The sequence below is a fragment of the Streptomyces eurocidicus genome, assembly GCF_002891295.1.
Classification (GTDB): Bacteria; Actinomycetota; Actinomycetes; order Streptomycetales; family Streptomycetaceae; genus Streptomyces; species Streptomyces eurocidicus.
Map to the genome: position 1 here is coordinate 113,883 of NZ_LGUI01000002.1, position 57,494 is coordinate 171,376.

Sequence of the window (57,494 nt, forward strand, 5' to 3'; positions counted from 1 at the left end):
CGACGGAAGCACCGGAGCCCCGACGCTCCGCGCAGCCGCGGCCAAGGACAGCACCACCGTTACGCCCCCGCTCGAACACGGCGGGCCGGCGGCGGCCCCTACGGCCGCCGAGCGGGCCACCGCCCGGGCGGTCGACCACCTCCTCTCCCGGCAGGACGCCGAGGGATGGTGGAAGGGCGACCTCCAGACCAACGTCACCATGGACGCCGAGGACCTGCTCCTCCGCCAGTTCCTCGGGATCCAGGACGAGCGGACCACCCGCGCCGCCGCCCTCTTCATCCGCTCCGAACAGCGGCCCGACGGCACCTGGGCCACCTTCCTCGGCGGACCGCCCGAACTCTCGGCCACCATCGAGGCGTATGTCGCGCTGAGGCTCGCCGGGGACGCCCCCGACGCCCCGCACATGGCCACGGCGTCCGCCTGGATCCGCGCGCACGGCGGCATCGCCGCCGCCCGGGTCTTCACCCGCATCTGGCTCGCCCTCTTCGGCTGGTGGAAGTGGGACGACCTGCCGGAGCTGCCGCCCGAGATCATGTACGTGCCGAAGTGGATCCCGCTCAACATCTACGACTTCGGCTGCTGGGCGCGGCAGACCATCGTGCCGCTCACCGTGGTCTCGGCCAAGCGCCCCGTGCGCCCCGCGCCCTTCGCGCTGGACGAGCTGCACACCGACCCGCGCCGGCCCAACCCGCCCCGCCCCCTGGCCCCCGCCGCCAGCTGGGACGGCGTCTTCCAGCGCCTGGACAAGGCGCTCCACCGCTACCGCAGGTTCCCCGTCCGGCCGCTGCGCCGCGCCGCGCTCAACGCCGCCGCCCGCTGGATCATCGAGCGCCAGGAGAACGACGGCTGCTGGGGCGGCATCCAGCCGCCCGCCGTCTACTCCGTCATCGCCCTGCACCTCCTCGGCTACGACCTCGACCACCCCGTGCTGCGCGCGGGCCTCGCATCGCTGGACCGTTTCGCCATCTGGCGCGAGGACGGCTCGCGGATGATCGAGGCGTGCCAGTCCCCGGTGTGGGACACCTGCCTCGCCGCGATCGCGCTCGCCGACGCGGGCGTGGCCGCCGACCACCCGGCGCTCGTCAAGGCCGCCGACTGGATGCTCGACGAGCAGATCCTCCGGCCCGGCGACTGGACGGTGCGCAGGCCGGAACTGCCCCCGGGCGGCTGGGCCTTCGAGTTCCACAACGACAACTACCCCGACATCGACGACACCGCCGAGGTGGTCCTCGCCCTCAAGCGCGTCGCCCACCCCGACCCCGCCCGGCTGGACGCGGCGGTGGAGCGCGCCGTCCGCTGGAACCTCGGCATGCAGTCGAGGAACGGCGCCTGGGGCGCCTTCGACGCCGACAACACCAGCCCCTTCCCCAACCGGCTGCCGTTCTGCGACTTCGGCGAGGTCATCGACCCGCCGTCCGCCGACGTCACCGCGCACGTGGTGGAGATGCTGGCCGTCCTCGGCAGGCAGCACGACCCGCGCACCCGGCGCGGCATCGAGTGGCTGCTCGCCGAGCAGGAGGAGAACGGCGGCTGGTTCGGCCGCTGGGGCGTCAACTACGTCTACGGCACCGGGTCCGTGGTCCCCGCTCTGGTCACCGCCGGGCTCCCGGCCTCGCACCCGGCGATCCGCCGGGCCGTGCGCTGGCTGGAGAGCGTGCAGAACGACGACGGCGGCTGGGGCGAGGACCTGCGCTCGTACCGCGACCCGGAGTGGATCGGCCGCGGTGCCTCCACCCCTTCCCAGACGGCCTGGGCCCTGATGGCCCTGCTGGCCGCGGGGGAGCGGGACGGCAAGGCCGTCGAGCGCGGGGTGGCCCGGCTGGTGGAGACCCAGGAGGAGGACGGCTCCTGGGACGAACCGCACTTCACCGGCACCGGCTTCCCCTGGGACTTCTCCATCAACTACCACCTGTACCGCCAGGTCTTCCCCCTCACGGCCCTCGGCCGCTACGTCCACGGGGAGCCCTTCGCCGCCGACCGCCAGGAGGCGTGATGCCCCACGGCACGGGAACCCCCGGCCCCGCACCGCTGCTCGTCGCCTGCGCGCTGGGCATCGAGCGCCTCGCCCTGCGCGGCGGCGGCTCCGGCGGTACGGCCGGGCCCGTGACCGTACTGCGCACGGGCATGGGCCCGGCCGCCGCGGCGGCGGCCGTCACCCGCGCGCTCACGGACGACACCATGCGGTACGCCTCGGTGATCGCCACCGGCTTCTGCGCCGGGCTGGCACCGGGGATGCACCCCGGCGACCTGGTCGTCGCCGATGAGACCCGCGACGCCGAGGGCCGCACGGAGTGCGCCGGCGCGGAGCTCCTCGCCAAGGAACTCGCACGGGTCGCGCCCCGGCGCGTCATCCACACCGGCCCCCTGGTCGGCTCGGATCACGTCGTGCGCGGCGCCGAGCGCTCCGACCTGCACGCGGCGGGGGCGCTCGCCGTCGACATGGAGTCCGCCGCCACGCTCCGAAGCGCCGTCCGCGCCGGACCGCGCCCGGTTGCGGCCGTCCGGGTGGTCGTGGACGCTCCAGAACATGAACTCGTACGAATCGGGACGTTGCGGGGTGGAATATCAGCCTTCCGGGTGCTCCGCACCGTCCTTCCGGCCTTTGTCGAATGGCACCGATCTTTACTGCTCCCCAGGAGGTGAGCCAGATGGCCATGCCACTCCGCCAGTCCATCCGGGTGGGAACCTACCTTTTCGAACAGAAGCTGCGGCGGCGGGAGAAGTTCCCGCTGATCGTCGAACTCGAGCCGCTGTTCGCGTGCAATCTCAAGTGCGAGGGCTGTGGCAAGATCCAGCACCCGGCGGGCGTGCTCAAGCAGCGCATGCCCGTCGCCCAGGCCGTCGGCGCCGTGCTGGAGTCCGGTGCGCCGATGGTCTCCATCGCCGGTGGCGAACCCCTGATGCACCCGCAGATCCATGAGATCGTGCGGCAGCTGGTGGCCAAGCGAAAGTATGTCTTCCTGTGCACCAACGCCCTGTTGATGCGCAAGAAGATGGAGAATTTCACTCCCTCGCCCTATTTCGCGTTCGCGGTGCACATCGACGGGCTGCGCGAGCGGCACGACGAATCCGTTGCGAAGGAAGGCGTCTTCGACGAGGCGGTGGAGGCGATCAAGGAGGCCAAGCGGCGCGGCTTCCGGGTCACCACCAATTCCACCTTCTTCAACACCGACACCCCGCAGACCATCATCGAGGTGCTCGACTTCCTCAATGACGACCTCCAGGTCGACGAGATGATGATCTCGCCCGCCTATGCCTACGAGAAGGCCCCGGACCAGGAGCACTTCCTGGGCGTCGAGCAGACCCGGGAGCTCTTCAAGAAGGCGTTCTCGGGCGGCAACCGCAGCCGCTGGCGGCTCAACCACAGCCCGCTCTTCCTCGACTTCCTGGAAGGCAAGGCCGACTTCCCCTGCACCGCCTGGGCCATCCCGAACTACTCCCTCTTCGGCTGGCAGCGCCCCTGCTATCTGATGAGCGACGGCTATGTGCCGACGTACCGGGAGCTGATCGAGGACACCGACTGGGAGAAGTACGGGCGGGGCAAGGACCCGCGCTGCGCCAACTGCATGGCGCACTGCGGCTACGAACCCACGGCCGTCCTCGCCACCATGGGATCGCTGAAGGAATCGCTGCGCGCCGCGCGCGAGACCATCGCGGGAAACCGGGGCTGACCGGCATGGGTTCCGTGGAGCCTGTGCCACTCGGACTGCCCGGCCTGCCGGTCCGGCCGCTGGCGAAGCGCCGCCCCTCGCGGCGCATCCAGGTCGGATCGGTCCCGGTCGGCGGGGACGCACCGGTGTCGGTGCAGTCCATGACCACCACGGTGACGGCGGACATCGGCGCGACGCTCCAGCAGATCGCGGAGCTCACCGCCGCCGGCTGCCAGATCGTCCGGGTCGCCTGCCCCTCGCAGGACGACGCCGAGGCGCTGCCGGTCATCGCGAAGAAGTCGCAGATCCCGGTGATCGCCGACATCCACTTCCAGCCGAAGTACGTCTTCGCCGCCATCGACGCCGGCTGCGCCGCGGTCCGGGTCAACCCGGGCAACATCCGGCAGTTCGACGACAAGGTGCGCGAGATCGCCAAGGCGGCCTCCGACGCGGGCACCCCGATCCGGATCGGCGTCAACGCGGGCTCGCTGGACCGCCGGCTGCTGGAGAAGTACGGCAAGGCGACGCCGGAGGCGCTGGTGGAGTCGGCGCTGTGGGAGGCGTCGCTGTTCGAGGAGCACGGTTTCCGTGACATCAAGATCTCGGTCAAGCACAACGACCCGGTCGTGATGGTCAACGCCTACCGCCAGCTGGCCGCGCAGTGCGACTACCCGCTGCACCTCGGTGTGACGGAGGCGGGCCCGGCTTTCCAGGGCACGATCAAGTCGGCGGTGGCGTTCGGCGCGCTGCTCTCCGAGGGCATCGGCGACACCATCCGGGTCTCCCTGTCGGCGCCGCCGGCCGAGGAGATCAAGGTCGGCATGCAGATCCTGGAGTCCCTGGGCCTGCGCCAGCGCCGTCTGGAGATCGTCTCGTGTCCGTCGTGCGGCCGTGCTCAGGTCGATGTCTACAAGCTCGCGGACCAGGTCTCGGCCGGTCTGGAGGGCATGGAGGTGCCGCTGCGCGTCGCGGTGATGGGCTGTGTCGTGAACGGTCCCGGTGAGGCCCGTGAGGCCGATCTGGGTGTCGCGTCCGGCAATGGCAAGGGGCAGATCTTCGTCAAGGGCGAGGTCATCAAGACCGTCCCCGAGTCCAAGATCGTGGAGACCCTCATCGAGGAGGCGATGAGGATCGCCGAGACCATGGAGGCCACGGACGCCGGTACGGGCGGGCCGGACGTCACCGTGGGCTGACCGACGGGACCACACCCGCCGAGACCAGGCGCCGACCGGACCGACCGGTCGGGCGCAGGCACACCCAGTCAGATCAGACAGTCCCCGGAAGGCGCGGCCGTCAGGGCTGCCCGGCCGGGGCCGAGAGACGAGGAGGGGGCCCCGACGTGTCGTTGTTGGAGAACATCCGCGGTCCGCGCGACGTGAAGGCACTGGACACCGAGGACCTGACCGAACTTGCCGAGGAGATCCGCCACTTCCTGGTGCACGCGGTGGCCAGGACCGGCGGCCACCTCGGACCCAACCTGGGCGTGGTGGAGCTGACCATCGCGCTGCACCGCGCCTTCGACTCGCCCGCCGACCGCGTGCTGTGGGACACCGGCCATCAGTCCTACGTGCACAAGCTGCTCACCGGCCGTCAGGACTTCTCCAAGCTCCGCGGCAAGGGCGGCCTGTCCGGCTATCCCTCGCGCGAGGAGTCCGAGCACGACGTCATCGAGAACAGCCACGCCTCCACGGTCCTGGGCTGGGCCGACGGCCTCGCCAAGGCCAACCAGGTGCTCGGCCGCTGGAACCGCCACGTCGTCGCCGTCATCGGTGACGGCGCGCTCACCGGAGGCATGGCCTGGGAGGCGCTGAACAACATAGCCGCGGCCAAGGACCGGCCCCTGATCATCGTCGTCAACGACAACGAGCGCTCCTACGCCCCCACCATCGGCGGCCTCGCCGACCACCTCGCCACCCTGCGCACCACCGACGGCTACGAACGCTTCCTGTCCTGGGGCAAGGACGCCGTCCAGAGCGTTCCCGTGCTCGGCAAGCCGCTCTACGAATCGCTGCACGGCGCGAAGAAGGGCTTCAAGGACGCCTTCGCGCCCCAGGGCATGTTCGAGGACCTCGGCCTGAAGTACCTCGGACCGATCGACGGGCACGACATCGAGGCCGTCGAGTCGGCGCTCCGCAAGGCCAAGCGCTTCCACGGCCCGGTCCTCGTCCACTGCCGCACCGAGAAGGGCCGCGGCTACCAGCCGGCCCTGGAGGACGAGGCCGACCGCTTCCACACCGTGGGCGTGATGAACCCCCTCACCTGCGAGCCGCTCGCCCCCGCCGCCGGCCGGTCCTGGACCTCGGTGTTCGGCGACGAGATGCTGCGGATCGGCGCCGAGCGGCCGGACGTGGTGGCCATCACCGCGGCGATGCTCCACCCCGTGGGCCTGACCAAGTTCGCCGCCGCCTACCCCGACCGGGTCTGGGACGTCGGGATCGCCGAGCAGCACGCGGCGACCTCGGCGGCCGGTCTGGCGACGGGCGGTCTGCACCCGGTCTTCGCGGTGTACGCGACCTTCCTCAACCGTGCCTTCGACCAGGTCCTGATGGACGTCGCCCTGCACAAGTGCGGTGTGACCTTCGTGCTGGACCGGGCGGGTGTCACCGGCACCGACGGCGCCTCGCACAACGGCATGTGGGACATGTCGATCCTCCAGGTCGTCCCCGGCCTGCGGATCGCCGCCCCGCGCGACGCCGACCAGCTCCGGGCCCAGCTCCGCGAGGCCATGGACGTCGACGACGCCCCGACCGTCATCCGCTTCCCCAAGGAGACCGTCGGCGAGCCCCACCCGGCCACCGCCGAGGTCGGCGGCATGGACGTCATCGGCGGCCCCGGCCCCGAGGCGGAGCCCGCCGAGGTGCTGCTCGTCGCCGTCGGCACGATGGCCCCCGTCTGCCTGGCCGCCGCCGAGTTGCTCACCGCCCGCGGCACCTCCTGCACCGTCCTCGACCCCCGCTGGGTCAAACCCGTCGACGAGGCCCTGCCCGCGTTCGCCGCACGGCACCGCGTCGTCGCCGTCGTCGAGGACAACAGCCGGACCGGCGGCGTCGGCTCCGCCGTGGCGCAGGCCCTGCGCGACGCCGAGGTCGACGTGCCCGTGCGCACCTTCGGCATCCCCGAGCAGTTCCTCGCGCACGCCAAGCGCGGCGAGGTGCTCGCGGACCTGGGGCTCACCCCGGCCGAGATCGCCGGCCGGATCAGTGCCGCCCTGGCCCGTAAGGAGGTGACGGCGGCGGCGCCGGCCGCGGCCGGCAGGACCAGCAAGGCCCGTAAGGAGAACGACGCATGACACCCGACGGCACCGACGCCGCGAAGGGGTTCGACCTCGCCCGGCTCCTCGCGGAGCGCGGCGGCGAGCGCTACGAACTGCACACCCGCCACCTCAACCACCAGCTGCCCCGCATGCTGCGCACCATCGGCTTCGACAAGGTCTACGAGCGGGCCGAGGGCGCGTACTTCTGGGACGCGGAGGGGCAGGACTACCTCGATATGCTCGCCGGCTTCGGGGTGATGGGCGTCGGTCGCCACCACCCCGTCGTCCGCAAGGCGCTGCACGACGTCCTGGACGCCTCGCTCGCCGACCTCACCCGCTTCGATTGCCAGCCGCTGCCCGGCCTCCTCGCCGAGAGGCTGCTGTCGTACACCCCGCACCTGGACCGGGTCTTCTTCGGCAACAGCGGCACCGAGGCGGTCGAGACCGCCCTGAAGTTCGCCCGCTACGCCACCGGCCGGCCCAGGGTCCTCTACTGCGACCACGCCTTCCACGGGCTGACCACCGGCTCCCTCTCCGTCAACGGCGAGACCGGCTTCCGCGACGGCTTCGCCCCGCTGCTGCCGGACACGGCGGTCCCGCTCGGCGACCTCGACGCCCTGGAGAGGGAGCTGCGCCGGGGCGACGTCGCCGCCTTCGTCGTCGAGCCCATCCAGGGCAAGGGTGTCCACGAGCCGCCGCCGGGCTTCCTGCGCGCGGCCCAGGACCTGCTGCGCCGCCACAAGGCGCTGCTGATCGCCGATGAGGTGCAGACCGGCGTCGGCCGCACCGGCGACTTCTACGCCTACCAGCACGAGGAGGGCGTCGAGCCGGACCTGGTGTGCGTGGCCAAGGCGCTCTCGGGCGGCTATGTCCCCGTCGGCGCGACCCTCGGCAAGGACTGGATCTTCAAGAAGGTCTATTCCTCCATGGACCGGGTGCTGGTCCACTCGGCGAGCTTCGGCTCCAACGCCCAGGCCATGGCGGCCGGCCTCGCCGTGCTCTCGGTCATGGAGGACGAGGAGCTCGTGGCCAACGCCCGGCACACCGGGGAGCTGCTGCGGAGCCGGCTGGCCGCGCTGGTCGGGAAATACGAGCTGCTGCACGACGTCCGGGGCCGCGGCCTGATGATCGGCATCGAGTTCGGCAGGCCCCGCTCGCTGGGGCTGCGCAGCCGCTGGGCCATGCTCCAGGCCGCGCGCAAGGGCCTCTTCGCGCAGATGGTCGTGGTGCCGCTGCTCCAGAAGCACCGGATCCTCACCCAGGTCTCCGGCGACCATCTGGAGGTGATCAAGCTGATCCCGCCGCTGACCATCGGTGAGCGCGAGGTGGACCGCTTCGTGACCGCCTTCACGGCCGTGATGGACGACGCGCACGGTGGCGGCGGGCTGATGTGGGACTTCGGCCGGACGCTGGTGAAGCAGTCCTTGCAAGCGGGCAGGGGCTGACAGCTTCGATTCGGCCGCACCCTGATCAGCAGGCGGTGGCCAACCGCTGAGCGGCCGGGCGGCGAGTCCGTCCGGCCACCGGAGCCCGGTGGGCTCAGTCCGTCAGCAGCCGGTCGCGCAGCCGCTCCCGGTCCGCGCCGTCGAAGCCGAGCCCCTTGGTGAGGTACCGCTCCGTCGTGCCCCAGATCTCATCGATCGTGGCGAACGCCACCGCGAGGTACTCCGCACGGGCCTCGAACATCGGTGAGAGCAGCTCGGCGACCTCCAGCTCCGCCGCCCCGGCGCCCTCGGCGAGGTGCATCCGGTGGCGGCGGTGCGGGGCGTTCGACTTGAGGTAGTCGGCCTCGACGGTCTCGCGCGTGGCCCCGAGCGCCAGCAGGGTGACGGCGATCGACAGCCCGGCCCGGTCCTTGCCCGCCGCACAGTGCATCAGCGCGGGCACCGCGTCCTCGGCGAGGGTGTGCAGCACCCGGCCCTGCTCGGCGGTGCGGGTGGTGATGATCTCGCGGTACGTCTCCGTCATCCGGTCCACGCCCCGGGTCCCGGAGAGCGCGTCCCGCAGCCGGGTGAGGTCGCGGGCGCGGACCATCCGCCAGAACTCGGCGCCGTCGGCCGGGTCGTTGAGCGGGATGTTCACCTGACGTACCCCGGTGAGCTCGACGTCCACGCCGTCGAGCTCGATGTCGGCGGCGTTGCGGAAGTCGAAGACCGTGTGCAGCCCCAGCGAGCCGAGGAAGCGGGTGTCCGACTCGGTCGCGTGGGCGAGGTGGCCGCTGCGGAAGAGGACGCCGGGCCGTACGCGCCGTCCGTCGGCGGCCGGCAAGCCGCCCAGATCACGGAAGTTGCGCACCCCCGTGAGCTCGGGTTCGGTGGACGGGACATGTGGCGTCTGCGTCACGGGCGCTCCCCAGGTCTCGGCTGTCGACGCTGCTCGTCGACCAGGCGGCTGAACGACTCTACGCCACCGGTTGTACGCGGAATCGAGGCCCCGCGACAGCGGTGTTGACGTATTCCGCTTGGGGTGACTTTGTTGGGGTGGGATACATCACGGCACGTCAACCCCTGGTTACGGTGGCGTAGGTCACTCCCCAAGAGGAAAGATGTGCTGACGTGGCAGACGATTCGAATTCATTCAGCAAGAGCGCGATCGGGTCGTACGCAGCCGTCGGGGACAGCTTCACCGAAGGCGTCGGCGACCCAGGTCCGGACGACACCTTCATCGGCTGGGCCGACCGACTGGCCGTACTCCTCTCCGATCAGCAGGACGAGCACACCTTCCGGTACGCCAACCTCGCCGTCCGCGGCCGGCTCCTCGACCAGATCGTCGAGGAGCAGGTGCCCCGGGCCAAGGAGCTCGGGCCGGACCTCGTGACCTTCTGTGCCGGCGGCAACGACATCCTGCGCCCCGGCAGCGACCCCGACGACGTGGCCGAGCGCTACGAGGCGGCCGTCGTCGACCTGGCCTCCTCCGTCGGCACGGTGCTGCTGTGCACCGGCTTCGACACCCGCGGCGTCCCGGTGCTGCGCCATCTGCGCGGCAAGATCGCGACGTACACGGCCCATGTCCGCGCCATCGCCGACCGGCACGACTGCCCGGTGCTCGACCTGTGGTCGCTGCGCTCGGTGCAGGACCGGCGGGCCTGGAGCGACGACCGGCTGCACCTCTCGCCCGACGGGCACACCCGCGTCGCGCTGCGCGCCGCCCAGGTGCTCGGTCTCCAGGTGCCGGCCGACCCGGACCAGGCGTGGCCGGACGAGGGGCTGCGGTCGCCCGCCGAGGTGCGCCGGGACAACATCCACTGGGCGCGGGAGCACCTGGTGCCGTGGATCGGCCGCCGGCTGCGCGGCGAGTCCTCGGGTGATCACGTGGAGCCCAAGCGGCCGGATCTCCTGCCGCTGTAGTCCACGTACGAAAGGGGGGAAACGCACCGGGCTCCGGCCCGGGTGTCAGAGGGGGAGCCGCCCGTGCGGCAGATCGGCCCAGACGACACGGCCGCGGCCGTCGTCGTCGGGCCGGACCCCCCATGCCTTCGACAGGGCGCCCACCAGCAGCAGTCCGCGCCCGCTCTCCTCGTCCGCCCCGCTGCACCGCGCCCGGGGCTCCGTCGAGGTGTGCCCCTGATCGGCCACCTCTATCCGCAGATGCGCGCCGCTCAGGCGCAGTTGACAGCTGACCTTGTCGCTGTCCGTGTGCCGCACCGCGTTGGTGAAGAGTTCCGACACCACCAATTGGGCGTCGTCGCACGCCACTTCGTCGATGCCCCACTCCCGCAGCCGCGCGAGAACTCGTCTGCGCGCCTCCGCCACCGAGGTGTTGAGAGCCGGGAAGTGGAAGGCGTCCTGGAGACGCGCGGCTATGGAACTGCCGTAGCGTCCGAGCGAAGGTGCGTCATGGGAGGGGACCACTCCGCAACTATGTGCGATGTGAGTCATGTGTGGCAAGGTTCAATCTGTAAATTGCAGAATCGTCAGAGCAGTCTGTCCGCTCCAGGGGGTGCGTGGCAGACTGCTTTGCACGGGGGGCATATGACAAAAGTTGGAGGGGATGAACAGTGGCGGACGCGCGGCCGACAGGCGCCCCGACCGTCCTGAGGGTAGTCCTGGGCAAACGGCTCCAGGACCTCAGGGAACGGGCCGGTCTCTCCTTCGAACAGGCGGGCCGCGCCCTCGACGTCACTCACGCCACGGTCCGCAGGATGGAGAAGGCCGAGGTCGGCCTGAAGCTCCCCTACGTGGAGAAGCTCCTGCGCGTCTACGGCGTGACCGACGCGGAGGAGCTCGACGGCTTCCTCACCCTCGCCCGGGAGGCCAACCGGCCGGGCTGGTGGCACCGCTTCCGGGACGTCCTGCCCGAGTGGTTCAGCGCCTTCGTCTCCCTCGAGGGCGAGGCCAACCTGATCCGCGCCTACGAGCCGCACTACGTCCCCGGACTGCTGCAGACGGAGGCGTACGCCCGCGCCGTCCTCCGGGCCGGGATGCCGCACGCCTCGGACGCCGACATCGACCGCGCGGTCACCGTCCGCCGGCAGCGCCAGACGTTGCTCACCAGGGACGGCGCACCGCTGCTGTGGGTGGTGATGGACGAGACCGTGCTGCGCCGGCCCATCGGCGGGCCCGGTGTCATGAGGGAGCAGATCGCGCACCTCGCGGCCGCCACCGCCATGCCGAACGTACGGCTCCAGATCATGCCGTTCGCCGCCGGGCCGCACCCGGCGATGTACGGACCGTTCCATATCTTCCGTTTCCCGCTCCCGGAGCTGCCGGACATCGCGTACGCCGAAAACCTCGTCGGAGCCTCGTACTTCGACCAGCGTGACGATGTCTCGGCCTTTCTGGAGGCGCTGGACCGGATGTGCGCGCAGGCCGCGCCGGCACACACCACCGAGGTCTTCCTGGGTGGCATTCGTAAGGAGATCTGATCCATGGATCGCATATACAACGGCATGCCCGCCACCGACCTCGGCACCGAGGGGTGGAGCAAGCCGTGGAGCGGCGGCAACGGCGGAAGCTGCGTCGAGGCCATGCGGCTGCGGGACGGCCGGGTCGCGCTCCGGCAGTCCACCGATCCGGACGGCCCCGCGCTGATCTACACGTACCACGAAATCGAAAGCTTCATCAGAGGAGCGAAGGCCGGCGAGGCCGACTTCCTTCTCGCGGGAACGAGTGTGAGCTGCGAATGAAAGGGCACGGCGTGAGCGAGCAGGGCTTCGCGGCCGAGGAGATCGACACCAGCAGGCCGCACCCGGCCCGGATGTACGACTACTACCTCGGCGGCTGGGACAACTACGAGGTCGACCGGCAGGCCGCCGAGCACGTCATCCAGGTGCACCCGCAGGTGCGGCTGTCCGCCCGCGCCAACCGCGCCTTCATGACGCGCGCCGTGCGGGACGTGGTGCGGGACGGCGTCCGCCAGATCATCGACATCGGCACGGGCATACCCACCTCCCCGAACACCCACGAGGTGGCCCGGGAGACCGGCTCCGACGTCCGCGTCGCCTATGTGGACAACGACCCGATCGTCGCCACCCACGCGGGCGCCAAGCTGACGAACGCGGGCCGCGCCGCGTTCGTCCTCGGCGACGTGCGCGACCCCGGCGCGATCCTGGCCCATCCCGTGATCCGTGAGCTGATCGACTTCAGCGAGCCCGTGGCCGTGCTGCTCGTCGCCGTCCTGCACTTCGTCAAGGACGAGGAGGACCCCGCGGGAATCGTCGCGACCCTCGCCGACGCCCTCCCCGCGGGCAGCCGCCTGATCCTCTCCCACGCGACGGCCGAGCCGTACGAGGGCTACGCGGACGGCTACACCGACGTCAAGGCCCGCGACAGCGTCCTGGGCGCGTACAAGAACGCGACGGCGGCGCTGAACCTCCGGGGACGGGCGGAGGTGGAGCCGCTGTTCGGGGACTTCGCGCTGGAGGAGCCGGGGTTGGTGCGGGTGCCGTTGTGGCGGCCGGACGGGGCGGTGCCGGGTCCTGAGGAGCTCAGCAACACGATCTTTTATGGCGGGGTGGGGCGGAAGGGGTAGTGGGGGCGGGTGCCGCTGCGCGGGGCTTTGTCCCCTACCCGCCCCTTCCCGAACCGGGGCTCCGCCCCGGACCCGGTGTCCTCAAGCGCCGGACGGGCTGAATTTCAGCCCGTCCGGCGCTTGAGGACAATTCGGGAAGGGGCGGGTAGGGGAAAAGGCACCGCACCCCCGCCCGGCCTCAGGCCCCACCCCCCAGCGGAACGTCACACGTCTCCTTGAACCCCTGACTCGTCAGCCCCAACGCCGCATTCACCCGAGACCGAGAATTCTCCACCCCCACCACCGCCGTCAGCTCCACCACCCCCGCATCCCCCAGAACCCCCCGCAACCGCTCCGCCAGCTCGTCCGACACCACCGGCGGCGTCACCGTCATCGCCTCCGCGTACTCCATGACGTCCCGCTCCAGCGGTGTGTAGACGTCGCTGGAGCGCCACCGCGGCACCTCGCGCAGCTTCTCGGCCGGGACCCCGTGCCGCTGGTGCTCCCAGTAGCCGAAGTCCATGCACCACGAGCAGCCGACGGACGCCGCCGAGGCCATCACGGCCAGGGCCTTCAGGCCCGGGTCGAGTTCCTTCCAACGGGCGACCGACATCTCCAGGCGGGACGAGGCGATCAGCACCCGGCGGTTGTGGGCGAAGGCCGTCACCGGGTCGAGGGTCCTTCCGTAGACACGCCGGCAGTACCACTTCACCGCGCGGATCAGCGGGGTGGTGCGGGCCGGTTCGAGCGGGATGCGGGCCATGGCCGGTGCCTCCGTCGTGCTTCTCGGGTGATCGGGCGGCGCTCGCGCGCCGCCGCCGTTACGACGCGGCGGCCCCACCGATCCGTGACATCCCGGCGGGGGCCGGCGGTGAGACCGTGGTCACAGACCGGAACCGGCCCCGCTCCGGCCGATCTACGCTGGCCGCATGGACGAGCTCTTCCCCCGGCCTCCCGCGGAGGTCGCCCCGGGAGCCGTGCACGTGCCCGGCTGGCTGGACCTCGCCGCCCAGGCCCGGCTGCTCGACGCCTGCCGGACGTGGGCGATGCCGCCCGCCGGGCTGCGGACCGTGCGGATGCCCAGCGGCGGGAGCATGTCGGTCCGGACGGTCGGCCTGGGCTGGCACTGGTTCCCCTACGGCTACTCCCGCACCGTGGCCGACGGCGACGGCGCGCCGGTCAAGCCCTTTCCGGCCTGGCTGGACCGACTGGCCCAGGACGCGGTGCGGGCGGCCCGGGAGGCGGCCGCGGACGCGGCGCCGTTCGGCCCGGCGCCGGCCGCCCCGTACGACACGGCCGCGATCAACTTCTACGGGCCCGGGGCGCGGATGGGCATGCACCAGGACCGTGACGAGCGCTCCGACGCGCCCATCGTCTCCCTCAGCCTCGGCGACGGCTGTGTCTTCCGGTTCGGCACCACGCGCGGCCGGGAGCGCCCGTGGACCGACGTCGAGCTGCGCAGCGGCGACCTCTTCGTCTTCGGCGGCCCGGCCCGGCTCGCCTACCACGGCGTCCCCCGTACCCACCCGGACACCGCGCCGCCCGGCCTGGGGCTCACCGGCCGGCTGAACATCACCCTCCGGGTGAGCGGACTCGACTGACCCCGAATACGGCCGAAAACAAGCCACGTGCACGTGAAAATTCACGTGCATAAGGCCCTCGGACCCTGCACAGTGGGATCTCAGGTGGTGAACACCGGTCGTCGACCGGGCCCGATCACGGGGGTGGGCCCGGACGGCGCACCGGGTGTTCCCCCGGACGCGGTCCGCCCGACGGCGGGGGGCCATCCGCCCGCCGTTCGAACGGGAGCAGATAATGACGGTGACTCTCACCCGACGCTGCTTCCTGGAGGTGCCGTGACCGGCTCCCGCCCGAAAAGCTCACCGCTCGACGCGCTGCGACCGGCCGCGTTCGGGGCCGACCCGTCGGGGGAGCGGATGGCGCGCATCCGGCGGTCGCCGCACTACGCCGACGGCGTCTTCACCAACCCGGTGGCGGCCGAGCACACCCCCTCCGGCTCCATGCTGAAGTTCCTGCCCACCTACTTCCGCAGAGAGGAGCGCGCCCGCCGCGCCCCCGCGGGCGACGTGCCGGTCCATCCCACGACCGTCGCCGATCTCGCGACCCCCGCCGCCACCGGGCTGCGCCTGACGTGGATGGGCCACTCCACCGTGCTCACGGAGATCGACGGGCACCGGGTGCTGTTCGACCCGGTGTGGTCCGAGCGCTGCTCGCCCTTCGCCTTCGCGGGCCCGCGCCGCCTGCACCCGGTGCCGGTGCCGCTGTCCGAGGCCGGGCACGTGGACGCCGTCGTGATCTCCCACGACCACTACGACCACCTGGACATGCCGACGGTCCGGGCCCTGGCCTGGCACACCGCCGCGCACTTCGTCGTCCCCCTGGGCGTCGGCGCCCACCTCGAACACTGGGGGGTGTCCGAGGACCGGATCACCGAGCTCGACTGGCATGAGTCCACCGAGGTCGCCGGGCTCACCTTCACCGCGACCCCCGCCCGCCACTTCTGCGGCCGGGGGCTGCGCAACACCCAGCACACCCTCTGGGCCTCCTGGGTGGTCGCGGGCCCCGAGCACCGTGTCTTCCACAGCGGTGACACGGGATACTTCCCCGGCTTCGCGGACATCGGCGACCGGTACGGCCCGTTCGACGCCACGATGGTGCAGATCGGCGCGTACAGCGAGTTCTGGCCCGACATCCATATGACGCCCGAGGAGGGCGTACGCGCCCACCTGGACCTTCAGGGCGACCCCGGCCGCGGTGTCATGCTGCCGATCCACTGGGGCACCTTCAACCTCGCCCCGCACCCCTGGGAGGAGCCGGCCGAGGGCACCGTCGCCGCGGCCGGGCGCGTGGGCGCGCGGGCCGTGACGCCCCGGCCGGGACAGCCCTTCGAGCCGGCCGTGGGACTGCCGGCGGACCCGTGGTGGCGGGCGGTCGCGGCGCGGCCCGCGGCCCCGGCGGCGGAGTGCCCGGTGCGGGCGCTGCCGGCGGACGAGCCGGGCCGTACCGGAGCCACCGTCCGGGCGTAGCGGGGGAGTTGGCGATCGCCGAGGCGGCCTCGGCGTTCCCCGCGCGGGCAAAGTGGTGCGATTTCCTATGTGATCCCCTAAGGAGTGAGGTGCGGGGCCTATGGGGGTGTACAAGCCTCTTGTGGCGGAAGCGGTAGGGCCGCTTCAATGCCGTTCGTCGGTTAGGAAAGCTTCCTAACAGCCGGGGTCCCGAGGCCCCGGCGCCCCGGGAACGGAGATCCGCATGCCCACGCGCACCGCGACGACCACCGCACACACCCCGAACCGCATCCCGGACGAGGCCGCGCACCAGGCCCCGTCCGCCGGCCGGACCCCGAGAAAGGCGTCCCGCCTCGCCCTCGTCGGCCTGGCCGTCGCGCTCCCCGCCCTCGCCCTCACCGGGGTGGGGCAGGCGGCGGCCGTCACCGCCACCGCCCATCACGTCACCGCCGCACCGCTCACCGAGCGGATACAGGCGCTGGCCGCGACCGGCCTGGACGACCCGCACAAGAAGGACATCGCCATGCGGCTGGTGTCGAGCGCCGAGAACTCCTCGCTCGACTGGCGCGCCCAGTTCACCTACATCGAGGACATCGGCGACGGCCGCGGCTACACCGCCGGCATCATCGGCTTCTGTTCCGGCACCGGCGACATGCTCGACCTCGTCGAGCGGTACACCAAGGACAAGCCCGGCAACCCGCTCGCGAAGTACCTGCCCGCGCTGCGCAAGGTCAACGGCAGCGACTCCCACTCCGGCCTGGGCAAGCCCTTCGAGGAAGCCTGGCACAAGGCCGCCCAGGACAAGGCGTTCCAGGACGCCCAGGAGGCCGAGCGCGACCGCGTCTACTTCGGCCCGTCGGTCGCGCAGGCCAAGGCCGACGGCCTGCGCGCGCTCGGCCAGTTCGCCTACTACGACGCGATCGTCATGCACGGCCCGGGCAGCGGCAAGGACAGCTTCGGCGGCATCCGCAAGGCCGCCCTGGCCAAGGCCAAGCCGCCGGCCCAGGGCGGCGACGAGAAGACCTACCTCGGCGCCTTCCTCGACGCGCGGAAGAAGGCCATGCAGAACGAGGCGGCCCACAGCGACACCAGCCGCGTCGACACCGCGCAGCGCGTGTTCCTGAACAACGGCAACTTCGAGCTCCAGCCGCCGCTGAAGTGGAAGGTCTACGGCGACTCGTACGAGATCAAGGAGTAGCGGGCGGGAGGAGCCGCGGGCGGGGCGGGCCGGGGCGGCGCCGGAAGCGCCGCCACGGCCGCCCGCTCAGTGCGGCGGTTCCATGTCGCAGCAGGAGTCCCGGCGCAGCTGCCGCCCGACCTCCAGCCACTCCTCGAACGCGCGCGCCACGGGCCCGGCCGCCCGGGGGGCGGCGGGGTACGAGCCGACGAGATCCGCCTGGCGGAACGGCACGCCCCCGCGCAGCACCGACTCCGTCCGCACCAGCCGGGCGAAGTCGGTGAACGGGTCGCCGTCCACCACCGTCATATCGGCCAGCTTGCCGGTCTCCAGCGTGCCCAGGTCCCGCTCGGCGCCGAACGCCCGCGCGGGCAGCACGGTCGCCGTCCGCAGCGCCTGCGCCGCCGACAGCCCGTAGCGGTGCAGGGCCCGCAGCCCCAGGTGCAGCGAGAGCCCCACCGGTACCAGTGGGGCGTCCGTGCCGAGGGCGACGATTCCGCCACCGGCCAGTACCCGCCGGTAGACGTCGACCTCCCGCTCCAGCGTGTCCAGCTGGTCGCGGCTGGGCCGGGCCGCCGCCGTCCGCCGGACGACCGCGACGTCCCAGGGCGGCATCAGCGTCGTCACCCGGGGGTCCTCGGCCAGCGCGGGCGCGTCGCCGAGCAGCGGCACGGAGCTGAAGAGCGTCGCGATCAGATGGAAGTCCACGCCCCTGCTCGTGTAGATCTCCACCAGATCCTGGTAGGCGCGGCCCGAGGCCGTCGTGGCGTGCCCGAACTCCAGCCGCTGGGTCGCCTGGAGATGGGTCGTCAGATCCTGGCCGAGCTGGACGCCCGGCGAGCAGAGGTGGCCGCCCGAGCGCACCCCGAGCCGCTCGTGCGCGAACCGGGCCGCCTCCTCCATCACCCAGCCCGGGGCCCGCACGTACGTCTTGACGAAGTCCCAGTCCAGCGCGGCGGCCCGGTCCAGCGACCGGCGCAGCCCCTCCCGGGTGCGGTGCGCGCGCCCCATGCTGTACGCGACGCGCCCGCCGTCCAGCAGCTCGCCCGAGGCCAGCATCCGGGGCCCGGCCAGCGCGCCCGCGTTGACGGCCTCGCGGATGCGTGCCTGCTCGTAGGCGAAGCCGCCCAGCGAGACGGCGGTGGTGATCCCGTAGGCCAGCTGCAGCGCGGTCTGCCGGCCGCCGTAGATGTTCTGGTACGGGTGGGTGTGCGCGTCCCAGAGGCCGGGGATCACGGTGCGGTCCGAGGCGTCGATCCGGCGGGCGGACGCCCGGCGCGCCCGGTGCGGCCCGACGGCGTCGATCCGGCCGCCGCGCACCGTGACGTCGACGTCGTCGCGCACGGTGTCGCCGGTGCCGTCCCAGAACCTCCCGGCGTGGACGACGACGTCGGCGGGGGCGGGACGCCGGTAGTCGAGGGTGACGGGGACCGTACGGACCGCACCGGCCCTGCCGTCCTCGATCTCCATGATCCGCAGCCGGCCGGCGGAGAGATAGAGGAGGCGGCGCCCGTCGGCGGACCAGGACGGGTGGTCGGCGGCCTCGTCCGTCAGCCGGTGGGGCGCGCCCTCGGGGGTGCCGTCGGCCCGGACGGGCAGCAGCCACAGCGCGGACTCGGAGATCACCGCCAGATGGCGACCGCCGGGCGACCAGACGGGCCCGGAGTCGTAGCGGTCGGAGAGGGAGGTGTGCGGGGCGAGGGCGTGCAGGCGGGCGGTGCCGTCGCGGGTGTCGACGATCCGGATGAGGTTGTAGCCCTCACGGAACCGCTGGTTGAGGCGGTTGCGGTCGCAGAAGGCGAGGAAGCGCCCGTCGGGCGACCAGCTGGGTCTGCCGGGCAGCCCGCCGGCGCCGAGGGGGGCCGCGAGGACCCGGTCGGAGCCCTTGCCGAGGTCACGGACGACCACATTGCCGGCCATGTCGACGCTCGCGAGGAACCGCTCGTCCGGGGAGAGCGCGGGATAGACCCGGCCCCCGTCCGCCAGCACGGTCTCCTCTCCGGAGGCCAGGTCGCGGCGGCGCGCGGCGAGCAGCCCGTCCCGGTCGCCCGCGTAGACGAGGGACCGCCCGTCGCGGGTCCAGGTGGGGCCGAGCAGATAGCGGGTGGGCTCGGCGGCCACCACCCGGCGGGGCCGCCCGCCCGCGACGTCGGCGACCCAGAGCGCGTTCAGCGCCGCGAAGGCGACCCGGCGGGCGTCGGGCGACAGGGCCGGGAGGTGGAGGGCGCGGGCGGTGTGGGCGCCGCCGGCCTCCAGGTCGTAGCGCTTGGCGCGATAGCGGGGCCGGTGCAGGGGGAGCCGGGCGGAGAACGGCAGGAAGGAGACCGCGGGAGCGCCCTTGCCGTCGCCGACCCGGGCCACCGCGAACCGTCCGCCGAGGGTGAGGAGCAGCTCGTCCCGCGAGATCCAGCGCGGCGGTACGGGCGCGACGTCCCCGTCGATCTTCACGGCCGTGCCGTCGACGACGAGCACGCAGGTGGCGGCGGGGGAGGCGGTGGTCCTGAGGTAGGCCAGCCGGCCGGCCGGCGAGAGCGCGGGGGTCATCACCTGAGCGGCGGCGGCCTCGGTGTGCTCCACCCGGACGGGACCCCGCCCGTCGGCGGGCGCGGACACGACCGTACGCGCCTCCAGTGCCGCCCCGGCGGCCTTGGCCCGGACGAAGACCAGCCGCTTTCCGTCCGGCGACCACGTGGGATCGAAGTCCTCCCAGGCCCCGTCCTGGAGCGGGCCGTCCTGCCCGGTCACCCCGCTGATCCGGGTGAGACCCCCGGTGCGTACGTCCACCACCCACACGCGGTACGGGCTCCCGGCCACCGGATCGCCGCCCCGCTCGGAGGCGAACGCGACCCGCGAGCCGTCCGGCGACCAGGAGGGCCCGCGGTCGTCCCAGGGGCCGTCGGTGAGCTGCCGCAGTCCGGTCCCGTCGGGGCGCAGCGTCCAGATATGGAAGCCGCCGCCCCGGAAGGCGCAGACGGCGAGCAGTCTGCCGTCGGGGGAGTGGACGGGCCGGGTCGGTTCGAGATCGGCGGGTGTGATCGCCACGGCGTCGCCGCCGGCCCGGGGGAAGGACCACAGGACGTTCTGCACCTCGGCGACGACCCGGTCCCCGGCGGGCGCGAGGCTGGCGGAGCCGTTGGTCGCGGCGGTGAAGGAGAGGACGGGGCCCGACGCACCCGGCGTCGCGGCGTCGGCCACCCCCGGGGGAAGGGCCGCCGCCACCCCGGCGGCGGTGGCGGTCCCGGCCGCCGCCTGGAGGAAGCCACGCCGCGAGACGGGCGGGAAGAGGGTGGGCGAGGGGGCTGGGGCGGGGTCCGTGGAGGGGGCGAGATCGTTGCCGGACGTGTCCAACTGTCCTCCTGCTGAGGGGGAGTTGCCTGGGACCGGAGCTGAAACGGAATGCTCGATGGTCGCATGCGCCGAGCCCCACGGGTCAACACCGCGCCGGGCCTCCCCGCCCACCCTCCGCCCCTCCGGGAGCCCCGCCCCCCACCCCCAAGATCCACCCGGCGCAAACCGTGCGCGGCCACCCCGTGAAGTGCGGTATTGTTCTCATGCGCGGTCGGCGAGGGAGAGATCCGGAGCCGGACAAGCACCGGGACGTGGCGCAGTTTGGTAGCGCACTTGACTGGGGGTCAAGGGGTCGTGGGTTCAAATCCCGCCGTCCCGACGGTATGAAAGAAGCCTCTGATTGGCGGGAAACCGCAGGTCAGAGGCTTCTTGCGTCTGATCACCGGACGAGCCGCAGGTGCCGCACAGGCGCGGTCTCTGGGACCAGTTTGGGACCAACGGGCTCTTGGCGGCCTTCGGTGAGGTAGCGGCTGAGGGCTGCGCCGGCCAGGTGGATCGACCGGCGGTCGGGGTGGAGGTACCGCTGCGTGGTGGTGATCGCGCCGTGTCCGGCGATCTCGCGGAGGACGTGGACGGGGATGCCGGCGTCTGCCATCCATGTCAGCCCGGTGTGCCGGAGATCGTGGCGGCGCAGGTGTTCGTAGCCGAGGCGGACGACGACCTCGTCCCAGTGGGTGGCGTCCCGCAGGATGGCCGTGGTGATCCGGCCGCCGCGTGGCCCGGTGAAGAGCCGTGCCATGGGGTTGTGCCCCACTGCGTCGAGGCGGGCGCTGACCATGGGCCGGATTTCGGGGATGAGGGGGACTGAGCGGCGTCGCTTGCCCTTGGTGCCCTTGTCGATCAGCCCGCCCGGTCCGGGGGTGGTCTGGCGGCAGCACTCCCAGGTCCAGGTGCGCCGGTCGATGTCCCCGGCGCGGACGCCGGAGACCTCGCCGATACGGGCTGCGGTGCATGCGGCGTACCGGACGATGTCGCCCCAGCCCAGGAACTGGTCGTGCGAACGTTCGACGAGGGCGGTGGCGAGTGTGTCGAGTGCGTCCCAGTGAGTGACTCTGTCGGGGATCTTGAGGTTCGAAGGTCATTTGCCTTGGCGCCACCACAGGGGTCGGGGTAGCTCGCGGGCGTCGAGGTACTGCTGGAAGGCTGTGGGCGGGCGTGGGCGGTAGGCGGAGTTCTCGGGTTCTTGTTCGCTGAGGCGCTCGATGTTGATGGCGATCGCGGTCAGGACGTGCTGGACGTGTGTCTTGGCGGTGCCGTGGTAGCGGCAGCGGCGGGCTCGGTGGCTGGTGGCGAGTTCGTGCACCGTCCCCTCGACGCCGGAGCGGGAGGCGTAGAGCCGCTTCCACTGGTGGTCCTGCTGGTCAGCGCGGTTGCGGGCCTGGAGTTCGTGCAGGTGCCGGGGCAGGAAGTTCACGGTCCGGGCGGCGCCGCTGGTGCACGAAGACTTCTCGGGACACGGACCGCACTGCCGCTTGTCGAACCGCACCACCGTGAAGGGGGCCATGGCCGGAGGCTCGTTCCAGTTGCCGCTGACCTTGCCGTTGGGGCAGGTGACCTCGCGGCGGTCGAAGTCGATGATGAAGTTCTCCCGGGCGAAGCCGGCGTCCCTCGCACGCTGCTGGGAGCTGTTCGCGGGCAGCGGCCCGACGAGAGCGATCTTGTGGGTGCGGGTGGCCGCGTCAAACCCGGTGACCGAGGTGTAGCCGCCGTCGACGAGGTGCTGGGCGGGCAGCAGACGGCGCCGCTTGAGGCGGGCGTGGATGGCGGGCAGTGCCTGGCTGTCTGCGGCTGAGACCACAGTGGCCACATCCGTGATCACATTGACGCTGCCGTCATCGCAGGTCTCGGTCACATGCGCGAGGTAGCCGGTCCACCGGGTGTGCCCACGGCGGACCCAGCGCGCCTCCAGGTCGTAAGGCGACTCGATCCGCACCCTCGCCGGAACCAGGCCGTCCTTCTCATGGCGCGGCCGCAGCCGACCCCGGGCATCGACGGTGAACTGCTGCACCATGATCTGGCGCAGGGCCTCGAGCTGCGGGCCCGGGCGGTGACCAGGCCGGTGCCGCTGGAAGCGGGTGAGCAGGTCGGCCGCGTCGGTGCCGGCCTGGGTGAGGCGGGTGACGGGGTGGCTGGGCTGGCTGCACATGCGGACTTGACGCCCGTAGCGTTCGCCCCACTCAGCGGTCACCAGCCCGTCCAGGAGGCCGGGGGCGGTGCGGGCGAGTTCTTCCACGGCAGCACGGACCGCTTCGAGCACCAGCTCCAGCCGGGTCAGCTCACGGGCGGCGGCAAGGATGTGGGTGGAGTCGGTGCGCTGCCGGCCCCTCGCTTTGACCAGGCCGGCCGCCTTGAGCCGCTCCAGTGCGAGGTCGAGCAGTCGGTCGGCGCGGTCGTCCTTCGCGAGGCGGTCGCGGAAGTCGCCCAGCACACTGTGGTGGAAGCCAGGATCGTCCAGTTCCAGCGCGAGGGCGTATTTGAAGTCGAGGCGGCAGCGCACCGCCTCCGCCGCCTGCCGGTCCGACAGGTTCAGCAGGAACTGCAGGACGCAGACGGTGGCGAGCTGGGCGGGCGATAACCCGGGGCGTCCGTCGCGCGGGTACCAGGCTTCGAAGTCCTCGTCCTGCCATAGTCCGTCCAGCCGGTCGCGTACCCACATCGCCGTCGTCCCGCGGGGATTGCTCGTTCGGGCAACCTGCGCGGTCAGGGCGGGAATCTGCACACCGGAGCGGGGACGGACGGACACCAGGCACCTCAACGACAGTCGTTCACCTTCGAAACCGAGTCGAGCATGCCCGTTGATCACGCCCATCCGCCGAGGATTCTCAAGATCCCCGACAGAGTCACTCAGTGAGAGATACAGATTCTGCCGGAGAGCCGGGCTCATCGGGCCGTTCCGGCATCGAAATTGAGCAGCAGTCCACGGGGGCCTGATTGCGCTGCGTGGTCTGCCAGACTCTCGGAACTGCCCGGCACACCACCGAGTTCAACGGACTTGGACGTGCTGGTACCTGACGTACGAGCGGGCCGCCGTGATGGATGCTGTCCCGACCATCACGGCCGCCGCTGTCGTTATCTTCACATGGCCGCTCAGCACAGCCAACGTGACGGTGAGTGACAGCAGGGTATCGGCGCCCAGCGTGACATCGAGGGAACTGACGTGTTCTGCGCGAAAGGCAGGCACAGGCAGCGTGCTACGTTCGATTCGCCATGGCAGTCGGCATAACCACTGCCTGACAAACTGCAGCTCAAGTAACACGAGAGACTCCTTGATCTGTAGTTCGGCAGCAAGGCCCCGGCGGGCGACCAAACCTCAAGCCGGGGTCTTCGCCATGGCTGGACGCTAGTGCTTTGACCAAGGCACGCGCCAACCCTGAACCGGGGATTGTGCGGAATCTGTCCGGCTCGGCCAGTCAGCGCCATGCATGGGTCAGGGGCATGTGCAATTTCCAGCGTAAGCTGCCACTTTCGCGCCTGGGGTCATGATGACGGCACGTCGGATTCATGTCCTTTGCGCGTGGCTCGCCCAGGGGCTACGGGTGTAAATGGCCCACTACGTTGCCGGGCGGTCAACACCGCTCCAGTGGACATCGTGTAACCGCTATGCCCGTCGATCGGCGTAGTGTCCCCGGCCGGGCGATGTGCCGGAGCCAGGGGACGAACCTTGGGTGGTGATGGCAGACAGAACTCCGAGAGGCGATGCGTGTCATCGGGTGGTGCGCAAGGAGGGAGCGCATGGCGGTGGGGCTAGGGCGCTGGCTGTCGACGGCGCTGGTGGGTGACGCTGGGGGCGTTGGGACGGTGGTGACGGCGGACCGTGGTGGGCGCGGAGGTAGCGGAGCCGGGTGGTGGTGAATTCGGCACACAGTGGAAGACCGTCACCGGCTTGCCTCCGCGTCTGCTGACTGCTGCCGGAACTCGTGGACTACCTCGATGAGGCCGACGATGTGCCGGTTGAACTCGTGCAGTTCCTCTGTGGGCACCCACAGTTCGAGGATGGTGCGTCCGTCGGCCTGTTGGACTGGGTAGCGGGCGGCGAATGTGGCGTTGACCTCGAAGCGGGTGACGTAGCCGACGCCGGATGCCGGCACGCTCCAGTCGCGGGCGATGCGGGTTGCGTAGTCCTCGTTGAGCACCGGGTAGAAGATCGGCTGCTCGGGCAGGCGCGGCGGCCAGGCCCGCCAGCCCGACGCGCTGACCAGCGCCAGCTCCTTCGGTCCGGTCGGCCGCCACGAGGTCATGGTGTCGCCGGTCACGCTCGTACTCGTCTTCCCCGTCAGCTTGTATGCCGTCAGTCGCACCGCCGTAGGCTATTTCCAACCCCCGCAGCCAGCGGGTTTCCCCTCACCGCCATGGCGTCGGGCCGGTTTCCGGGCTATGCCCTGGTACGAGTAAGCGTTGCAGGATGCCCGGCACTGAGTTGTGCTGGCAGCGAGATGGGGTGATCAGATAGAGGGCACCTCTTGGCAACGGTCTTCGTCATGATGCTGCTGATGCCCGTGGAACAGATGGCGGTCCTGTGGATCAGTCTGATGTCGAGGACGCCAAGGGAGGGTAGGTGTAGGACTGAACTCAACATCCGAACTCCCCCATGGGGTGAACCGTTGACCAAGCCTAAGAGCCCTGCGCCCGACCCAAGACGGAGCGAGCAGCCTCAGACCGGCTCGCTCTACGCCCTCACTGACCCACGGGATGGGACGGTGCGCTATGTCGGCCAGACAACGAACCACCTGCAATTACGCTTGGCTCAGCACATCAATAATCCGACCAACCCGGGCATGCGTATGTGGATCAACGCGCTCGCTGCCGCTGGTCAGGTGCCCGTGATCAACCTTCTTCGCGAGGTACCTGTAGGTGATCTGGATGAAGCTGAGCACGCGGAAATTCTCGCGCACCTCGCCTCACACCATCCGCTTCTCAACCATCCCTACTATCTAGCCCACTCAGGGACCGAAGAGGCCCTGCCCCGGCAACGGGCCACAGCAGTTGCGGCCTCGCTACCGGTGCAGCGGGCAAGGCCGGCGAGTGGACGTAGACGGCTCGAGAGCCGCATGAAGGTTTTGAAGGTCAGAGAAGCCGTGGCCCTCCACCGGTGGATCGTCGCGGAAGAGGCTCGTCAGCTCCTCGTGGAGGCCCAACGCTCAGAGGTGACAGCGGGCCGATTCGATGCCTACACGCTCACTGAGGAGATTGAGCGGGCTACCGACAACAGCGCGGACGCCTACCGTCGCTACCTGATCGTCCGCAAGATCCGCAAGCGCACGAGCCGACTCCGCCACCCCGCCTGGACCCGAAAGAGGCGTCGGGCAACGCCCAGCCGTTTCAGCCTCCGGCTACGCCAACTCAAGCTCATGGTCGGGCACAAGTCTGTTGCCCCGATACCATACGTCCCCATCCTGCTCCGAGAATGCCAGCCCTTCCAACATTCGGCCCGCTACGAAGGCGGCCACCTCATCACCTCGTGGGAAACGGAATATTTCGTCGGCGCCTGGGACACTGCGTGGGGGCGACTGTGTGTCATCTACCCTCTCGACTGGAGTGGCGGCCCGATCGGGCACATCGTCAGTACCGCGCGAGACCTCGCTGACAAACTCAACCCGAAAGTGACGGCCGTGCTCCGCAACTCGCTCGCACGGACAGGCGGTGACAAGTTCATTGTCACCGCAGTTGACGCCGACTACCCAGAGGATACGTACAAGACTGACACAGCTCACCTCTATGAGCTGCTCGGTCACGACGCGCCATGGTGGCCAATGGAACTGCGCCGTCCCGAGCACATGATGCGCTGGCGTCCGGATGGCCCATCAGCTGCCTACCAGGCAGTCCCCACCTTCGACCTGGAGGCCCTAACCCGGGTGACGGAAGCCGAGCCGGAAGGATCACTGGTGCGCGCCGTACTCACCTCGTTGATCTGGCGGCTTCAGAAGTACGACAACGACGGTGCAGCCTGGGAGTTGGACGAGTACCGGGAGGAGTACAGCACGGAGCGCATTACCGTCCCTGTCACCCTCGACCGCCGCCAGCCGGAACAACCTAAAGAACCTGAGGCCTCGGCCGCTCGCGAAGCGTGGACTCGTATCCTCGCTCGTTCTGACGATGACGCTCTTGCCTGCTGCCAGGCCGCACGCCAGTGGAACAGCGGGGAAGACTTCCCGCTTGGCTATACGATCAACCTTGCCAGTAACCACGGTTTCGCTGTTACAGAGTGGCTGGAGCGACTGGTTCCAGCAGAACCCACAGTTGCCACGTCGCTCCTCACCGAGGATCCAGCAACGGACTGCATCTTCACCGACCCGGTTGCTGGCATCCCCGTGACCAGGGGCCGGCAGAGGGATATCCGCACCTACGCTCCGCGTCGCCTCGAGACCACCAGTCCTCTTACTGAACTCATCCTCGACAGCACCGTGTGGATCCGCACGAAAGACGGACTCCTCCACATCGCGCCCCAGCCGGGCGCCGGTCAAGTCGCCACATGGGGGTACACAGGTGGTGGACCAGGACAACTTATGGTGCTTATCCAGCGGATGCTGCGAGACCCTATGTCGGACATGGAATCCAGAGACGAGAGTGACTACAGCTGGAACAACTCCCCGCCAGCCCTGCAGGAGCTGGTGTCTACCAGCTGGCCCAATGGCACAGTCTTCACCCGCGCACAGCTGGAACAAATGTGTGCTCCGCAGCCACCCGACGTGGTGCAGTATCACCGTCCTCACCCTCGGTGATTGAATTAGCTGGCTATTGAACGATGAAACCGGGATGTCCTGTCCTGTTGTGATCGGCGCTATTGGTGACCAGGACTGCGACGGGAGGCTTAGAACTGGCGCCGCCCGCGGGCGTCAGCTAGTCAGAGGACACTCCCAACGACGGAGCGCTGCGACGAGTCTTAAGGCAAGCGTTCGAGAATCGGGTTCCACGCGAACCAATCCAGCGCTTCAGCGCCCAGGTCGTAGGGGGCGTTCAGAAGAGCCTGCTCAACAAGCTGCAGATTTTGCCGGACTGTGGGCGGGGCGTTGTCCAGGTAGAGGCAGAAATCCTCGTTGTGAACCTCCTTGAGGTACTGGATGAAATCAGTGTCCTCGCCGCGAAGCCGCACCATGGCAGCTCGAACCCGTGGCTCCCATGCAGGCATACCAAAATGGTCTGAGGCGCTGATGGCTTGTGCTGACGCGAGCAGAAGAAACTCCTCGTGACAGAATGTCTTCTGTAGATGCATCAGGTAGTCGATTCGTTTCTTTGCGTGCTTCTTGATCTCGCCCAGAGCGCCGTACCCGAACTGTGTCAGCGTGCCTGACGTACCAGGCCAGACGAGAGTGCGGTCAAGGATGGTTTTCCCGAACCTGAGCAGTGCGTAGCGGTTATCGCTGGCCAGGGCTTGAAGGGCTTGGTGGTAGATCCATGTGTTCCGCGCGAACATCACACCGTCATGGAGACCGTTGCGTCTTCCACGCGCACCCGCGTGGGCGTCTTCGATTGGCCCGTTACGCCAGACCAGTTGGGTGATGCCGACAGCGGCTGCATTAGCGAGGTTGCCCATCTCAGGGCTGACGCTCAAGGACTACAGGCTCTCACGTAGGTGCGGTATTACGGTTGCGTAGTCGATGCTCATTTCAACCCCTCATGTCAAGAAACCGTATCGGTCAGCTGGACGCCGAGACCCGGCCGCTCGGACATCCGGTCCGGCTATCCCTCGGCTGTTACAGCTCTTTGTGGGCGTCATCTGCGGTGACCCAGTGGCTGAGGAGCTCGTTGACCGGGAGCCCTGATTCCTCCAGGTCCAGTCGTGTCACTGACATCGAGCCGGGGGTGCTCATCAGTAGGCGTTCGGCAATGAGGTGGGGGAGAAGGAGGGCGGCAGCGCCGGCAGGCCAGATGGCAGCGACTTGATATGTGGCGATGAGTCCAGCTTCCCAGGGGGAGAGTGGATCACGCCGGTGGCCGTAAGTTGCGTCCTGCTCGACGGCGGGGATCTTGATCGCGACCAGTTGGCGTGGGGCGTTGCTGTGTTCCGCAACCATTTTCCGTGCGAGCACGATCCAGTCGGCCACCAAAGCATCGAGTGCGGCGAAGGCCTCGTCCCGGCCTTTCCGGCGCCTGCCGAATGCGTCGTACAGCACAGAGGAAGCCGCAAAGTCGTCGTCCTCCAGCGCGGTCCATGACCGGGCCGCCTTGTCCTGCCAGCTGGACCAGGTCCTTCGTAGGATGCGTTCTGCGTCCGCTCCCAGCCCCGCGAACCCTGGCCTTGGGGTCAGCTCCGGCTCGGACAGGAAGGGTACGACTGCGGTCTCGAGGAGAGCTGATGGCCGCAGCAAGTCTGCCAGAGCACTCCGTTCACGTTCGATGGCTGCGGCCAGCGCCTCTTGAAGGGGCGCGGCCCACGGGTGCAGCCAAGGGAAGGCGGCGACGGCTTCGCCGCTCTCGAGCATGTAGCCGTGAAGGTACCGCCAGTGGTCGTGATGGCGCTCACGGATCAGCCGCGCCTGTTCGAATCGGTCCCATGCCTCTTGGTCGCACTCGTCGGTGTCGTCATCCGTCGCCCGGCACTCCTGCTGGGGGTACTCTCCGGTCGCCAGGGCCGAAGCGGCGTCCAGCTCCTCCGTCTCATCGAAATCTGTATCCGGGGACGGCTCGCTCGCCGACTTCAGGTCTGTCACCGCCGCTACGGCGCTGACGAAGGCGAGGAGTGGACTGTCGGCAGGAATCGGCCATCGGCAATTGCTGCACCACTTGTGCACGGCTTCTCTGAGAGCAACCTGCATCAACTGCGTGGCATGAGACGAGCGGAGCATGGAGCATCCTGGGTCGCCGTGCAGCTTGCCTTTGCCGGAAGACGGGGTATGGCACGTGAGGTGGATGTCTCCGAGAGGGCCGAGCGGGACGTCGGCATCAAGGAGCTGTCCGAGGCGGACTGAGCGCAGAGCAGAGGTCGTCGATGGCATGGTCGCAGGCTACCGACCGCCACTGACAGACTCGGTTCTGCGTCCGGGCGACAAGTGCGCCAGGCCGGTCAGCTGGGGACCTCGGAGTGGAAACGAAGGGGCCGATTCCGCTGCCTGGACGGTTCTCCGGCCCATTGAGTTGTTCCGGCCGTCATGGAAGCGGTGCCTCCTCATCGCCATCGACGGCGGAGAGCGGCCACCGTACATAGAGGACGTGTTCTTCGAGGCTGGCTTCTTCCCAGTGCAGACCGAGTGCTTGGAGGGCTGCTGGAGGCTAGTCAGAACAGCGCATCCTCGTGGGTGGCTGTGATCTGCGTGCTCCGCGTGATTCTGCCTGGTGTTGTGGTGATCTGGTTCTCGCGGCGCATGCTGGCGAGCAAATCGATGACCTGGCCGCGCTTGTAGACGGTCTCCAGGAGGGTGAAGCGCTGTAGGTCCTCGACGAGGCGGCCGGTGGGGGAGGCCTTGAGGTATTCGAGGAGAATGCGCCGCAACGGTCCGGTATCCGGAGCGAAGGTGAGGTCGAGGACCTGCTGTCGGGGGTCTTTCGGGTCGCGGTAGCGGACACCGGTCGCGGTGTCGACCTTCCACATGGCGTCCTTCATCTTCTCGACGCCCTTCTCATGGCGGGTGCCGAAGATGAGGTAGAGCAGGTTGCCCTTCTCGTCGATCAGCTCGAAGGAAAGGCTGTGGTCGAAGCCGGCTCGCTTGAGGGTCCGGCGGTACTGGTCACGCAGGTAGGAGGCCTTGCCATGGCTGGGCTGGCTGAACACGCCTTGCCAGTCGGTGTTCCCGAAGAACGCGTCGCCGGCTGCACGATGGCGGTCGTCCTTAGTGGCGAAGCGGATGAGGAACTGGGGCTGGAACGTGATCATTACTTCGCTGCTGCGATGGCGGGCTATCTGCTGGATCAGCGTGAACGGGACGTCGGGGCCGCCGAAGCCATCGAGGAGGACGAACATGGGGTGCTGAAGACTGCCTGCCTGAGCCAACTGGTGCAGGAGGTCGGGGTGGCAGCTGCCCTGGGCGATGAGGGTCTCTAGCCGGGTGAGTTGTGGACCGGGGCTGGTGTCGCGTGCGTGAGTAAGGCGGCGCTGCAGCTCAGCTACGCGGCGGGAGTCTTCCTCGATGAGGACCATCTTCACCGTTTTACCTGGGCGCTGGCGCAGCCATCCGGCCAGGATGTGGTGGGCGATCACCGGGGATCCGGCTTCGCCACCCTTGTAGATGCCAGGGCCGGCGAAGCCCTCGGCGTACGTGACGATGTCATTGCGGGAAAGCAGGATCGGTGCCCATGCCTGCAGGTAGTGGCGGAGCACATGGTGCTTGGCCGCAGTGTGTGGATCCCGGTCCCAGGTAGGTTCTTTCGCCGCCATGTGTCCCCCATGCGGTGCAACGAATATGCCTGGGGAGAGGATCACACAGTCTCCACGCGGCCACTAGAGTGCTGCACCCGACTCGTTCAAGAGGCGGCGAGACGTCCGCGCGCAGGCAACTGGTCCCAGGTGCGCCCCTGCAGGTCCCGTCCACCTGTCTTAGGGCTGCGACCGCCCCACTGCTTGAAGAAGAACGGCACGCCGGAGGCGCGGCAGGCGTCGCGGATTTCGACGACCCAGTCCTGGTCCATCGGCCGGTGGCAGGCTCCGGACTCACCGCCGACGATGACCCACCCGATCCCGTCTAGCTCAAGCCCGGTCAGCGGACCGAGCAAGGGTTCCAGGGACAGAAAACGAACCGCTGCGGGGACTGTCCGCAGGTCGTCGACCCGACTGAGCTCCTTGGCGTTCTCGACCGAGACTCCCATCCAAAGGTTCTGGGGCCACTCAAGCCGGTCGGCGACACGACGCAGGCGCACTGACCGCTTGGTAAGCACCTGGTACGTATGACGAGGTGTCTCAGCCATGACCGCGAAGACATCACGGACGAACGGCAGCGGAACTCGTGCGTGGAACAGATCACTCATGGAGTTCACGAAGACCATGCGAGGTCTCCTCCAGCGCCTCGGGACGTCCAGGGAGCCGCGGTGCGTGGTCAGACCGAAGCCTGGACCTGATGTGCGAGGATCGCCGTCCTCCTGGTACTTCGCTGCTCCCATGGCCTTGAGACGTTTGGCCAGACTCAGCGCGTAGCAGTTGTCGCACCCGGCCGATACGCGGTCGCACCCCGTGGTGGGGTTCCAGGTCGCCTCGGTCCACTCGATGGCGCTGCGGTCGCTCATGGTCGGCCTCCCCTCCCGGGCCCGGGATGGATAGCGGGCCGCCGGCGTGCCTAACGAAATGTCACCCGAACGGGCACGCGATCACTCCATCTTCGCTGTCGAATATTTGTTCACTGCGGCTGGAGGTTGTCAATCATCTGGAGCTCGGTCCAGGCGCCAATGGCAGCCGCCAGGCGCGGCTCATCAACTGAGGATGCCCCTTCTCTGGCGCCGGTGCCTCGACTCCCTGCCTTGCTTCATGGGGGTCTGTGCGATGTGCGCTTGACTCGCTGCCGGGACCAGTTTGGGACCACACGATGCGCGCGCCACCGGACGTCGCCCCTTTTTCTTCGCATTAAGGCATGGCAGTTTAGGGCGAGATGTCTATATTTAATAGGGTGTCAACTAGACTGGGGGTCAAGGGGTCGTGGGTTCAAATCCCGCCGTCCCGACGGTGCGAAACACCCTCTGACCTGGGAGAAATCCCAGGTCAGAGGGTGTTTTCTGTTTTTCTGAAACGCCGTCAAATTGGCGGGCGGTCAGGTGGCCGGGGACCTTCTGGGGGTCGGCGTTTCGAAGAAACCCCTGATCAGGCCCTGTTTTGCCGGGGGCCGGACCCTTGGGGCATTCCGGGCGTTTGTGTGGTTCTCGCAATGCCTGGAGGGGGCCGCGAGGGGCCGGGAAGGCGCCGGGGCGCCTGAGAGGCGGGTATGTCAGCCCCGCGACTGACGGACGACGTGTCCACCGGAGTCCTGCGTGGCAGGTGCCGGCTCCTGCATGGCGGGGACCGGGCTGTGGAGGCCGGTAGGTGCTGATGCCGGTGCTGCCTCGGGATCCTTCCCGGCCGGTGTCGTCGGTCGGCGGGCCACGATCAGGTAGTAGTCGAGGATCCGCTGCTCGTAGGCCCGCAGGAAGTTCCGGGGCCAGGTCCCCGCGGCCCACTGCCGACTCAGCCAGAGGTCCCATCCGGGCCAGACGTGCCGTCCGATCGACTCGGCGCGCACCTGCGTGAGCCCGGCCGCCGTGAAGGCACCGGTGAGCGCGGTGACCGGCCGCGCGATGTCCAGGCCGTTCGCATACGTCTCCAGCAGCCCTGCCAGTTCCGCGGGTCGGCCCGGCGCATCGTCCGCGGTGAAGAAGCTGGCCACGGCTGCCCGGCCGCCCGGCCGCAGCACCCGCGCCGTCTCGGCCGCGAAAGCGGCGAGATCCGGGAAGTGCTGCGCGGCCTCCACGCTGACGACCGCGTCGAAGTCACCGTCCGCGAACGGCATCCGTTCCGCGGCTCCCTGTACGAATCGCAGCCGCCCTGGCTCCTGCCGCAGCAAGCCGGCGTGCGCGCTGTGCGCCCGCTGCAGTTGCTGTGGATGAATGTCCATCCCGGTGACGGCGGCCGGTTCATGCTCACGCAGGGCCAGCGCACCCCCCATCCCCAGCCCGCAGCCCACTTCCAGGGCCTTCGTATCCCCCAGCGGGCCGACGGCGTTCAGGACGTACCGGTAGAGGTCCTCCTGACTGCGGATCCGGTCCGCCTCACCGAGCGGGCCGCCCAGATCGATGCCGTGCCAGTAACCGAAGTTGATGAATCCCCCAGCGAAGATCGCGTCCCCGCTCAGATCAGCCGGACCATACGTCTCCCGCACCACGGGACGCATGGCGGAACTGGTCCGCTGAGCACTGTCTGCCACTGTGCCAACCTCCTCGAAAGCGCACACCTCACGCCGGGGGCGGTCCTTCGCGGCCTACCGCCCGTGAGAGCCGCCCGAGCGTGACAACGCCGGGCACGGTGGACGGGTGACGGCCATGACAGTGTTGTCACCTGAGCGGGACCAGATTGTCGTTTCCGCAGTGCGTCAGCTGTCAAGGGCGGCGCGGTCGGGCACTGCGTTCCAACCGGCCTGACGGGCGGGATGCCCGGCTTGAGGGACTCGCTGATCATCCACGTCCGGCCCTGCCCCTCCTAGTCACCCGAGGAGGGGCAGCGGCCGCGTCGGTGAGCTACAGGGGCCTGATGTTGGCGGCCTGCAGGCCCTTGGGGCCTGTCTTGACCTCGAATTCCACCTTCTGGTTCTCCTGCAGGACCTTGAAGCCCTCCACGCGTATCTCGCTGAAGTGGGCGAAGAGATCGTCACCGCCGCCTTCCGGGGTGATGAAACCGAACCCCTTCGCGTCGTTGAACCACTTCACAGTGCCGGTGGCCATGTCCCCTCCCAAGGGTGTCAGCGCGCTGCGAGGCCGGACGGCTCGCAGCGCAAATGATCATGCCAGTCAGGGTGTGGAACCGGAACCCTCTGCCCTCATGCCCGCTTGAACCAGTCCTTTCGTGCGCTGCAGGTACCGGATAAAGCAACTGCATTGACCTGCCACACACAGCTCACACGACCCACCGGACATGCCCTAGCCAGCCACAAGGGCCGGGTGCCTGCAGGACTTCCCTGAAGGAGCGATCGAGGACGGCGAGAGCCCACAGGGCGCGGCACAACGCGAACTCGCGGAAGAAACCGGACTGTCCGCAACGTGGCCGCGCTCCCTCGGCACCGTCCTCACCGCACACGGTCCGCGTGCGCTGAGCGGGCACACCTCTACCTCGCCCACGGCCGCACGTCCGGCGCCGCGGTGCCGGAACCGGGTGAGTCTCTGGAGGCCGCCCGGCGCGCCTGGCACGACCTCCGGAACAACAGCGGGACACCGGCTGGAAACGGGGCTACTGCGGAACCTCAATGGTCGTGGCTTCGGTCAGCGCATCGAGGCCCACTCCGCGGTCCTGGGCCTCCTTGATCTCCTCGGCGGAGAACCTGGGGGTGACCTTGACGACGTTGCCCGGGGTGGGCGGATGGGTGCGGCCCACGTAGTTTCCGCTGTGCAGGCCCAGATCGGCGTTCGTGACCAGGGTGTTGTCCCTGCGGATGGGGACCAGCTCGTGGTGCTCGGACCACAGGGCGCCGGCGTGGTCTGCGGGCACGTTGTACTCCACGCCCACGTCCCTGCTCTCGAAAGTGCTCACTCCGTAGCGGCGGGTGTAGCCCAGCTCGATGGATGCGCTCACCGACGTCTCCACCGTGGTGCTGGCACCCATGCCGAAGGGCTTGGCCGACGCCTCCACTCCCACGGAGACCCCGACGGTGACCCCGGTGGTTTCGGAGAACTCTTCACTGGACTCCCGGGAGACCCCCTGCGTGACCACCTCGGAGACCGAACCGCCGCCGCTGCCCCGTAGTCGACGTGGCGGACGAGGTTGAAGTGACGCTTGCGCTGGACCTTGTAGAAGGGGGAGTTGTCGACCTGAGAGGCTGGGCCGCAAGGTCATCCAGGCCGGCACGGCCGTGATGGCACTGGGCCTCGGCGCCTTCGCCCTCACCCTGCACCTGGCCGGTACGGAGGTGACCATCCGGCAAACCGCACCGGCACTGATCGTCGCCGGCCTCGGCATCGGCCTGGTCATAGGCCCGTTCTTCGACACGGTCCTCTCCGCCGTCGAACCCCACGAGACCGGCTCGGCCTCCGGCACCCTCACCGCCGCCCAGCAACTCGGCAGCGCCCTCGGCTCCGCCGCCCTCGGCACCGTGTTCTACTCCGCCCTCGCCGACCAGGGCACGACCCCGCCCGGCTACGCCCACACCATGCAGATCACCCTCGGAGCCGGAGCCGGCCTGCTCGCCCTGGCCTTCCTGGCCTCTTTCCTCCTGCCCCGCCCCACCCACCCGCACGAACACTGACCCCAGCATCGAGGTCCTCCGGTGACGAGTCACCGGAGGACCTCGATGCTGCGGCCCGGAGGGTCAGAGCGCGGTCAGCGCGGTGCGCGGTCCGCTCAGTGGGCCACCCGTTTCGAACAGGGGGCCGCCCCCGGCGAGTGTTCCGGTGTCGACAGCCTGGAAACCGGAGCTGTCGGCCAGCTCGGCCACTTTCCGTTTGGCCTCGTGGTCGTCGCCGGCGAGCAGGACGACGCGGCGCCCGCCGTTCACGGCGGGATCCTCGGCGAGGACCTGGGCCAGGTAGGTGTTGAAGCCCTTCACCAGGCGAGCGCCCGTTACCAGCGAGGACACGATCTCGCTGGAGGGGCGGCCGCCGGTGTCGGCCACCTCGATGCCGCCCGCCGTCTCCTGCAGAGGGTTGAGCGGGTCGAGGACGACGCGCCCGTCCCAGGAGGAGACCGAGGCCGCCGCGTTCTCCTTCTGGTCCCACCGGACGGCCAGGACGACGACGTCGCCGAAGTCGGCCGCCTCCTGCGCCGTTTCGGCCGATGCCCGCTCGCCGAGTTCCCCGACGAGCGGGGCGAGGGTCTGCGGGCCACGGGAGTTCGCCAGCATCACATGGTGCCCGGCCCGGGCGAAGTGCCGGGCCAGAGCGGTGCCGATACGGCCGGAACCGATGATTCCTACTCTCATGATTTCACCGTCGCACACGCTCCCGGATGTTGCCTCCCGGCCGGGGCCGTCCGGGATTCACCGGGCGCGGAAGAGCGTGCCGGTGAAGTGGATCATCGTGCCCTTCGCGGGGTCGACGACGGTGTCGTACGCCCGGTGCTCGGAGTAGTCCTCCACCTGGGTGACGAACAGACCGGTCTTGGGCTCGTGCCAGGTGAGGACGTACTGGCAGGAACGCAACCGCGTGCTGGTGTAGGTGATGTCCTGGGTCAGGCCCTGGTACATTGCCGGCCCCTGGATCACCTTGATCGTCGCCTGGCTCGCCGAAGTGAAGGCGATCGTGGCGACGAACGGACCAGGACCGACAGGGCTGTTGACGCCGAAGTCCAGGGTCCACGTCTGACCGACGGCAGGAACCGTCGCGTCCTCGTATCCCCGCTCCCGGGCGGTGCACTCCGGGCCGCCACGCGACGTGGGGGACGGCTCCGCCTCGACCGACGGAGCACTGATGCAGCACAAGGCCAAGGCCAGAGGCGCCGCCGCGCGCATGAACCGGGAAAACTCCATAGAGGCTCCTTCGCCCCCACTGGCCACGAGACAGCCGTCACCGGGTCCCGGCTGCCTCCGCATTCCAGCACAGCCTCACGCGGTCGGCGACTCCACCATGAGCACGAGATGGTCTTTGCATGTCAGAAAATGACGGTGCGCTCGGCCGGGTGCGCGATCAGGCAGCCACAGGGCTTCGGGGAAGGCCGGGATGGTTCCGCGCTGCCTCGTCCAGCAGTGGTTGCAGTTCCCCACTCCGGTGCATCTCGTTGACGACGTCCGTGCCGCCGATCAGCTCGCCTTCCACCCACAGCTGCGGGAAGGTGGGCCAGCCGCTGTAGCCCGGCAGCTCGGCTCGGATGTCCGGGTGTTGCAGGATGTCAACGTAGGCGAAACGCTCCCCGCAGGCTTTCAACATCTGCGCCATGTGCGCAGAGGAGCCCTGGGTCGGAAGCTTGGGCGTCCCCTCCATGTACAGCAGTACGGGATTCGCCTGTATCTGCCGCTTGATGGTTTCGACAGTGCTCAAGACTCACCTCAACAAGATCGATTCGGCGTTACAGGGGAAGCGAAGCAGCCACATAACGCATCGTCAAGAGCCGGTCGCGCACGGGGCGATGGCGCCCACATACGACGGCTTGAACTCGTCGTACGGGCAGAGAGCACCGCCCGGGGCCCGACGAGGTACCCGCGACTCGCCGGACAGCGCCTGGAAATCCAGTGAAGATGTCGGGTTGTCTTGGCCCTGGATCGGGAGGGGCGCCGGGTCGTCCCGTCGGCGCTATCTGCGGCCCGGCCCACGAGTGGGCCGGGCCGCAATTGCCGCGGTGAAGCGTTCGCCTCACCGCATCACCTCTTGGTCTGGACCGGATTCCTGTTGGATATCGGGACGGCGGTCGCCTAGAGGTGTCCGCGGTGGCAGGGCCGCGGAAGTCCAGGGGTGGGGATCACTCGGTCAGGGTGGTGTCGGCGATGAAGTCGATCGCTTCCTCGGGCGGGGAGTACGGGGGCATGAAGGCCGCGGCGCGTACGTCCCGGTAGGCGCGGGCGAGCGGGTGGCGGGCCTGGTAGCTGGAGCCGCCGGTGAGGCGCATGGCGTGGTCGATGACCGCGGTGGCGGCGCGTTCGACGACCAGGCTGACGCTCTGGCACTCCTTCATCATGCCGCGGGCCATGTCGTCGGTGAGCACCTGCGGCTTGTTGAGGAGGAGGTAGGCGTCGAAGTCCTGGAGGGCCGTGCTGAGGGTGCCGCGGGCGGCCGTCAGGGCGATCTCCATCTCGGCGATCGCCGTCTTCGTGCCGGCGGAGGAGACCGTGCGGGGGCGGCCGTTCGCCGCGGGCTTGGTGAGAGTACGGAGGGCGTGGTCGCGAGCGGCCTCCGCCAGGCCCAGGTAGACGCCGTTGAGGCCCATGCCGCTCACCGCGCGTCCCTCCAGCATGCTCGGGTCGCGCTTGCCCCAGGGGCCGCGGACCAGCAGGGACCCGTCGGGGACCACGCATTCGCTGAAGACCACGCTGCCGGAGCCCGAACCGCGCAGGCCGAGCCCCTGCCAGTCGTCCTCGACGTGGACGCCCGGGGTGTCGGCGGGGATCATCGCGCTGGCGAGGTGGTGGCCTTCGCCGCGTTCCGCCTTCAGGCGGCAGTAGAAGTGCGTGGCGGCGGGGGAGAGCGAGGCGAGGATCTTGCGCCCGTTGACGACCCAGCCGTTGTAGGAGGCGGTCGCGGTGGTGGCGAGGTTCCAGTAGTCGGCGCCGCGTTCGGCGACGGCCGAGCACAGCAGCATCCGCCGGTCGCCGATGGCCTCCAGCCATTCTCGTCGCGGCAGGTAGCCGGGCTCGTTGTCGGCGCCGAAGCGCACGACGCGGGCGAAGTACCAGGCGAGCGCGATGTGCATGTAGTAGGCGACGGCGACGGAGGCGTCGGCCCGGGCGATGCGCGCCGTGATGACCGTCAGGTCGTGCAGGCGCTCGACGCCGAACCCGCCCAGATCCGCGGGGACGGTGGCCGCGAACACCCCTGCCTCGGCAAGGGAGTCGACGCTCTCCCGGGCGAAGCGGCCCTCCTGATCGGTGGCCTGCGCCTGCTCGGCCAGGAAGTCATGGAGTTTGGCGATCGCCGACACCGCCTGCTCACCACTTGTGGTGGCCGGCCGCAACTCGGAGTTCAGTGACAGGGAAATCGGCATGGGCGTGTCCTCGGTGAGCGGGAGCGAGCAGAGGCGGGTAGAGCAGATGAAGCCGTTGGTGTGGCCATCGATCTGCCAAGTCGACTTGAATTCGGCCCAGTTGGATCACCCTGCGCCGAGGGGTGATCCCTTGCCTCGTCCCGGCCCCCCAGTTAATGTGGATTCATTGGCAGGGCTTGGCATCGGGCTTTCACTCGAAGGTCGTGGCGCCGATTAGGCCATGGATTCCGACTCTCGGCAGCGATATTGCGACAATATTCGGACTAAGGATCGCTTCGCTATGGGAAAACACATTCTTCAGTTCGCAGGCTGGTACACCGAAGATGAACCGGGTCGCCCCGTCATGCATGAGCAACGTGAAATCGGGGAAGGGGAGACGGCCTTTATCGGGTACGACCGCGAAACCGATTCCTTGGCCGTCCTTCCCGCCGGTCACCCCCGGCCCGCCGCCGCCATTGTCACCGGACACGCAGGTCACTGGTGCCTCACCAACCTGCATGCCGAGGACACCTACTTCATAGAGAACATGGAACACGGTGGTGAGTTCGTCAAGGTCGCCGCTCGCCGCCGGGACTTCCCCGTTCCCTTCGAGCTTGCCCGACTGGTCCTGCCCGTGGCGCGGCGGATCGGCATCGTCAATGTGTTCGGTCCCGAGCCCCGCTATCTCGCGACGGCCTCGGCCTCCGGAGCCACGACCAACTGGCCCCTGCTCGACGAACGTTCGGTCTACTTCCGCGTACTCGTGGCACTGTGCGAACCGCAGCTCCGTGGATATCCCCCGGGCGCCGTTCCCACCATTGCCGACGTCATCTCCCGGCTCCAGGAGACCGCCTGTGCGCCCGCCATGAGCCGCGCGGCGGTCAACCACCACATCAACTACCTGGCCACGGAGAAGCTTCAGGTCAACGAATGGGCCGGAGTCGCCGACGGCAAACGCTCCTATTGGAAGCGCGAGGCGATCGTGGCGATGGCCCTGCGCTCCGGGCTCGTCGGGGAGCAGCATCTGACGCTGCTCCCGGCGCGGTGCGGGAGCGCTGCCCGGCGGGCCGGGGCCGACACCCGGCCGGCGGGCCCGGACGCCCGGCGGGCGGACCCCGGCCGGGTCAGCGGTCCTCAAGGCCGGGTCACTGGTCCTCAAGAGCCCTTCCCGTCGTGCGGACCAGTTCCGCCACGCCGGCCCGGTCGATGACCAGCGGCGGAATCGCCATCACCGAACAGCCCTGCCTGCGCAGCAGCGCTCCCCGCTCCCGTGCCCGCGCGACCAGTCCGGCGGCGAACTCGGGACGCCGGCACTCGACCGTGGCCACCAGACCCAGCCCCCGGACGTCGGCGACCTCGGGGTGCTCCGCGAGCGGCAGCAGCCCGGCGAGCAGTTCCTCGCCGCGCGCCGCGGCCGCGGGGACCAGCTTCTGCTCCTCGAGGACATCGAGCACGGCCAGCGCCACCGCGCAGGCGACCGCGTGCCCGCCGGTCGTGTGCCCGTAGCGCAGCCCGCCGATCAGCGGGTCGGCGGCGAAGGAGCGGTAGACGGCCTCGGTGGTGCTGAGCGCGGCGAAGGGGACGTATCCGCCGCTCAGGCCCTTGCTCATGGTGACCAGATCGGGCGTGATCCCCTCGTGGTCGAAGCCGAACATGCGGCCCGTCCGGCCGAACCCGCAGAAGACCTCGTCCAGGACCAGCAGGGTGCCGGTCCGGTCGCACAGCTCCCGCAGCGCCCGCAGGAATCCGGGGGGCAGCACCACGCCACCGCCGACGTTGAGGAACGCCTCCACGAACACCGCCGCGGGGGGCGCACCGTCGAGCACGGCCCGCTTGAATGCCTCCACGAGCGGGGGCAGTGACTCCGGTGCGCGCAGCTCCCGTGCGGGGACCGGGAGTTCCACCCGTGTCACCGGGAAGGGATCCACGGTGTGGGTCACATTGGTGGGCAGACCGGAAAGATGCTGGGCGACGAGCGTCGTGCCGTGGTAGCCGGCGGCGAAGGTGACGATCCGGTCCCGCGGCCGGCCGAGGTTGCGCCAATAGCCGTGCGCGATCCGGACGGCGGCTTCGGTGGCCTCGGAACCGCTGTTGACGAACAGCGTCCTCCCGAGACCCTCCGGCAGCAGCCCGGAGATCCGCTCGGCCACCTGCCCGACCGGCAGGTGCGTGCCCACGCTCAGGTCGAAGTGGGGGAGCAGGGACAACTGCCGCTCGGCGGCGGCGATCAGGGCCGGATGGGCGTACCCGCAGCTGGAGTTCATCGCCGAGGCCATCGCGTCGAGGTACTCCCGGCCGGCCGCGTCCCGGACGCGGTAGCCCTCGCCGGATACCAGGATCGGGCCGTCCCCGGCGGTCTCCTTCACCGGGGACCACGGGTGCCATACGTATCGGTGGTCGCGCTGGCGGGCCGATGCCTCATCGACCGCCTCGCCGACGTTGGTGTGCAGCATGTCGACGATCATGTCCGCGTCGAGGGCGGTGCACACCCGTACAAATGTGAGGGTGTTGCGCACTCCGCTTTCGGTGATCATGGTGGAGGTGCCCGGTCCTGGAACCCCGGGCCGAACCCCGGGCCGAACCCCGGGACCGGTCGGCCGGACCGGCCGGAACCGTCGGACCGAGAAGTTCAGGAAGCTCAGGAAGTCCAGGAGGGCCAAGAGGGCCCGGAGGAGCTGAACCCGTGGTGTCCCTGCGCGTCATCGATCCCGCGAAACCCCTGTCCCGCCTACCGGACCGCGTCCTGGTCGCGGGCGGCAGCGGCGCGGGGAAGACGACCGTCGCCGGGAAACTGGCCGCGCTGTACGGGCTGCCGAGGATCGAGCTGGACGGGCTGTACTACGGGCCGGACTGGTCGGTACGCGCGGAGTTCGCCGACCGCGTCGCACAGGCCGCCGAGGGCGCGCGCTGGGTGACCGAGTGGCACTACCCCGAGGTCAACGGCCTGCTCGCGAGCCGCGCGGAGCTGCTCGTATGGCTCGACTACCCGACGACCGTCACGATGACGAGCCTGGTGCTGCGGACGTTGCTGCGCTCACTGCACCGCGAGGTGCTGTGGAGCGGTAACCGGGAGGCGCCGCTGCGCTCGGTGTTCACCGACCCCGAGAACATCCTGCGCTACGGCTGGTCCACCCGGCACGAGACGCGGCGCGAACTGCGGGCACTGGCCCGCGCCGGGGCGGCTCCCGGGGCGCCGCTCGACATGCTGCGGTTCACCCGGCCCGCCGACCTGTCGGACTGGCTGATCAGGCGTGCCCAAGAGACCCAAGAGACCCAAGAGACCCAAGGGAGGAGTGCCGGTGCATCGCGAGCCCGATGACGAGACGGACCTCGACGCGGTCCTCGGCGGCGGCGTCTTCGACGACATCGTGGTCGGCGCGGGATCGGCGGGCGCCGTGCTCGCCGCCCGGCTCTCGGCGGACCCCGCACGGCGGGTCCTGCTGATCGAGGCCGGGCCCGACTACCCGGACCGGTCCCGGCTGCCGGAGGACCTGCGCAACGGGCGCACCCCCTCGATGGTGGCGCACGACTGGTCGCTCGTCGGTGTCCGCGACGACGGTGCGGAGCTTCCGCTTCCGCGCGGCAAGGTCGTCGGCGGCTGCTCGGCGATCAACACCTGCCTCGCGCTGCGCCCGGCTCCGGGCGACTTCGGCCGCTGGGCGGCGACGGGGGTGCCCGGCTGGTCGTGGACGGACGTGCTGCCGTACTTCAACCGCCTCGAAGCGGACGCGGACTTCGGCGGTCCGCGGCACGGCCCGGACGGCCCGCTGCCGGTGCGGCGGCCGTCCCGGGCCGAGTGGACGCCCCTGTCGGCGGCGTTGGTGGAAACGGCCACGAGGGCGGGCCACCCGTTCACGGCCGACCACAACGCGCCGGACGCGACCGGGGTGGGGCCGCTGCCGCTGAACCTGGCCGACGGTGGCCTGCGGGTCTCCACGGCGGTCGCCTATCTGGACCCGGCGCGTACCCGGCCGAATCTGACGGTCCTCGCGGGGGCCCTGGTGGACCGGGTGCTGTTCGAGGGGACCAGGGCGAGCGGTGTCGCGGTCCGTACGGGCGGGCGCGCCGTCGAGGTGCGCGGCGCCCGGGTCACCCTGTGCGCCGGCGCGTACGGGACCTCCGCGATCCTGCACCGCTCCGGGGTCGGCCCGGCCGCGCTGCTGGGGTCGCTCGGCGTGGACGTGGTCGCGGACCTGCCCGGGGTCGGCGCGGCGCTCTCCGACCACTCCCAGGTCGCGATCGGCGTCGTCCCCCGGCCGGGCCTGTGCGATCCGCGCGACCCGTGCGCCCAGGTCGTCCTGCGGTACACGGCGCCCGGCTCGGACATGGCCGACGACATGCAGCTGTACGTGCTCAACCACGTGGAACTCGACGTCTACGCCCCGCACCTGGCGGACCAGGTGCCCGGCGGCCGGGCCTTCATGATGACCTCGAACCTGATGGCGCCGGCCGGCCGGGGCACGGTCGCGGCGGTGTCGCGCGACCCGGCCGTACCGCCGCGGATCGCCATCGACTACGGCCGGGACGCGGAGGACCTGCGGCGGCAGCGGGAGGGCGTCCGCCTCTGCTGGGAGCTGCTGCACCAGCCCGAGTTCACCTCCCTGACCAAGGAGATCATCGACATGGACGGGGAGACGATGCGGTCGGAGGCGGCGCTGGGCGCCTTCGTACGGCGGGCCGCGCGGACGGCGCATCACCCGATGGGGTCGGCGCGGATGGGGACCGAGGGCGACGTGGGGGCCGTGGTGGACGAGTGGTGCCGGGTGCGGGGGGTGGAGGGGCTTCGGGTGGCCGACGCGTCCGTGATTCCCGTGCCGCTGCGGGTGAACACGAATCTCGCCTCGATCATGATCGGGGAGCGGGTCGCTTCCTGGGGCTGAGCCCCCGACCCGCCCGGAAAGCGGCTCCGCCGCTCGCCCTCGAAACGCCGCACCGGCTGAATTCTGGAGGCACGGATGGCCGAAACGCTCGTACTCAAACACCGACCCGAGGACTTCCGCGTACGCGAGAATCTCGTCGTCGCGCTGACCGACGAGACCGTGGCCGATCAGCGTTACGTCCTGCTGCACAAGCGCGGATACACCACGATGGAAGCGATCCGGCTGCTCGCGGACCGGCTCGGGGTGTCCAGCCGGGACGTCGGCTATGCCGGGCTCAAGGACGAGGACGGGGTGACGGAGCAACTGTTGTCCGTACCGCTGACCGCCCTGCCCGGTGCCGGGCTTCCGGCCTTCACGGAACCGGCCGGTTCCGAGCGGCTGTTGCGGTTGAGCCATTACGGCTACGGACGCGAGCCCCTCGCCGTCGGCAAACTGAACGGCAACGGCTTCCGGATCGTGCTCCGCAATCTCGACGGCCGCACCGCCGAAAAGCTCGTCACCCGGCGCCGGACGAATCTCCTGTTCGTCAATTACTACGACACCCAGCGCTTCGGCGTGCCCGGCGGCCCCAAGCGCACCCATCTCGTCGGAGCCGCGGTGCTGGCCGGGGAATGGGCGCGGGCCCGGGCGGAACTGGCCGGGCTCGGTGCTCCGGAAAGCGGGCCGGCCGCCTGCTGGACCGGCCCGGACGAGGAATTCTTCCGCAAGCTCGACCCCCGCACGGTGGCCTTCTACCTGGCCGCGCACTCCTCGTTCGCCTGGAACGCGCGAATAGTCGAGTTGATCCGCTCCGAGGACGCCCAGGACGTTTCCGTGGACGGTCTGCCGTACCGGTTCCCGGCCACGGGCCCCGGTGTCGCCGCCCTGCTCGCGGACCGGCACGAACTGCCGTACACCCGTTATTCGTACGAGGACGGGCCCGTCGAGCACCCGGTCATGCGGCCGACGGTGGTGCAGACCCTGGTGACCGTCGGCGACCACGGCGCGGACGACGTGTTCCCCGGCCGTCAGGCCGTCGAAGTGAGTTTCCAGCTGCCCGCCGGCTGCTACGCCACCACTGCGCTGCGGCAGCTGATCGCCCAGCGCTGAGGAAAGGTCGCACATGGCGTTGCTGTTGCTCAATCGAAGGCCCATTCTCGCCGAGGTACCGGACTGGCTGTCCGGCGAATCCGTGGTCGTCGTGACCGCGAAATCGGCCGCGCCCGCGTCGGCTTACGAGCGGTTCCGCCGGGTCGAGGTCGTGGACGACTACGAGTCGGGCGAGGTGGACCGTCTTGTCGACGCGATGTGCGCCGAACACGATGTCGATCGGGTGCTCACCACGGCGGAGATCGACGTGGTCCGGGCGGCGCGGGCGCGGGAACGGCACGGGATCCCCGGGCAGTCGACCGCCGCCGCCCTGGCCTACCGGGACAAATACCGGATGAAACTGCTCGCCTCGCGGCAGGGCATTCCCGTGGCACCGATGGCCCTGGTCCGCGACAAGGACGAGATCTCGTCCTTCGCCGGGCGGCACGGTCTGCCCGTCGTGGTGAAACCGGCCGACGGCGCGGGGTCGGTCGGGGTGACCGTACTGACCGACCGGCGGGCCCTGGCGGAATTCTCTCCCCCGGCCGGCCGGACCCTGCTGGTGGAGCGGTTCGTCGACGGAATCGTCTGCCATGTGGACGGGCTGATGGCCGGCGGCGCACTGCTGCACGCCCTGCCGTCGCGTTATCTGGAATCCAATCTGGACACCGCGACGCGCGCCGTGCCCAGCATCAGCGGCATGCTCTCACCGGACGACGGACTCGCGAAAAGGCTGATCGGTGCGGCGGAGGCCACGGTGGCCGCGCTGCCACCGGTGGCCGAAGTGACCGCTTTCCACGCCGAGTTCTTCCTGACGCCGCTGGACGAACTCGTGCTGTGCGAGATCGCCTGCAGACCCGGCGGGTGCGGAATCGCCGAGGCGTTCGAGCTCACGACGGGCATCAACCTCTTCGCCGCGCACCTCCGGGGCCAGGCGGGGCTGATCACCTCCGTCACCGCCGACAGCGAGCGGCCGCGCCACGGCTGGGGCTGGTTCCCGCCGCGCGCCGGGACACTGGAGCGGATGCCGGACTCCTGCCCCCTCCCCGGAACGGTCCGTTACACGCCGTTCGGCGAGCGCGGAACCCGCTACGAGGGGCCCGGCTCCAGCACCGACCGCATCGCCGAGCTGGTCTTCCGGGTGGACGGCGGCCGCGCGGTGGAGGACGTGCTGCGCGAGGTCGACGACTGGTGGGCCGGGGAGATCCGATGGCAGTCCCGGTGACCGGACGACCGGCGGTGCGGACCGGCGGGTTTATGACGGCGATGGTCGTCGACGCGCTGGGCAGCGGCGTCTGGATCACGTTCTCCCTGCTGTACTTCACCTACGGCCGGGGCATGGCCCTGACCACCGCCGGGGCCGCGCTCAGCACGGGCTCGCTGGCCGCGCTGGCGGTCGGCGGGCTGGCCGTGGGGGTGCTCACCGACCGGATGGGCCCCTTCCGGGCGGCGACCCTCAGCTGCGCGATCCGGACGGTGGCCTTCCCCTGCTATCTGGCCGCCGACGGCCCGGCCGCCGTCGCCGTGATCGCCTTCGCGGTGAGCTTCGGCGACCGCCTCTACTGGGCCGCGCACGGTGGGCTGGTCGACAGCGTCACCTCGGCGGACCAGGAGCAACGAGGACTGTTCGCCCTGCTGAACAGCCTGCGCAACGTCGGCCTCGGGGTGGGCGCGCTGGCCGTGGCGCTGGGCGCCTCGCTGGAAGAGCACGGCGGGGGGCTGCTCTGGAACTCCATCCCGTTGGCCAACGCCGCCAGTTTCGCCGTCGCCGGGATCCTCTTCCGGTACGCCGGGCGAGGCGTCCCCGCCGGGCGCGGCGAGGCCGGGACCGGGCCCCCGGCCTCGTACCGGCGTGTCTTCGCCGACCGCCGGTTCCTGGCCTTCACCGGCGCGACCCTCGCCATCACGCTGTCCAGCGTCGCCTTCGACTCGATCCTGCCGGTCTACCTGCGCTCACTGGGCATGCCGCTGTGGATGCCGCCGGTGGCCTACGTGCTCTCGTGCGTGGCCATCCCCGCGTTCCAGCCGCTGGCGTTGCGGCTGGGGCGGGAGCGGCCGGCGATGCGGCTGATGGCGCTGGCGGCCGTACTGATCGCGGCGGCGCTCGCCGGGCTGGTCGTCCTCGGCCGGCTGAGCGCGGCGGGCGCCACGGCCGCGGTGGCCGTCCTCGTACTGCTCTTCAGCCTCGGCGAGGCGGTCTTCGGCGCGGTGGCCATGACCCTCGTGCTGTCCTTCGCGTCGGCGGCGGACTCCGGCCGGTACAGCGCCTTCTACCAGCTCGCGTGGGGGCTGTCGGGGGCGCTCGGGCCCGGGCTGCACACGCTGCTGTTCTCGGTGTCCGGCGGCACACCGTGGCTCGTCATGGCGTGCGCCCTGCTCATGGCCGCCGCCGTCTACACCGCGCTCGCCAGGGCGCCGCACACGGAAAAGGCCCCGGGCGTGCGCAGCGGCACCCCCGTCGGCCGGAAAGGACGACGATGAGCCGGTCGGTGAACGGCCCGCGGGCCGGAGCGGGCGGAGGAACGGCCACCGGTACGGGTGCCCGGGCGGGCGGGGCGACAGCCGCCGCTGCCGGGGCGGAGAGGAGGACGGTCCTCGGCGCGGGTGCCGGAGGGGGCGAGGAGATCACCGGGGCCGTCACCCGCGTGCTGCGGGACTTCTGGTCCGGGCGCGGCGCGGTGCTGCTGCTCGACGACTTCGACCACCGGGCCACCTCGCTGGTGGACGAGCTGCGGGCGTGCGGCGCCCGGGTCGGCGCCGTCATCGCCCGCACCGGGCCGGCCGCCGGGGCTCCGGAGGTCGAGCGGAGCCTGCACTGCTCCGACGCCGGACTCGACTTCACCCGGCCCGAATTCGAGGCGTGGTTGCGGGATCCCTCGGACGACGTACGGACCTGGCTCGACGGCCTGGACCCGGCGCGGGAGTGGCTGGCGCTCGGCACACCGCGCACGGGAATCGACACGTTCTGCGGGCGCCCGGTGCACGGCTGGCGGCGGCCGGAGTGGGCCGCCGTCGAGGACAAGACCACCATCGACGCGCTGTGGGCGGCGGCCGGGGTGCCCTCGCCGCCGCACGTCGTCGTCACCGTGGACGAGCCGCCGGCCGGCCCGGCCGGGCTCGACGCCGTGACCGGGCCGGACGGGGTCGTGGTCGCCGCCGATTCGACGCGCGGCCACGTCGGGGACTCGTCCGGCCTGCGCTGGGTCCTCGAACCGGCCGGAGTCCCGCACGCCGTACGAGAGTTCGCGGGCCGGGCGGACCGGGTGCGGATCGCCCGCTTCGCCGACGGCGTGCCGTGCAGCGTGCTCGGCATGGCGCTGCCGGACGGCGTGGCCGTGTTCTCGCCCATCGAGATCGTCACCCTCGGCGATCCGGCGACCGGCCGGCTGCTGTTCTGCGGCTCGTCCACCCACTGGCGACCGGGCGACGTGGCGGAGCGCGACATCCGCGGCGCGGCGCGGCGGGCGGGCACGGAGCTCGTCCGGACCACCGGCTACCGGGGCATCTTCAGCGTCGACGGCCTGCTCACGCCGGACGGGTTCACCGCCACCGAACTCAACCCCCGGCACGCCTCCGGCCTCGGCCTGCGGGCCGCGCTCCCGGACTTCCCGGTCTACCTGTACAACCGCGCGGTCCAGGAGGGCCTGCCCGGGCTCGGCGGGATCACGGCCGCCGCCCTGGAAGGGCTCGTACGCCGGCTGGTCGCCGCCGCGCCCTCGGCCTCACTGACGGTGGGCCCGACGCTCGTCGAGGCGGTGCCCCCGGCACCGGACCACCGGGCGGGCCCGGCCTGCGCGGACCTGGCGGCCCGGCTGGGCGAGCCGGGGCTGCGCGCCTTCCCGCTGGCGGCGGCCTCCGACTGAGCCCGGGGCCCGCGCCGCCGACAGACCTTTCCCGAAGCACGCGATGAGGAAAGAAAGGTGCACGATCATGAACCAGCCTGCCGTCCGGGTCAATTCCTGGAACGAATGGGACCCGCTGCGCGAGATCGTCGTCGGCGTCGCCGACAACGCCTGCTTCGAGCCGAGCGAGCCCGGCTACCGCCCCGCCCTGCGCGACACGGACGCGCCCTTCCCCACCGGCCCCAAGCCGGCCGAGATGATCGACCGTGCCAACGCGCAGCTGGACGGGCTGGCGGCGGTGCTGGAAGCGCAGGGCGTCACCGTACGCCGGCCCGACGCGATCGACCTGAGGAGCGCGCTCCGGACGCCCACGTTCGAGGTGGACAACCAGTACTGCGTGGTCTGCCCGCGGGACGTGATGATCACGCTCGGCAATGAGATAGTCGAGGCGTCCATGTCGCGCCGTGCCCGGTACTTCGAGTACCAGGCGTACCGCACGCTCGTCTACGAGTACTGGAACGCGGACCCGAACATGGTGTGGACCGTGGCCCCCAAGCCGACGATGGCCGACTCCATGTACCGGCAGGACTTCTGGGACTGGCCGCTGGCCGAGCGGCACGCCCGGATGCACGAGTCGGAGTTCTGCGTCACGCAGGACGAGGTGGTCTTCGACGCCGCCGACATGAACCGCTTCGGCCGCGACATCGTCGTCCAGGAGTCGATGACCACCAACCGGGCCGGCATCCGCTGGCTCAAGCGGCACCTGGAGCCGCGCGGCTTCCGGGTGCACCCGGTGCACTTCCCGCTCGACTTCTTTCCGTCGCACATCGACTGCACCTTCGTGCCGCTGCGCCCCGGGCTGATCCTGACCAACCCGGAGCGGCCGCTGCGCGAGGGCGAGGAGCAGATGTTCCTGGGCAACGACTGGGAACTGGTGGACGTGCCACAGCCGACCTCGACCAACGAGGAGATGCCGCGCTACTGCCAGTCGTCCAAGTGGCTGTCGATGAACGTCCTCAGTATCTCCCCCACGAAGGTCGTCTGCGAAGAGCGGGAGAAGCCGCTCCAGGACCTGCTCGACAAGCTCGGCTTCGAGGTCGTCCCGGTGCCGTTCCGGGACGTCTTCGAGTACGGCGGGTCGCTGCACTGCGCCACCTGGGACGTCAACCGGGAGGGGACGGCCGAGGACTACTTCCCGGACCTCGACTACACGCCGGTCGTCTGACCGGGAGTGTCCGACAGGGTCGCCCGGCGCCGAGAGCGTACGAGCACTCGTACGCCCCCGGCCGCCGCGCGCGTCAGTCCCCGCTACGGGCGCACCACGCGTCGAACTCCTCGACCGTGGTGACCCCGTCGTCCAGGACCGCCCGGTAGACGTCGTAACTGGGCACCTTCGGGCCGTTCTCCGGCCGTCCGGCCAGCACCTCCTTGATCCGCAGGATCGTCTCCCGGTGCCCGTCGGTCAGCCGGGGCGGCAGCGCGTGGACGTGGGCGAGGTCGGGCTGGCGGTCGGGCTCGTCGACGAACCAGATGTCGAGGGTCCACTCCTGTCCGGCGCCGGAGCGGTACTCGACGCCCAGGTAGAGGCCGTCCGGGTACCGGGGGTCGGTGTTCCAGTGCCCGGTGTCGTCCCGGAAGCGGACCTGCCGGACCCGGTCGTGCACCGCCAGTTCGGCGCCGATCCCGGCGACGGCCTTCACGGTGGCGCCGTCGAGCTCCGGGCAGACCACGGTGATGTCGAGGTCCCGGCGCACCATCAGGCCGAGCGCCGCGCTGCCGACGCGGACGGCCTCGCCGAGGTCCGCGAGCAGCGCCGCCAGCCCGAGGTCGGCGGCGACCTCGTCGGCCTCCGCCTGGAGTGATCCCTGCCGTTTCGAGAAGTCTTCGGTAGTCACCGGTCCAGTATGTCCAGTCGGCCCCGGAGCTCCTGCCCGGAGGGGGGGCCGGGCCGCTGCGGTCCGGGCCCTGCGGTGTCCTGTCAAACATGAGTACTCGTACTCATGTCCGCGAATGGATCACCGGATAGCGTTCCCGCTGTACGGAGCACGGAGCACGGAGCAAGAAGGAAGCAGGGCAAGGAAGAATGGCTTCCTTCGAGACCGAGTGGGCGCTGCTCAAGCAGGACACGTCGGCCGGTGACGGGATGCGCCTCGCGGGTGCCGGGACGTCCGGGTGGGACAAGGGCGCTCCGGGCGGGGTGAAGTCCAGCAAGAACGCGTGGAACACCGCCGGGGACGGCGTCGGGCGGCTCGGCGGGAACGTCAAGCAGGCGCTGACCACCCTGGAGCAGGGCCAGAAGGGCATGGGCGCCCAGGGCGTGCTGAGCGCGGCGGCCCAGCGGGAGGTCTACCAGTCCTGGAAGCACTACCTGGACGGGATGACCGGCAGGTGCGCCGCCCTCCAGGAGCGCCTGGAGAAGGCGGGCAACCACCAGTACAAGGGTGACCAGCAGATCACCGAAGCCTTCGACGAGATGAAGAAGCAGTACAAGGACACCCCGGCCACCGGCGGCCAGAACGCGGGCCGGTGATCCCGCCCCATGGACTACGCGGCGCTCAAGGCGTTCAAGAAGTCGGAGTACACGGAAGCGGCGGACTCCTACCGCGCCACCGGTGACATGGCCGACCAGGCCAAGGCCGGCATAGAGAACCAGATCACCGCCTCGATGCGGAAGACCCTGCAGGGCGTGGCCGTCGACGCGGCCCTGTTCCAGCTCAGGGAACTGGCGAAGAACTTCCACTACGCCCAGGTCGAGTGCGGCCTGGTCAGCACCGCGCTGAACGCCTTCGCCTGGGACGTCGACGCGGCGAAGCAGAAGCTCGACCGGGCGGTCGAGGACGCGGAGTCCAGGAAGTTCACGGTGGGTGCCGACGGCTCCGTCAGCTACCCGGAAGGCGGCGAGAAGACCGACGGCAAGACGCCGAAGGGCGGCACCGCGAAGGGCACCACGGACGCGACGGCCCGCGCGATCAACCGCCAGGCCGCGAACTTCGACCCCAACCCCCACTTCCCCGTCGCCCAGGAGTGCGCCGACCGGATAGCCGAGGCCCTCAAGGAAGCCACCGAGGCCGACGAGAAGTGGGCCCCGAAGCTGCGCTCCCTGCGGGCCGACGACGACCTGACGGTCTCCGAAAGCGACTGGGTGGACGCCCAGGCGGACATGGGCCGGGTCGGCGAGGGCGCGAAGTCCTACCTGGACCACATCAAGGCCCCGCCCAAGGACGGCGACCCGGAGGCCAACGCGGACTGGTGGAAGAAGCTCTCGGACCGGGAGAAGTCCGCCTACCTCGCGGTGCACCCGGCCGCTGTCGGCGCGCTGAACGGCCTGCCCGCGGAGGTGCGTGACGAGGCCAACCGTACGGTGCTGGACGAGAAGAAGGCCCAGTACCGTCAGCGGCTGGACGCGATACCGAAGGAACCCGAAAGGTTCATCATCTTCCGCGACAGCGTGAAGACCAATGCCGACTGGGTGAAGTGGAACAGCAAGTACGGGGACGAGCGCGAGCAGCTGCGCGAGGCGCTGAAGGGGATGGACGCCATCCAGAAGCGTCTCGACAATACCGGCGGCAGGACGAACGTACCCGAGGCGTACCTGCTGGCCTTCCACCCCGAGAAGGACGGCCGGGTCGTCCTGGCGAACGGCAACCCCGACACCGCCGACCACACGGCCATCTACGTGCCGGGCACGAAGACGCACCTGGGCAGCATCGAGGGTGACCTCAACCGTGGGGTGAAGCTGTGGCGGGCCAGCGACTCCCTCGGCGCCAGCTCCAAGATCTCGACCATCACCTGGTTCGACTACGACGCCCCGGATGCCCTCGCCAACGCCACGAAAGACCATTACGCGGAGAAGGGCGGCCCCGATCTGCGGGAATACCTCGACGGCAACAAGGCCGCCCACCAGTCGGCCACGGGGAGCACCGCACACACCACGATCATCGGTCACAGCTACGGCAGCACCGTCATCGGTGACGGCGCGAAGTCCGGCCACTGGCCGGAAGGCCCGCTGGCCGTCGACGACGTGATCGCGGCGGGCAGCCCCGGCATGCAGGCCCGGCGCGCCGCCGACCTCGGCATCAAGCCGGGCCATATGTGGGCGGAGAAGGCCGACAACTACGACGACTGGTTCGTCCGCGAGGGCGGCCGGAACGTGGGACTCGGAGGCGACCGTGTCATCCCCACCGACAAGGAGTTCGGCGCACAGGTGATGAAGTCCGACGCCCCCGACCACGGCGGCTACTGGAACATGGACGATGACGGGAAGCCCTCTGTAAGCCTGCAGAACCAGGCGCGGGTCATCGTCGGTGAGTACGGAGAGGTGACACTTGAGTGAGCAACGCTCCGGGCCGGTGACCACGGCCCGACGGTTCTCCCTGCCGGCCACCGCCCTGGCGGCCGCACTGATTCTGACGGGATGTTCACTGGTGAGCAGCGACAGCGACAAGCTCGGCTATGAGCCGGAAGTGCGCGCGGTCAGGCCGGCCGAGGACGAGGTCAACGCGATCTCCAGTCAGTTGCTCGACTGGATGGGCGTCAAAGGCAAGGTCACCGAATCAGGAGCGATGGCCGGTACCTGTGACGCCGTGGACCCGGACTTCCAGACGCACTATTCCGTGGAGCACCCCTGGTCCGTCTACGACCTGACGTCCGGTACGTTCGAGCAGGCCATGCAGAACCTCCGCGAGAAACTGCCGCGGAACGGCTGGGAGATCACCAGGGACGGTCTGACGAAGTCCCAGGCGCGGAATCCCGAGATCGTGGCGGTCAACCGCAAGACGCACCACGGGGTCCACATCGAGTGGACCAGGAGCCGGTCCGGGAAACTGCCGAAGCTGATCACGGTCGACGTCGGCTCCCGCTGCTACAAGGCCCCCGAGGGAACGAAGCTCGGCCGAGCGTCCTGACTAGCGGTCCCAGTTCCGCGCGTTCTGGGCGAGGACGCTCCGCAGGACGCGCCAGGAGAGGTCCGAGTACGTCATGAACTGCTTCTTCTCGTGCGTGACCTCGTCGATGTAGTCGAAGGCGTCCCGCGAATGAGAGTCGCCGACCGCCACGCTCAGCTCGTCCTCGTTGAGGTAGACGTGGAAGCTGGCGCCGAAGTCGCCGGTGTCGTTGAGGATCAGGTTGCCGTTGGGGCCGTAGGTGGGGTTGGGGCCGGCGTTCAGGGGGCAGTACACCTTGTGCACCGCGTAGGTGTCCTTGGTGAGCCAGGCGCACACCCCCGGGGTCAGTGTGACCAGGCCGCGCTTCTCCGCGTTCCAGTCCAGGGTGGCGTAGGACATCACGTCGAGCTGTCCGGCGATGCAGTAGACGATGCCGGTGGTGTCGCCGTGCGAGTGCATCGGCGAGTAGTGCTGGGCGGGCCAGATCTCCAGCACCACCGGTGAGCCGTAGTCGCCGTCGTGGGTCACCTCGTACCCGTGCGCCTGGGCGAGGTCGTCGTAGTCGCCCTTGCCCGTACAGGCCACCCGGATGTACGGCGGGTGGCTGGGGTCGTCCTGCAGCTTCTTGAGCAGGATCTGGCGTAACAGCGGCACCTTTCCGGCCGTCTCCGGGGCCAGGAGCTGGCGGATGCCCTCGATCTCCCAGGTCGTGAACCGGATGTCCGCCGCCTTGCGGGCCAGTTCCATGACCGCGGGCGGCACCATGAGCTGGCGCGCGTACTCGTCGAACGTCGTCGCCTGGGTGATGGCCAGTGAGGGGGAGATCTTCTCGGCGGCGAGGCGTAGCTGCGTCTCCTGTTCCTTCGTGATGTAGAACGGGGGGCCGGGCCGGGGGTCCTTCTTCTGCTCCGTCATGCGGGGGACCCTCCCACCGCCTCCCGCGCCCTGGAAAGAGCGCCCCCGCGGGATCCGGCCAGGTGGCTTCCCCGTACGGCTCCGGTCGTGTGGTGGCCGGGAGCCTCGCTGGCGTGGTGCTGGTGCGACGGGGGCGCGGTCCGGAACATGGCGGTGTGGAAGGGAACCGGGTTTTCGGCGGCGCCGAGCCGGTGGACGTGTGCGAGGTGGCGCCCACGGCACGGACGGCGGTGGCGTGGCTGCCGCCACGGGAGCTCTGGCCGGCGATCCAGGACATCCGCTGGGAGCACGATCCGCAGGTACGGCGGTGGCCGCCGCATGTGAATCTGCTGTTCGGCTTCGTACCGGAGGCGGAGTTCGCGGGGGTTCTGCCGCTGCTCTCCGCCGGGGCCGGGGAAAGCGCGGCGTTCCCGGCGCGGCTGGCCGGCGTGCGGTACTTCCGGCACCGGCACCACGCGACGGTCTGGCTCGATCCGGCGGCTGCGGGCCTGGCCCCGTGGACCCGTCTCCATGGGGCGCTGGCGTCCCGCTTCCCGCTCTGCCGCGGGCGCTCCGGCCGCTTCACCCCGCATCTGTCGCTCGGCCGCACCAGGGAACCGCGGCGGCTGGCCGCCGAGTGCGCCGCCCGGCTCGGCGCGCTGCCGGCCGTGGTCGAGGAGGTGGTCCTGCTCTCGCGGCGCGACGACGGGCCCATGCGGCCCCGCGCGGTGATCACGCTGGGCACGGGCGAGATCCGCCGGCCGCCGGAGGACTAGCGCGGGACCGCGCCGACGTTCCGTGCGGCGCCCGGACGGACGGAGCGGGCCGCACGGAACGGGTGTGCCGGGACTAGTGACAGCGCGGCGGCTCGGTGCAGCCGTCCGTGCGGTCCGTGGTGAAGATGGTGTCGCAGCACATCACCGGGTCCAGCGACTGCTCATCCGTCTCGGGGAGTTCCTGGAGTTCGAGGACGTTGTTCTCCATCGGTGCGTCTCTCCTTCGTGAGGGTTCCGGCCGGTCGGTCGACCAGCCATGACCTGCCTCCGCCGTGTTCGAGGCGCAGCAGGAGATCCAGGACGCCGGCCAGACCGACGTGGTACCCCGCGCTCACGTCACGCAGGGTCTCGTCGGGCACCAGCAGGCGGCCGTCGCGCCGCACCGCCCGGGCGTACAGGCAGGCGGCGACCTCGCCCGCCTGACGGCGGTAGCGCTCTTCGCCCGTGGCGTCGGCGAGGTCGAGCAGCAACTGGGCGTTGCCGGCGGCGCCGTGGCACGCGGCGGTTCCCGCCCGGCAGCGGTCCCGGTACACCAGGCGCGCCGCGCGTTCGGCGTACGCGCGGAACGGCGCGTGGCCGGTGGCGGTCCACAGCCGGACGAGGAAGGTGCCGACGCCCGAGGCGCCGTGACACCAGAAGTTCAGGTCGGTCCGTTCGTCCTCGCCCGGGCCCTTGGGCCAGGCGGCGGCGTCGCCCCGGGGCTCGGCCACGGCGCACAGGGTGTGCCCGGCCCCGGTCGCGAGCTCGACGAGGTCCGGGCGCCCCAGGTCACGGCCCGCGGCGAGGAGGAAGGCGGCGATACCGGCGAGGCCGTGCCCGAAGCCGTACAGGGTGGCCCCGGCGAGCTCCCGCCGCGGTCCGCCGGCGCTCGTGGTGAGACGGCGGAGGTCGTCGGCGCACCGTGCCGCGCGGTCGGCGAACCGGTGGTCGCCCGTCGCGTGCCACAGGTGCAACTGGGCCAGCCCGGCGCCGGCGAGGCCGTGACAGACATCGGGGTTGCGCGAGGCCGGCGGGATGCGCAGGGCGTACGCCTCGGTCCGTGCCGCCAGCTCCTCGTCGCCGAGCGTCCGCGCCGCGTCGTGGAGGGCCCACGCCGCGCCGGAGCGGCCGAAGTACAGGCCCGGCAGGATCCTGCCGGGCAGGGCGAGGCGCCCGTCCAGCCACCGGGCGGCCGTCCGCAGCAGCGGCTCGGCGGCGGTCTCACCGGACCGGACCGCCCGTGTGAGGACGCCCAGCACCCCGGCCGCGCCCAGTTGTACGTTGCAGGGGTCGGTGGCGGGCGCCGAACGCGGCTTCGGCCACAGGTGTTCGCCGTCGGGGTCGGCCGTGGCCGCGAGGTGGGCCAGGCCGTCGGACAGCAGCCTGCCGAGCGCGCCCGGCGGCGGCTGGGGCCCCGCCGACACCGGCCTTCCCACCGGCTCCCCGCGCAGGAAGGCGGCGGCCTTCTCCAGCGGCCAGCGGCCGGGGCCGTCGGCCGTGAGCCCGAGGACCAGGGGCGCGAGCGCCCGTAGCGCGGGTGCGGCCGGCGCCGCGGTGTCGACCAGCGCCGCGATCCGGTCGCCGGCCGGGCGGCGGGGCGGGGAGTCGTCGGCGAGCAGCGGGACGATGCCGGTGGTCGCGTACAGGAGGGTGGCCCCCAGGCTGTAGCAGTCCACCTCCGGGCCGGGGGCGGGCGGCGGCCCGTCCCCCTGCCGGTCGGGGCCGTCGAGGTATTCCGGGGCGGTGAAGCCGGGGGTGCCCACGACATGGGCCCGCTCGGCCACGCGCACCGCGCATTCGAGGTCGACCAGTACGGGCCTGTCGCCGGGGGCCATCACGACGTTGCCGGGCTTGAGGTCGCGCAGGACGAACCCGGCCGAGTGCGCCAGGCCGGTCAGCCGGGTGAGTCCGCGTGCCAGCGACCACGCCACCGGGACGGGGATCAGGCCCTCGGGGTGGCGGGTGACGCGGCCGGTGGTCCACCGCTGCAGGCTGTCGCCGTCGATCAGGTCCTCCACCAGGAAGACATGGCCGCCGGCCTCGAACACCTCGCGCACCGCCGGGGCGATGCCGAGAGGGGCGAGCCGGGTCAGGACGTCCGCCTCGTACCGCAGCCAGTGCCTGGCGTCCTTCCCGTCCGTGATGGCCCCGATGTGCGGGCGGGCCTCCTTGATCAGGACGTCGTCGCCGGTCCGCCGGTCCCGCGCGCGGTAGACGCCACCGCGGTTGGAGTGCCGGATCGCCTCGCGGACCTCGAAGCGCCCGGCGAGGAGGACGGGGTCGCCACGGCGGCGGCCGGACGGGGCGGCCGCGGGCGGCGGGAACGGCGGACGGGCCCAAGGGGGCGGTGAGAACCAGGGGTTGCGCTCGTCCGCGACGAACGTTCCGTCCGGCGCTTGGAGGCGTCCTTCGTAGAGGCCCTCGTCGTTGAGCTCCGGGGGGCGCGCGAAGCAGCCGTAGCGGTAGTGGACGACGCTGTCCGGCAGATAGCGGCGGTCCGAGAGGATCGCCGGGCCCGCGAGCCCGAGGGTGGCCGTGTGGAGCTCCGCGGCCAGGACGCGCGC

General features: G+C 70.3%; 52 protein-coding genes, 1 tRNA gene and 1 pseudogene (2 of these 54 cut by a window edge). 29 read left to right on the plus strand and 25 right to left on the minus strand.

All coding sequences use genetic code 11. The features are described 5' to 3' along the window. From shc to AF335_RS05530, 6 genes are all read left to right on the plus strand, one after another. A protein-coding gene (gene shc / locus AF335_RS05505; RefSeq protein WP_102917155.1) for a squalene--hopene cyclase crosses the window boundary here: on the plus strand, positions 1–1,993 show its 3' portion. The gene continues 14 nt to the left of window position 1, outside the view; 1,993 of the gene's 2,007 nt are visible here — the last part of the coding sequence; its start codon lies off the left edge, out of view; its stop codon occupies positions 1,991–1,993. After that, the gene (locus AF335_RS05510) at positions 1,993–2,643 is read left to right on the plus strand and encodes a phosphorylase family protein (protein WP_102917156.1); all 651 of its coding nucleotides are present in this window, start codon (positions 1,993–1,995) and stop codon (positions 2,641–2,643) included. The genes shc and AF335_RS05510 overlap by 1 nt, the downstream gene beginning before the upstream one ends. A gap of 5 nt (positions 2,644–2,648) precedes the next feature. Further along, positions 2,649–3,671, plus strand: coding sequence for an adenosyl-hopene transferase HpnH (gene hpnH / locus AF335_RS05515; RefSeq protein WP_102917157.1), 1,023 nt, complete (start codon positions 2,649–2,651; stop codon positions 3,669–3,671). Positions 3,672–3,685: 14 nt separating this feature from the next. Next, the gene (ispG, locus tag AF335_RS05520; protein ID WP_102917849.1) at positions 3,686–4,843 is read left to right on the plus strand and encodes a flavodoxin-dependent (E)-4-hydroxy-3-methylbut-2-enyl-diphosphate synthase; all 1,158 of its coding nucleotides are present in this window, start codon (positions 3,686–3,688) and stop codon (positions 4,841–4,843) included. Positions 4,844–4,989: 146 nt separating this feature from the next. After that, a complete protein-coding gene (gene dxs / locus AF335_RS05525) occupies positions 4,990–6,939 on the plus strand; it encodes a 1-deoxy-D-xylulose-5-phosphate synthase (protein ID WP_102917158.1) in 1,950 nt (649 codons plus the stop codon). Then, on the plus strand, positions 6,936–8,348 hold the full coding sequence (locus tag AF335_RS05530) for an aspartate aminotransferase family protein (RefSeq protein WP_102917159.1): 1,413 nt from the start codon (positions 6,936–6,938) through the stop codon (positions 8,346–8,348). The genes dxs and AF335_RS05530 overlap by 4 nt, the downstream gene beginning before the upstream one ends. Before the next feature lie 94 nt (positions 8,349–8,442). Here AF335_RS05530 and AF335_RS05535 read toward each other — a convergent pair whose 3' ends face one another. Beyond that, positions 8,443–9,246, minus strand: coding sequence for a tyrosine-protein phosphatase (locus AF335_RS05535; RefSeq protein ID WP_102917160.1), 804 nt, complete (start codon positions 9,244–9,246; stop codon positions 8,443–8,445). A 212-nt stretch (positions 9,247–9,458) separates the two neighbouring features. Here AF335_RS05535 and AF335_RS05540 point away from each other — a divergent pair, with 212 nt between their 5' ends. Further along, entirely contained in the window at positions 9,459–10,250 is a 792-nt protein-coding gene (locus AF335_RS05540) for an SGNH/GDSL hydrolase family protein (RefSeq protein ID WP_087925311.1), read from the plus strand. 45 nt (positions 10,251–10,295) lie between these two features. Here AF335_RS05540 and AF335_RS05545 read toward each other — a convergent pair whose 3' ends face one another. After that, positions 10,296–10,754, minus strand: a complete 459-nt coding sequence (locus AF335_RS05545; protein ID WP_234365914.1) for an ATP-binding protein — start codon at positions 10,752–10,754, stop codon at positions 10,296–10,298. 146 nt (positions 10,755–10,900) lie between these two features. On the opposite strand from AF335_RS05545, the gene AF335_RS05550 reads away from it, so the two are divergent. The 3 genes from AF335_RS05550 to AF335_RS05560 are packed head-to-tail and all read left to right on the plus strand — an operon-like array spanning position 10,901 to position 12,873. After that, entirely contained in the window at positions 10,901–11,767 is an 867-nt protein-coding gene (locus AF335_RS05550) for a helix-turn-helix domain-containing protein (protein WP_102917161.1), read from the plus strand. Between the two features lie 3 nt (positions 11,768–11,770). Beyond that, positions 11,771–12,028, plus strand: coding sequence for a DUF397 domain-containing protein (locus tag AF335_RS05555; protein WP_102917162.1), 258 nt, complete (start codon positions 11,771–11,773; stop codon positions 12,026–12,028). Then, entirely contained in the window at positions 12,025–12,873 is an 849-nt protein-coding gene (locus AF335_RS05560) for an SAM-dependent methyltransferase (RefSeq protein WP_102917163.1), read from the plus strand. Before AF335_RS05555 ends, AF335_RS05560 begins: the two co-directional genes overlap by 4 nt. A gap of 178 nt (positions 12,874–13,051) precedes the next feature. Here AF335_RS05560 and AF335_RS05565 read toward each other — a convergent pair whose 3' ends face one another. Next, complete coding sequence (locus AF335_RS05565) at positions 13,052–13,615, minus strand: carboxymuconolactone decarboxylase family protein (protein WP_102917164.1); 564 nt, start codon at positions 13,613–13,615, stop codon at positions 13,052–13,054. Positions 13,616–13,781: 166 nt separating this feature from the next. On the opposite strand from AF335_RS05565, the gene AF335_RS05570 reads away from it, so the two are divergent. The 3 genes from AF335_RS05570 to AF335_RS05580 all read left to right on the plus strand — a co-directional run bounded on the left by AF335_RS05570 (position 13,782) and on the right by AF335_RS05580 (position 17,076). After that, positions 13,782–14,453: an alpha-ketoglutarate-dependent dioxygenase AlkB family protein gene (locus AF335_RS05570; RefSeq protein ID WP_102917165.1), complete on the plus strand. Its 672-nt coding sequence runs from the start codon at positions 13,782–13,784 to the stop codon at positions 14,451–14,453. Between the two features lie 255 nt (positions 14,454–14,708). Continuing rightward, on the plus strand, positions 14,709–15,899 hold the full coding sequence (locus AF335_RS05575; RefSeq protein WP_102917166.1) for an MBL fold metallo-hydrolase: 1,191 nt from the start codon (positions 14,709–14,711) through the stop codon (positions 15,897–15,899). 223 nt (positions 15,900–16,122) lie between these two features. Continuing rightward, a complete protein-coding gene (locus AF335_RS05580) occupies positions 16,123–17,076 on the plus strand; it encodes a chitosanase (protein WP_228773342.1) in 954 nt (317 codons plus the stop codon). Positions 17,077–17,142: 66 nt separating this feature from the next. Here the strand turns inward: AF335_RS05580 and AF335_RS05585 are convergent, their stop codons facing one another. Further along, positions 17,143–20,403 carry an amidohydrolase family protein gene (locus AF335_RS05585; RefSeq protein ID WP_102917167.1) on the minus strand — a complete coding sequence of 1,087 codons (3,261 nt, stop codon included), beginning with the start codon at positions 20,401–20,403 and terminating at the stop codon, positions 17,143–17,145. 245 nt (positions 20,404–20,648) lie between these two features. On the opposite strand from AF335_RS05585, the gene AF335_RS05590 reads away from it, so the two are divergent. Beyond that, a tRNA-Pro gene (locus AF335_RS05590) sits at positions 20,649–20,722 on the plus strand. Positions 20,723–20,782: 60 nt separating this feature from the next. Here the strand turns inward: AF335_RS05590 and AF335_RS05595 are convergent. The 4 genes from AF335_RS05595 to AF335_RS05610 form a co-directional block, all read right to left on the minus strand. Further along, positions 20,783–21,466 (minus strand): tyrosine-type recombinase/integrase, encoded by a 684-nt coding sequence (locus AF335_RS05595; RefSeq protein WP_102917168.1) that lies wholly within the window; start codon positions 21,464–21,466, stop codon positions 20,783–20,785. A gap of 15 nt (positions 21,467–21,481) precedes the next feature. Continuing rightward, positions 21,482–23,206 carry an IS1182 family transposase gene (locus AF335_RS05600; protein WP_425329111.1) on the minus strand — a complete coding sequence of 575 codons (1,725 nt, stop codon included), beginning with the start codon at positions 23,204–23,206 and terminating at the stop codon, positions 21,482–21,484. 180 nt (positions 23,207–23,386) lie between these two features. Beyond that, a complete protein-coding gene (locus tag AF335_RS05605; RefSeq protein ID WP_102917169.1) occupies positions 23,387–23,659 on the minus strand; it encodes a hypothetical protein in 273 nt (90 codons plus the stop codon). A 619-nt stretch (positions 23,660–24,278) separates the two neighbouring features. Then, entirely contained in the window at positions 24,279–24,641 is a 363-nt protein-coding gene (locus AF335_RS05610; RefSeq protein WP_102917852.1) for a hypothetical protein, read from the minus strand. A 459-nt stretch (positions 24,642–25,100) separates the two neighbouring features. On the opposite strand from AF335_RS05610, the gene AF335_RS05615 reads away from it, so the two are divergent. Further along, positions 25,101–27,122, plus strand: coding sequence for a hypothetical protein (locus AF335_RS05615; RefSeq protein ID WP_146045440.1), 2,022 nt, complete (start codon positions 25,101–25,103; stop codon positions 27,120–27,122). Between the two features lie 161 nt (positions 27,123–27,283). Here the strand turns inward: AF335_RS05615 and AF335_RS05620 are convergent, their stop codons facing one another. The 6 genes from AF335_RS05620 to AF335_RS05645 all read right to left on the minus strand — a co-directional run bounded on the left by AF335_RS05620 (position 27,284) and on the right by AF335_RS05645 (position 33,732). Beyond that, positions 27,284–27,952, minus strand: a complete 669-nt coding sequence (locus AF335_RS05620; protein WP_228773358.1) for a hypothetical protein — start codon at positions 27,950–27,952, stop codon at positions 27,284–27,286. A gap of 142 nt (positions 27,953–28,094) precedes the next feature. Continuing rightward, complete coding sequence (locus AF335_RS05625) at positions 28,095–29,336, minus strand: hypothetical protein (protein WP_146045441.1); 1,242 nt, start codon at positions 29,334–29,336, stop codon at positions 28,095–28,097. Between the two features lie 278 nt (positions 29,337–29,614). Continuing rightward, positions 29,615–30,712: a three-Cys-motif partner protein TcmP gene (locus AF335_RS05630; protein WP_102917172.1), complete on the minus strand. Its 1,098-nt coding sequence runs from the start codon at positions 30,710–30,712 to the stop codon at positions 29,615–29,617. Between the two features lie 86 nt (positions 30,713–30,798). Beyond that, positions 30,799–31,554: a DUF5131 family protein gene (locus tag AF335_RS05635; RefSeq protein ID WP_102917173.1), complete on the minus strand. Its 756-nt coding sequence runs from the start codon at positions 31,552–31,554 to the stop codon at positions 30,799–30,801. Positions 31,555–32,246: 692 nt separating this feature from the next. Then, positions 32,247–33,218 carry a class I SAM-dependent methyltransferase gene (locus AF335_RS05640; protein ID WP_244926927.1) on the minus strand — a complete coding sequence of 324 codons (972 nt, stop codon included), beginning with the start codon at positions 33,216–33,218 and terminating at the stop codon, positions 32,247–32,249. A 310-nt stretch (positions 33,219–33,528) separates the two neighbouring features. Further along, on the minus strand, positions 33,529–33,732 hold the full coding sequence (locus AF335_RS05645) for a cold-shock protein (RefSeq protein WP_102917175.1): 204 nt from the start codon (positions 33,730–33,732) through the stop codon (positions 33,529–33,531). Positions 33,733–33,952: 220 nt separating this feature from the next. Here AF335_RS05645 and AF335_RS36560 point away from each other — a divergent pair. Further along, positions 33,953–34,060 (plus strand): annotated as a pseudogene (locus tag AF335_RS36560) (NUDIX domain-containing protein); the annotation flags it as partial. A gap of 174 nt (positions 34,061–34,234) precedes the next feature. Here AF335_RS36560 and AF335_RS35390 read toward each other — a convergent pair. Further along, on the minus strand, positions 34,235–34,714 hold the full coding sequence (locus AF335_RS35390; protein ID WP_228773357.1) for a hypothetical protein: 480 nt from the start codon (positions 34,712–34,714) through the stop codon (positions 34,235–34,237). Between the two features lie 142 nt (positions 34,715–34,856). Here AF335_RS35390 and AF335_RS05655 point away from each other — a divergent pair, with 142 nt between their 5' ends. Beyond that, positions 34,857–35,246 (plus strand): MFS transporter, encoded by a 390-nt coding sequence (locus tag AF335_RS05655; RefSeq protein WP_102917176.1) that lies wholly within the window; start codon positions 34,857–34,859, stop codon positions 35,244–35,246. A gap of 63 nt (positions 35,247–35,309) precedes the next feature. Here the strand turns inward: AF335_RS05655 and AF335_RS05660 are convergent, their stop codons facing one another. The 5 genes from AF335_RS05660 to AF335_RS34440 all read right to left on the minus strand — a co-directional run bounded on the left by AF335_RS05660 (position 35,310) and on the right by AF335_RS34440 (position 39,164). Continuing rightward, a complete protein-coding gene (locus AF335_RS05660; RefSeq protein WP_102917177.1) occupies positions 35,310–35,918 on the minus strand; it encodes an NADPH-dependent F420 reductase in 609 nt (202 codons plus the stop codon). A gap of 57 nt (positions 35,919–35,975) precedes the next feature. Beyond that, positions 35,976–36,464 carry a MoaF-related domain-containing protein gene (locus AF335_RS05665; RefSeq protein WP_102917178.1) on the minus strand — a complete coding sequence of 163 codons (489 nt, stop codon included), beginning with the start codon at positions 36,462–36,464 and terminating at the stop codon, positions 35,976–35,978. 157 nt (positions 36,465–36,621) lie between these two features. Then, a complete protein-coding gene (gene grxD, locus AF335_RS05670) occupies positions 36,622–36,972 on the minus strand; it encodes a Grx4 family monothiol glutaredoxin (protein ID WP_102917179.1) in 351 nt (116 codons plus the stop codon). A gap of 418 nt (positions 36,973–37,390) precedes the next feature. Beyond that, a complete protein-coding gene (locus tag AF335_RS05675) occupies positions 37,391–38,629 on the minus strand; it encodes an acyl-CoA dehydrogenase family protein (RefSeq protein WP_102917180.1) in 1,239 nt (412 codons plus the stop codon). A 190-nt stretch (positions 38,630–38,819) separates the two neighbouring features. Beyond that, positions 38,820–39,164, minus strand: a complete 345-nt coding sequence (locus tag AF335_RS34440; RefSeq protein ID WP_170127588.1) for a hypothetical protein — start codon at positions 39,162–39,164, stop codon at positions 38,820–38,822. On the opposite strand from AF335_RS34440, the gene AF335_RS05680 reads away from it, so the two are divergent. Next, the gene (locus tag AF335_RS05680) at positions 39,156–39,818 is read left to right on the plus strand and encodes a hypothetical protein (RefSeq protein WP_228773356.1); all 663 of its coding nucleotides are present in this window, start codon (positions 39,156–39,158) and stop codon (positions 39,816–39,818) included. The genes AF335_RS34440 and AF335_RS05680 overlap by 9 nt on opposite strands. Here AF335_RS05680 and AF335_RS05685 read toward each other — a convergent pair. Continuing rightward, on the minus strand, positions 39,754–41,142 hold the full coding sequence (locus AF335_RS05685) for an aminotransferase family protein (protein WP_102917181.1): 1,389 nt from the start codon (positions 41,140–41,142) through the stop codon (positions 39,754–39,756). The genes AF335_RS05680 and AF335_RS05685 overlap by 65 nt on opposite strands. A gap of 149 nt (positions 41,143–41,291) precedes the next feature. Here AF335_RS05685 and AF335_RS05690 point away from each other — a divergent pair, with 149 nt between their 5' ends. The 7 genes from AF335_RS05690 (at position 41,292) to AF335_RS05720 (ending at position 49,623) form a co-directional block, all read left to right on the plus strand. Beyond that, on the plus strand, positions 41,292–41,927 hold the full coding sequence (locus tag AF335_RS05690) for a P-loop NTPase family protein (protein WP_244926928.1): 636 nt from the start codon (positions 41,292–41,294) through the stop codon (positions 41,925–41,927). Further along, a complete protein-coding gene (locus AF335_RS05695) occupies positions 41,908–43,488 on the plus strand; it encodes a GMC family oxidoreductase (RefSeq protein ID WP_102917182.1) in 1,581 nt (526 codons plus the stop codon). Before AF335_RS05690 ends, AF335_RS05695 begins: the two co-directional genes overlap by 20 nt. 75 nt (positions 43,489–43,563) lie before the next feature. Further along, a complete protein-coding gene (truD, locus tag AF335_RS05700) occupies positions 43,564–44,577 on the plus strand; it encodes a tRNA pseudouridine(13) synthase TruD (protein ID WP_102917183.1) in 1,014 nt (337 codons plus the stop codon). 13 nt (positions 44,578–44,590) lie between these two features. Next, positions 44,591–45,781: an ATP-grasp domain-containing protein gene (locus tag AF335_RS05705; RefSeq protein WP_102917184.1), complete on the plus strand. Its 1,191-nt coding sequence runs from the start codon at positions 44,591–44,593 to the stop codon at positions 45,779–45,781. Next, positions 45,766–47,037, plus strand: a complete 1,272-nt coding sequence (locus tag AF335_RS05710; RefSeq protein ID WP_102917185.1) for an MFS transporter — start codon at positions 45,766–45,768, stop codon at positions 47,035–47,037. The genes AF335_RS05705 and AF335_RS05710 overlap by 16 nt, the downstream gene beginning before the upstream one ends. Continuing rightward, positions 47,034–48,419: a D-alanine--D-alanine ligase family protein gene (locus AF335_RS35395; protein WP_102917186.1), complete on the plus strand. Its 1,386-nt coding sequence runs from the start codon at positions 47,034–47,036 to the stop codon at positions 48,417–48,419. Before AF335_RS05710 ends, AF335_RS35395 begins: the two co-directional genes overlap by 4 nt. 67 nt (positions 48,420–48,486) lie before the next feature. After that, entirely contained in the window at positions 48,487–49,623 is a 1,137-nt protein-coding gene (locus tag AF335_RS05720) for an arginine deiminase family protein (RefSeq protein ID WP_102917187.1), read from the plus strand. 73 nt (positions 49,624–49,696) lie between these two features. Here the strand turns inward: AF335_RS05720 and AF335_RS05725 are convergent, their stop codons facing one another. Continuing rightward, positions 49,697–50,293, minus strand: coding sequence for a hypothetical protein (locus tag AF335_RS05725; RefSeq protein WP_102917188.1), 597 nt, complete (start codon positions 50,291–50,293; stop codon positions 49,697–49,699). A gap of 188 nt (positions 50,294–50,481) precedes the next feature. On the opposite strand from AF335_RS05725, the gene AF335_RS05730 reads away from it, so the two are divergent. From AF335_RS05730 to AF335_RS05740, 3 genes are read left to right on the plus strand one after another with little or no spacing between them, the layout of a single operon-like run. Next, positions 50,482–50,928: a hypothetical protein gene (locus AF335_RS05730; protein WP_102917189.1), complete on the plus strand. Its 447-nt coding sequence runs from the start codon at positions 50,482–50,484 to the stop codon at positions 50,926–50,928. A gap of 9 nt (positions 50,929–50,937) precedes the next feature. Then, positions 50,938–52,731: an alpha/beta hydrolase gene (locus tag AF335_RS05735; RefSeq protein WP_102917190.1), complete on the plus strand. Its 1,794-nt coding sequence runs from the start codon at positions 50,938–50,940 to the stop codon at positions 52,729–52,731. A gap of 16 nt (positions 52,732–52,747) precedes the next feature. Beyond that, entirely contained in the window at positions 52,748–53,302 is a 555-nt protein-coding gene (locus AF335_RS05740) for a hypothetical protein (RefSeq protein ID WP_244926929.1), read from the plus strand. Here the strand turns inward: AF335_RS05740 and AF335_RS05745 are convergent, their stop codons facing one another. Further along, positions 53,303–54,196: a cupin domain-containing protein gene (locus AF335_RS05745; RefSeq protein ID WP_102917192.1), complete on the minus strand. Its 894-nt coding sequence runs from the start codon at positions 54,194–54,196 to the stop codon at positions 53,303–53,305. Between the two features lie 155 nt (positions 54,197–54,351). Here AF335_RS05745 and AF335_RS05750 point away from each other — a divergent pair, with 155 nt between their 5' ends. Beyond that, positions 54,352–54,951, plus strand: coding sequence for a 2'-5' RNA ligase family protein (locus tag AF335_RS05750; protein ID WP_102917193.1), 600 nt, complete (start codon positions 54,352–54,354; stop codon positions 54,949–54,951). 73 nt (positions 54,952–55,024) lie between these two features. On the opposite strand, the gene AF335_RS36140 is transcribed toward AF335_RS05750, so the two are convergent. After that, positions 55,025–55,159: a hypothetical protein gene (locus AF335_RS36140; RefSeq protein ID WP_260423784.1), complete on the minus strand. Its 135-nt coding sequence runs from the start codon at positions 55,157–55,159 to the stop codon at positions 55,025–55,027. Next, on the minus strand, positions 55,113–57,494 hold the 3' portion of the coding sequence (gene lanL / locus AF335_RS05755) for a class IV lanthionine synthetase LanL (RefSeq protein WP_244926930.1). Its footprint extends 324 nt past the window's final position; only the last 2,382 of its 2,706 coding nucleotides appear in the window; its start codon lies off the right edge, out of view — the gene reads right to left on this strand; it ends in the stop codon at positions 55,113–55,115. The genes AF335_RS36140 and lanL overlap by 47 nt, the downstream gene beginning before the upstream one ends.

Coding starts and splice junctions, on each gene's coding strand:
- AF335_RS05510 (WP_102917156.1), top strand. CDS start 1,993: ATGCCCCACGGCACGGGAACCCCCGGCCCCGCACCGCTGCTCGTCGCC.
- hpnH (WP_102917157.1), top strand. CDS start 2,649: ATGGCCATGCCACTCCGCCAGTCCATCCGGGTGGGAACCTACCTTTTC.
- AF335_RS05530 (WP_102917159.1), top strand. CDS start 6,936: ATGACACCCGACGGCACCGACGCCGCGAAGGGGTTCGACCTCGCCCGG.
- AF335_RS05555 (WP_102917162.1), top strand. CDS start 11,771: ATGGATCGCATATACAACGGCATGCCCGCCACCGACCTCGGCACCGAG.
- AF335_RS05560 (WP_102917163.1), top strand. CDS start 12,025: ATGAAAGGGCACGGCGTGAGCGAGCAGGGCTTCGCGGCCGAGGAGATC.
- AF335_RS05565 (WP_102917164.1), bottom strand. CDS start 13,615: ATGGCCCGCATCCCGCTCGAACCGGCCCGCACCACCCCGCTGATCCGC.
- AF335_RS05570 (WP_102917165.1), top strand. CDS start 13,782: ATGGACGAGCTCTTCCCCCGGCCTCCCGCGGAGGTCGCCCCGGGAGCC.
- AF335_RS05580 (WP_228773342.1), top strand. CDS start 16,123: ATGCCCACGCGCACCGCGACGACCACCGCACACACCCCGAACCGCATC.
- AF335_RS05610 (WP_102917852.1), bottom strand. CDS start 24,641: ATGACCTCGTGGCGGCCGACCGGACCGAAGGAGCTGGCGCTGGTCAGC.
- AF335_RS05625 (WP_146045441.1), bottom strand. CDS start 29,336: ATGCCATCGACGACCTCTGCTCTGCGCTCAGTCCGCCTCGGACAGCTC.
- AF335_RS05630 (WP_102917172.1), bottom strand. CDS start 30,712: ATGGCGGCGAAAGAACCTACCTGGGACCGGGATCCACACACTGCGGCC.
- AF335_RS05635 (WP_102917173.1), bottom strand. CDS start 31,554: ATGAGCGACCGCAGCGCCATCGAGTGGACCGAGGCGACCTGGAACCCC.
- AF335_RS05645 (WP_102917175.1), bottom strand. CDS start 33,732: ATGGCCACCGGCACTGTGAAGTGGTTCAACGACGCGAAGGGGTTCGGT.
- AF335_RS05655 (WP_102917176.1), top strand. CDS start 34,857: ATGGCACTGGGCCTCGGCGCCTTCGCCCTCACCCTGCACCTGGCCGGT.
- AF335_RS05660 (WP_102917177.1), bottom strand. CDS start 35,918: ATGAGAGTAGGAATCATCGGTTCCGGCCGTATCGGCACCGCTCTGGCC.
- AF335_RS05665 (WP_102917178.1), bottom strand. CDS start 36,464: ATGGAGTTTTCCCGGTTCATGCGCGCGGCGGCGCCTCTGGCCTTGGCC.
- AF335_RS05675 (WP_102917180.1), bottom strand. CDS start 38,629: ATGCCGATTTCCCTGTCACTGAACTCCGAGTTGCGGCCGGCCACCACA.
- AF335_RS05680 (WP_228773356.1), top strand. CDS start 39,156: ATGGAACACGGTGGTGAGTTCGTCAAGGTCGCCGCTCGCCGCCGGGAC.
- AF335_RS05685 (WP_102917181.1), bottom strand. CDS start 41,142: ATGATCACCGAAAGCGGAGTGCGCAACACCCTCACATTTGTACGGGTG.
- truD (WP_102917183.1), top strand. CDS start 43,564: ATGGCCGAAACGCTCGTACTCAAACACCGACCCGAGGACTTCCGCGTA.
- AF335_RS05705 (WP_102917184.1), top strand. CDS start 44,591: ATGGCGTTGCTGTTGCTCAATCGAAGGCCCATTCTCGCCGAGGTACCG.
- AF335_RS05710 (WP_102917185.1), top strand. CDS start 45,766: ATGGCAGTCCCGGTGACCGGACGACCGGCGGTGCGGACCGGCGGGTTT.
- AF335_RS35395 (WP_102917186.1), top strand. CDS start 47,034: ATGAGCCGGTCGGTGAACGGCCCGCGGGCCGGAGCGGGCGGAGGAACG.
- AF335_RS05720 (WP_102917187.1), top strand. CDS start 48,487: ATGAACCAGCCTGCCGTCCGGGTCAATTCCTGGAACGAATGGGACCCG.
- AF335_RS05730 (WP_102917189.1), top strand. CDS start 50,482: ATGGCTTCCTTCGAGACCGAGTGGGCGCTGCTCAAGCAGGACACGTCG.
- AF335_RS05735 (WP_102917190.1), top strand. CDS start 50,938: ATGGACTACGCGGCGCTCAAGGCGTTCAAGAAGTCGGAGTACACGGAA.
- AF335_RS05745 (WP_102917192.1), bottom strand. CDS start 54,196: ATGACGGAGCAGAAGAAGGACCCCCGGCCCGGCCCCCCGTTCTACATC.
- AF335_RS36140 (WP_260423784.1), bottom strand. CDS start 55,159: ATGGAGAACAACGTCCTCGAACTCCAGGAACTCCCCGAGACGGATGAG.